A 56,366-nucleotide genomic window follows, 5' to 3' on the forward strand; every position below is an offset into this window, starting at 1 on the left:
TGAGACCGTATACGTTGACGCAGACTGATCAGATCACCTCAAAATCATGCTTGCAAACGGGGCGGGCCATACGTTTTTTTAACGCCGTTCGGCCCCTTGTCCCCCGCGTCGGCAGTGAGTGCGGTGGTTGCGGTCCCGATCGAGCCGACCTGGCGTTCGACCGGCGGAGCGGGCGGCGCGGGAGGGGCTGAAGGGATGGGCGGGGGCGGCAGGCTGCCATCGGCGCTCTCCAGTTCATGCGCGCTGGGACTGGGTGGGAAAGCCGGGATGTCGCCGGGCATGGCGCTTGGGAGGTCGCCTTCTGCCGCGTCCGTGGTGGAGCGCGAGCCCGGGGCGATCTTGCCCTCCTCGATCGCGGTGACCCGGTCGCCCAGCAGCGCCTGGCCGTCGAGGATTTTCTTGAGATCGCCCCGCACTTTGGTCTCGAGGCTGTCGCCGCGCAGGCCCGCGCCCATGTCGAGGCGCGACGCCGCCGGTGCTGTCGGCGCTTCGTCCTTTGACCCGCTCGAGGCGGTGTAGAGGCCGTAGCCGAACATCGCGATCACCACGCCGACACCGGCCTGACGGGCGCGCAACTGCTGGCGGGCGCTTAACGCCGCCCAGCGGGCTTTCAGGTCGAGGAGCGCGGGGCCGCGGCTCCCATTCTGCGCGCCGCCGTCCTTTGCGTTGTCACCAAGGCCTTCCTTCTTGGGCGGGCGGGAATAGCCCTGCATTCCGGCATGTCTCCGCTGGGGGGCGGCAGGCGAAGCGGGATCACCGCTACCCGCACCTGTGTTACCGGGGGTTTTGTCGTCGGCGCCACTCACATCGCTTCTCCCCGGCGCAGCAGGATCAAGCGAGCGCTCTCGCCGGCGCGCAGCGACAGACGATCAAGGGTGACGCTGAAGATGCGCGCGCCCATGGCTGTGCCGAGGAACAGCCGCTCGTCAATGTCGCTATCGGCGCTCGCCTCGATCCAATATTCCGACGCTGAAAGGCCCGTGCCCTCGATCGCGACGCGGCGGCGTTCGGTGATGCGCAGCGCGGGCGCGGCGCTGAGCGTAAGCGGCCTTGGCGAAACGGCGACCTCGGTGAAGCTCGCCGGCACGCGATCCTGAAGCATCGAGAGGGTGATGGAGACGGCGCGCTCCTCCTCGACCAGCGGCCCCAGCAATTCGCCATTGGCGCGAGCGCGCTGGCTGGCGCCGGGCGCGAGCGTCACGGTCTGGGCGGGCATGTCGGAGGGCTCGGCATAGAGCGGATAGATCGCGCCGTTGCAGGTCACGAAGAATTCCGAAGGCGTGGTGACGAAGCTGCGGGTCACCTGACCCGCATCGTCGCTTTCCTTGACGAGGAATTTGACCCAGGCGTCGGCGCCGGCCTTCTCGACGGCGATCGCCTTTTCGGCCGAGAATTTGACGTCCTCGATCTCGCCGCCCTGGCAGACCAGATGATTGATGTCCCGATTGGAGAGGCGGATGCTGCTGGTCTGGTCGGGCAGGGCCATGATGGCCTGCGCGAATGTCGGGACCGGAAGACAGGCGGTGATGAGTGCCGCGGGCGCGCAGAGGCGCTTACCGAAGTTCGGCATCGAAACTCTCCTCGCTGAGGGACAGGAGCCAGAAGCGTCCGGCATCGATCGTGTAGCGGATGCGCAGATTGCCCCGGAACTTGCGGATGACGCCGCCGATCACGCGGACCTTCTCGACCGGGACCAATATCTGACGATCGGTCCAGGTGACCGGCTGGTCGGGCCGGATGTAGGTCGCGATCGAGAGCGTCGGATTATTGGCGAGCTCGTCGAGGATCGCGTTCAGGCTGTCGCGGATACCGTTGTACGCGGTCGGGTGGACGATACTGAGCAATTCCTGGAACTGCCGGTCGGCCGAGAGCGCCGAATAGGTGCCTGAAAGCGAGACGATATTGCGCGTCATGGTGCGCAGATAGGCAGGCGAGGGCTTGCCGCCGGTCACATAGAGATCGCCGCCGGCGCCAAAGGGGACGACGATCGTGCGCTGGTTCTGGCTCGTCGTGTAGAGGGCGATCCCCAGCATCGCGGTGATGCCGAACAGGCCTGCGATCGAGAATTTGAGGAGCCGGTTTTCCTCGAAGAGGTTGGACGAACCCTGAAGATAGCGATGGATGCCGAAGCTCGCGGGCTTCTCCAGCAAGGGGTCGCTTGGTTCTCGGGCGGATGATCTGCCGAACATGGATGTCCTCACTCACAAAAGCGGGTCTGGGCCGGACCGGGGTAGCGGGGGAGCTTGAGCAGCCCCCAGCGCCAGGCGAGATGCGGCATGAAGCCGCGCGGCTTGGTCCGCTTCCAGGGAATGAAGAGGAGAAGGACGCCGAGGAGCGACCAGCCCACATATCCGCCGACGATGACGGCGACGAAAATGGTGGACACCACGAGGATGAACTCCTGCGCGTCGAACCAGAGAATCTGGACCGGCTTGTGCAGAAATTGGGGAAGTCTCTCGTCCACGTCCTTCTCCCTTGCTTCATCACGCCTGGACCAGGCGTGATTGTTACGAGGAGCGACCATTCGCTCTTCGTGTCCGGCGCGGGCACCGATGAAGAAGCCCGCGCCAGTCCCTGTTTCAGGCGGGTCTCAGACCATCATGCCGAAGGTCTGGAGGATGGAATCCGCCCGGATGAGGCAGACGGCGGCGACGATCGTCGGGATGCCGATCATGATGTTGGAAAAGAGGCGGCTGACCCCGAACAGGAAGGCGGCGACGCCGCCCACAAAGCCGAGCGGCCCCTTCACCCCCTGGTTCACCACGATGTCGTAAATATCGTAGCCAAGGTCGCCGGCGGCCGGCGCCTGGAAGGCGTGGGCGGCCGATGCCAGGGTCATCGCGATGAGCAGGGTTCCCACGGCATCGGCCGACGCAAAAGAGAGGCTGCGCATCCGGTTGCGGGAGGGGGCAGGCAGTGAGGCAAGTTTGAGCATGGCTCTTCTCCAGGCAATAAGGAGCCTCCCCATGAAAATGCCTGCCGGCACCGACGCGGGTGTTCGTTGACGGCCAGCGAAGGGATGGGTGGCTCCTTGAAAACAGGGCCCTGTCGCCGGCATCTGTTGCTCAGGCTGTCGGCGCGCTTGCGCCTGTCGCCATGAGCCCGCCAAATTTGGGGGAAATCAGCTGGGCGGCTTTTTGGGCACCTGTTTCTCGTCGAGCCAGGCCTCGATCTCGGCCTGCTGGAAACCGGAGATGACCCGGCCGTCGAGAATGAGGGTCGGCGTCCCAGATATGCCCATGGCTTTGACGGCCTCGGCATTCCTGGCGACGCGTGCCGCACCCTCCTTGCATGTGACCAGTGGCCTTGGCGCTTCTCCGGCATAAGTGGCGCGGAAGGCGCCTGCCTGGTCCTTCGAGCAGAGGATATGCTCGGCCTTGGACGCAGCCTGCGGGTGGATGCCGCTCACGAAATAGATTTGCCGACGCACCGGCTTTCCTTCGGCGGCCTTCGCCGCCCAGAAGCGATCGAGCGCGCGGCAATAGGGGCAGTCGGGATCGGTGAATTCGATGACGGTCGGCGCGCCCGGCGGTCCGATGGTGAGGGCTTGGGAAGGCTCGAGCATCCCAAGCTTTTTCCGCGCGCTCGCGTCCTGGGCGAGGGCGGTCAGGTTGACGCCGTTCTTGTCGTAAATGGTGGCGAACAGCAGATGCTCGCTCTGCGGCGCATAATAGAGGATGCGACCGCCGGCGCTCGCCTGGTACAGCGGCCCCTTGATCGGAGCCGGCCCGAAATCCTCGAACTGGAGATTGGCAAAGCTCTGATGAAGGCTCTGTTCGGCGGCGCGGGCTGCCGCGGCAAGGTCCGCCGGTTCGCCCGGTTGCGGCTGTGCCACCGCAACACCGGGAAGGAGGAAGGCGGCGCAGGTGAGGACTGCGGAAAGATTGCGGGAAGGCCTCTTCATCGGGCTATCTCCTTCAGGGGCAAAGCGGGGGAGTTCAGCAGGTCGGCATCGATCCTGACCCTGGAGCCCAGCTGCAACGAAGGACGCGGTTCGACCGGAGAGGTGGCGTCTGGGCGAATGAAGAAATCTCCGTTCGCCTGCGCTATGTCGAGATGCTTCAACGGTAGCGCTGCCGGAGTTCCGGGCTTTGGGTGCGCCGCTGCGCTTGGGTTCGTGATCAGGCCGGACAGGAACAGTCCAGCCACGATCGCCGGTCGATTGGCCGACATCATCATCGTCTCCAATGCATGACGAAGCATTGCGCCTCGTGCGGGTCTCCATGGGCTGGCGATGGACGCTCAAACTCGAAATCGGATCTGTGCCGCGCCAGCCCATGTCGGGATGAGCCGGTGGTGCGCCAACCTTGCGGGCATCCGCAATGGGCAGGGCACTGAGATGCCGAAACCGGCACTGAAGTACCGGAATCGGCATCTCAATGCCGCTTTCGGCATTTCAGTGCCGGTTTTTTGATCAGGACACGCCTTCAAATTCACCGACGCCCGTCAGTAGCATGGGGGTGGTCGCGCGAATCACAAAAGGGGTTGAGCCATGGTCGGCAACCGATCGAGGACCTACAGATTGCACCTGTCGAGCGAGGGCACCGACCTGTTCCTCGCGTGCCACTATCGATTGGCGCGGATCGCCAGGAGCTTCATTCCCTATGGCGCGACGCTATCGGTCGCGCTCCTGCTGATGGGATCTGTGGACACGGACGAGCTAGTCGCGGAACTTACCATGCCCTCGCTCAAGAAGTTGGTGGGGAATGAAGAACATTATGTCGGGGCATCGGCGCAGCTGAAACCTTTTGCCGGCGCCATTCTCGAACGCATCGCCGCCTCGGACCATATCGATGCGCGCCCGACGGTCGCCAAACTCCATGTCGCCGCCATTGCGATCATGGCGGCGAGCGAGGATCGGGCTCTGGCGCGGGCCTTTCGACGGCTTCCCGACACTTTTCAGCAAGACTGACCGGGCGTCGAACGGCGCGTCAGGCCGCTTTTGTGGGGCGGGCCCTCCACCATGAGTTAGGGTGGCGACGCGGCATCGCTTCCTCAATTCGGGTATTTTGACCGTCTGTTTGCGGACCCAAGCGGCTCGCCAACTGTCAAAATGGTACCGATAAAATTTGACCGACGGCATATTTCACCCAAATCTTGGGTCATCGGAATGTGCATGGATGCTTTGAGACGCGATCAGGGAGGACCTGATGACCTCATCTCAAAGCGGCGCCTTTGAAGAAGGGGCGTCGATACTGGCCGAGGTCAAGTCGATCTCAGGTCGCCGCATTGAAGAACGGCGCAGGCGCCATCGCATTACGCAAGAGCAACTTGCCGCCGATGTCGGGATCGGTGTGCGGTGGCTCAGGGAAATCGAATCGGGTAACCCGAAGTCCCGTTTCGATGATCATATCGCCTGCGCCCATGCCCTCGGACTGTCGGCGGCGCATCTCCTCATCCCCATGATGTTTCTGGAGCATCACATGCACTTTCCCCGCCATTTCTTTCTCGATGACATGCGCGATCTCGAACAGCTCTGCATCGAATTCATTTCCGGCCTGAACCTGCGGACTTTCCTCAAGCCGTCCGACGGCGGGCGCGGCCCGGCCGGCACCGGCTCATCGGCATAGGCAGCCCGCATGGCGCCCGAAACCGTCATCGCCGATCGCGTCTATCGCGAACTCAAGCTGCTGATTCTGCGCGGTGACCAGCCGCCGGCAGCGCCGCTCGTGGTGCTGGCTCTCGCGGAGCGCTTCGGGACCAGCATCGCGCCGGTTCGCGACGCGCTCCATCGTCTCGTCGGCGAGCGACTGGTCGCGATGCAGGGCGGAGGCGGCTTCGCCATGCCGCCCCTGACGCGGCAGCGAGCCTATAATCTCTACAGTTGGCACGGAGATATTCTCGAAGCGGCGCTCAAGGTCATGGTGAAATTCGAACGAATCGAGCCGCCACCAGCCTTTCTTGACGATGAGATAGCCGAACCCGAACGCATCGCCGCTGCCAGCGCCGATCTGTTCACCCAGATTTGCGCCTGTTCGCCCAATGACGAACATCTCGATGCGGTCAGCATCGTTGGCGAACGTCTTCACACATTGAGGCGGTGCGAAAGCGTGGTGAACAGGCAGGCCGAGGAATTGCGGGAAGTATGGACCATCGTTTGCGAAGGAAATAGACGTGCGACCCGAACGGCAATCTCCCACTATCATAAGCGTCGCCTGGCGCGTGTAGACCAAATCGTGAGCGCCGCGCTTCTGGCATCAATTGCGGACTGAAATTCTCCGTCCATTTGCAAGCTTATAAGCTGTCAAAATGGCACCTTATAAGATCGGATATATGGCTCTGCTTCAATAGCATCAGTCCTGCCGCAAGACTGCGGTGAACTGATGGAGATGAAGATGAACAACATCAACGAGCATGAAGACAGCGTCGTCGATCTCGGCGTCGCATCGGTCGAAACGAAGGGCGCAGCGCTCGACGATTCCGACAATATCGGCGGCCAGGTCCGCCAGCTCGGTATCGCCGACGACTGACCAAGGGGCGCGCGCCGGAGGGCGCGCGTCTTTTCGTGATGGCCGCAAGCGTCGGAGAGCCGAAATGGGATACAGGTTGAGAAATGGCCTGTCCTTCTGCGTGACAGGGCAGCGCGCGATCTTCCTCGATGTCGCGGCCGACCGCTATTTTGGCCTGCAGCCGCAATGGGATCTGGTGTTCCGGCGGCTTGTCATGGGCGAGGCGCCCGGGTCCGACCTCGGTCATCTGGTCGCTTCTGCCATTCTCGTTGAAGACGAGGAAATCGATTCGCCGCCGCAGCCGGTTTCCATTCCCTGCGCGTCGCGCGAAGTGCCGCTTGATCCCGCGACGGGATCGATGGGGCAGCGGTTCGCTTTCATCCGAGCGCAGATCAGCGCGATCATTCGCCTGCGCGTCCGGGAGTTCGGCCTCGTCATCGCGCAGATCGAGCGGCGCGCGCGGTGCGTCGAGATCGACCATGCCGGTCGCGCGGACCCGGAATGGACAGGCTGGGCTTCAGCGTTTGCCGCCAGTTCATGGTTGCTGCCGCAACGGGGGCAGTGCCTGCCCCGCTCGATCGCCTTTCTCAAGGTCCTGCTCGCCGCGGGCCTCAGCGCAAAGCTGGTCATTGGCGTCAGCGCATCGCCCTTTTCCGCCCATTGCTGGGTGCAGGCCGATGACATGGTCCTCAACGATCGGCTGGAGAATATCCGGCCCTTCGAGCCGATCCTGGCGATCTGATGCTGGGGCGTTACCTGATCCTGATCGATTGGAATGAAGAGGCTCTGCCGCGCAGGCAGGCGTTCGTTCAGGAGCGCACGGGTCTTCGATATTGCACGCGCATTGGGCAAGGCATCATCTGGACAAGCGCGCCCGACCTTGTTTTGCCGCTGCCTGACGGTTCGGGCGCGGTGATCGGAACGCTGTTTCCGCGCCATGGCCCGGCCTTCCCGATCACCATGGAGGACAAGCCGTGGCAGGAGGAGATGCGAACCGGCGCGGTCCTGCCGACGCTGCGCGACCGATATTGGGGCGGCTATATCCTGCACACAGAACGCGAGGGAATGATGGAAATCGCGCGAGATCCCGGCGGTGCGATGCCCTGCTATTTTCTCCAGATGCCGACGGGCTGGGCCGTGTCGTCGGATGTCGATCTCCTGGTCGAAGCCGGCCTTTTGAAGCGCGCCATCGCCTGGGATCAAATCCCGCGATATTTGATCGCAAAGGATCTGCCGAATAGCGCGACGGCGATCGAAGGCCTCCACGAATTGCTGCCCGGCACCTCCGTCCTGTTGAAGGCGGGGGAACAGGAAGTGACGCGCTTCTGGTCACCCTGGGATCATGTCAGGGAAGCCGAACAATGGGACAGCAAGGCGGCGGCTGAACGCCTGCGCAGGACTATTGATCATTGCGTCGCTTCCTGGGCCTCGACCTCCAGCGCGATCCTTTCGACCCTTTCGGGCGGGCTTGACTCCTCGATCGTCACGGCTGGCCTGTCAAAGGCCGGGACGCCTTTCCAGTGTGTCACACTCGTCACCGAAAATCGCAACGGCGACGAGCGGGATTATGCGCGCGCCATGGCCTCGTCGGTCGGTGCGCCCTTGCTGGAAGGCTTCTACGATCATGGCGATATCGATTTCTCCCGATCGGTTGCCAGACATTTTCCCAAGCCCATTGGACAGATTCATGAGGTGGCCTATCATGCCCTCGTCATGCGCCTGGCGCGCGATTGCGGGGCGGATGCCGTCCATACCGGAAATGGCGGCGACAATATCTTCTACAACAGCAGTTCGGTCCGCCCATTTTTCGATTGCATCCATGCGCGGGGCATCGGTGGCGAGGCTTTCGCCACGCTGCGCAATATCGCGAAGGTGACCGAGACGTCGTTGCCGACAGCGGCCTGGGAAGCGCTGCGCGCGATCCCGCTGATGCGTCGGCCCTACAATTGGGTCCGCAATGGCGAGGCCATCGCCGACGATGTGATGGCGGATTTGCAAGCCAAGCCTTTGCGGCACCCCTGGCTCGATGAGCAACTGCGCTCGCGTCCCGGTAAATCCGGGCAAATCGCCTTCCTCCTGCGGGTCCAGAACCATCTTGAAGGCTATCTGCGCGAACATGGGATGCCGATGGTCAACCCCCTCATGTCGCAACCGGTGGTCGAAGCGGCACTGGCCATTCCGACCTGGAAAATGCTTGAGGGCGGGCGGGATCGTGCCATCGCGCGAAGGGCCTATCATGATCGCCTCCCGCCGCTGGTTCGGGACCGGCGGCGTAAGGGAAGTCCAAGTGGCTTTGCGATGGAGGTGATCGAGCGCAACCACCATGAAGTGCGTGAGCGGCTGCTGGACGGCGAACTCATGCGTCGGAAACTTCTGAACGGCGCTGCGATCGAGGCAGCGCTGGCGCGGGGACCGGCCATGGGACTGAGTTATGTCCGGCTGCTCACCCTCCTCGATATGGAGGCCTGGATCGCGCGCTGGAACGGGGCTGGCGCTTGAACGGCCAATGACGGGAACTCCGGGCATCGAGTGTCAAGCGCGCGAAGGGGGGCGATTGCTCTGGACACGTCGCCGGAGAGGATCACGCCTTGCGGATCATCCTTGGATCATAGAGCCATTTGCGCACTTTCCGGGCCTTGATCCCCTTGGCATCGGGGTGCGCGGGATTGATGAGGAGATTATTCTCCTCTGGCACAATGACGGAAGGGACGAGCAGCAGCGCTGTCCTTTGGCTCTGCGCCCATTGCGATCCGAATGAGATGCTGACCCGTCCCGCCGGTTCGGCATCCCAGCCGACCGGGAGATTGCCGGGTGTCGCGACCTCCGCTGATGCCAGCACCTCGTCCGGCACCTCGATTTCGACGAGGTAGCGATTGAGCGGCAACCCACCCGAGTTCAGATGAACGACCGTCTCCAGGCAGGCGAGTGCCCGGCTGCTCGCCGCATAGACGATGGCGACGCCGACCTCATTCCACCGGCCCCCGGTGATCTTGGCTCCGGTGCCTGACAGATCGTCCGCTTCATAAGTCCTGGCGTCGGTCGCGATTCTCCAGAAGCGTGTCGTCACGCAAAGGCGCCGCTCTGGATCTGCGCGAGGGCGCGGGACACGACAGCCTGTCCCTCCATCGTGTCGAGAAGATCGATCGGATTGACGCCTCCCAGCGCCGGGAGAGGCTGACGCAGCCAGGACGAGAGCCATTCGGGCGCATCGAACCCATCCGTCTCGCCCGATTCCTCGACCATGTCTTCGAGCTGGCCGACCAGTTTTGCAAGGCCCAGAACCCGTTCACTGTCTTCCGTCGAGAGCGGCTGGTTGTTCGCCGCCTTTTTGTTCACGGTGGCCGTCTTGAGATTGAGCGCGTCGAACATGACCTTCTGGTCCACATGCAAGGCGGCGATGAAGCGCTTCAGGTCGCTGGCCGCCACGCCCTTCTTGATGACGCCGATTCGATCGACTGGCGAGGCACGGTACAGCGCCTTATAGGCAAAGGGGGGCGTGCCTTTCCCCTGCGGCTTGCGCGCGCCAGTTTCGAGTTCGGACATGGCAATGCTCCTTTGAGCATTTATATAGATCCTTTGAGCATCGTTCGCAAGGAAGTCGGTGGAGGCAGCCATGCCATCGGCCGCCCATCAGCTGCCGACCGGTCGTTTTTCTCCGGCGGCGGCTTGATCCTGAGCCGCCCGCCGCATCTCGGCCCAGCGATCGACTTCTGGTGCATCGTCATCCGATGGGGCCGGACGCTTGCCCTTCAGCCAGAAATCGAACCATCGCAGGTTCCGCTTGTAGATGCCCGCTCGATGAGCGGGGTGACGCTTGATGTGGACTTCATCGGGGAAGACATAGAGATCGATCGGGTGCTTGGCGGCCCGCAGAGCCCTGACTGTTTCCAAAGCCACGAGATATTCGCCGTCGGCGGCCTGCATGAGGATCGGAAAGGCGACTCGCGAGGCGTTGCGGGCGAGCGAAATGTCTCCCCACATTTGCGGCTTGTCCTCAGGGGAGGCCGGCCAACCGAGGCTTTCATAGTGGCGCTGGAGGGAAGGCCCCAGCACCCAGCTTTGAGAGGGCTCCCAGCAGCAGCCGCTTACCACCGCGGCCTTGAACAGACTGCTATGCAGCGCTGCATATTGGACGGTCGTTGATCCATCGCTGAGCCCGGTGATGCCGATCCGCTCCGGGTCGGCGACCCCGGCGTCAATGAGCTGCCTGACCTTCGTTTCGATGGCGGACAATATGCTTCGCCGCTCCATGAAGCCGTCATTCTGCCGCCGCTGTCGCTCGATCGATGAGAGGCCCAGCCCGTAAAGCGGGGAGCGCGGCCGCTGGACGTTTAGAACCAGATATCCCGCGCGGGCGAAGAGCTGGACGGGATATTCATCGCCCGTACCGCCTCGAAGGAAGCCGCGGCTCTCATATTGCACGACGATGAGCGGGTAGCGGCGTCCGGGTTGATAGTCGGGCGGATAGACGAGATCTCCGAAGCATTCGATGCCCTGATCGTTCCGCCAGAGCTGCCGTTCGACATTGCCAAACTTCAGCGTCCCGAAGGTCGGGTTCGGGTCAAACAGAGGGACGGATTTCCCGGTGCGCAGGTCGATACGGCTGAGATAGCGTGGGTGGGTCGGGCCTTCCCGCCCACATAGGACATCATCGTCGATCGGCTTGCAGTCGATGAGCAGGTCTGATGTCGCATAGAGCCTGTGGGGTTCGGCCGAACCGACCTTCCATTCATAAATCGCCATCTCATTCTTCGCCCAGCCCTCGCGCCGGACGTAGCGCACGGCGCCTTTGGAAGAGAACCAGGGCGCACCTTCCACCTCAGTACAGGCGCTGCTTTCGCAGCGGTTTTCCTTCCCTGCCGGACCAGCGGTGATATGATCGAGCCCTTTGTCATCCCGCACCGTTGTCGCGAGAACGCCTTTTGTGGTTTGCGATTCCTCGATCGGTGCCGTCAGCAACGCTTTCTCTTCGTCACTGGCCGCGCGGATGTCACCGTCACTGATGCGCACGGCCTTGTAGACATAAGCGGGGTGGCCGCCTGGAAAGGGCCAGGCCGAGGCGAACGGGAAGTAGCGATCATCATAGTGGAGCCCCGACCGGGATTCCCGGCGCAAAGCCGTTGCCTGAGCGGAACCGTCGCGGACCTTGTAGATGATCATGCTTCCATCGCGACTGAAGCGGAAATCGACGATATCCTGCGGATCGGCGCCGATGGCCCGGGCATTCAGTTGCTCATCCCACAGGCGGAGTTGCAGCCGTCCGTCGATGAATTTGAGATAGGCGAGGCGCTTTCCGTCGCCCGACCATCTCGGCGTGATCAGTTGTGTGATCCCCGACGGGAAGCCATTCGTTCCGTAGAAATCTTCGAAGCGAAAGAAGGCGACGCCCGGCCCAGAATCGATCAACGCCGAGTTTCCGTCGCGATCTACAAGGGTGATGCCGGTGCAGTAACTGTCCCCTGCCACGCTGGCGCGTCGGACGCCGACCGCGACCCTTTGATTGTCCGGAGACAGGGTGAAGAAGGAACCGGATTCCATCGCGGCATTGGGTCCAAGATCCAACGTCTCGATGAGGTCGTGATCCGAGATGGGACGAGGGCTGCCGGCTTGCGCGTCGGGCTGCAGGATGCGGGCGCAATCTTGTGATGCAGGTGCGGCCGGGACTGCGGCCGCACCTGCCCCGGATATGCTCAGAACAAGGGAAATGAGCATTACCAGGCCTTTGAGACGGTGAAGCTCAGGAGGCGCCCGATGCTGGAATAGTTGGTGGCGTCATAGGTAGGGTTGGTTGCCGTCGCGCGGATGGTCGAGGGCTTCTCATTGAGGATATTTTGCCCGGAAAGCAGGAAGGACCATCCGCCCAACAAGCCGCTCCCCTCGGGTTCCCAACTGATCGTGACGTCGATCGAGTGGAAGCCCGAAACCTTGTAGGTCGTCGTGGTTCGCGTGTCGTCCGTACCGCCAATATAATTATAGGCGAGGTTTGTCCCGATCGGTCCACGCTTCCATCCGGCGCTCGCGCGACCGCGCCAGTGCGGCGGGTTGAAGATCCGGCCGGCCTTCACGATCGTCGGTTGACTGGCGCTCAATTTCTGATCGCTCTTGAGATAGCTGCCGCTCGCTTCGAGGTGGAACTGATTCTCTCCTGCCGAAAATTCATAGGAGGCGGAGGCATCGACGCCTCGGATATGCTGCCTGGCGGCGTTCTGAAGCTGGTTGAAGATGATAGCCGCCAGATTGGCAGGGTCGTAAGCGCCGCCTGTCTGGTTCTGGACGCCCAAAGGGAGATTGGCCGTCGCAGCCAGAACCTGTTCCAGGGTTGGGTTGAGGAGGATGAGGTCGGCATATTCGGCTTTGAAGGCTTGGGAACTGTCGGCGATCGGGCGAACCACGCGGTTTTTGTACCGGACATCGAAGTAGCTGGCTTCAAGCCGCAGGCCGGGGATGCTTTGAGGCTTTGCCTCCGCCGTCAAGGTCAGGGTCGTCGCCTTTTCGGGTTCGAGATCCTTGCTGCCGCCGCTGATCTGGAGGACATTCCGGCTCGTTGGCGGCGAGGGGAGATAATAGGCCGGGAAGAGAAGCACGCCCTGCCGGACCGTGTTCTGCTGGCTCAGCGTCGGCGCCTTGAACGATTTTCCCCAGGCGCCCTTGAGCGTCAGGTCGCTGATCGGCTGGTAGCTGATGCCGATCTTGGGGGTCGCGAGCCCGCCAATCTCGTCATAGCGCTCATAGCGAACGGCGCCCGAGAACTGGAGCGATCGGATCAGGGGAACCGCGCTGCGATCGGCGACCAATGGCAGGAAGAGCTCGCCATAGGCGAAGGTCGCCGTCTGGCCATCATGATAGTTGAGGAGGGACGTGGTGGCCGTTGCGGTGACGCGCGTGATCGATGCGTCGAGGCCGTTGGAGCGAAGCCCCGCGCCGACCGCGAGCCGCGCATCGCCGCCCGGCAGCGCGAAAAGCGGGCCTTCGCCGCTGAATTCGGCCGACCATAGATCATTTTTGTACTGGACATGGTTCACCGCCGAGGCGGTGCCTCCCGAATAGATTTCCGCAATGATCTTGCTGTCGCTGATGGCGCGGGTGGCGCGGGCCGTGACTTCCCACCCCGCGGGAAGCCTGAATTTGACCGACGGGCTGATGGAATAGCCTTCGATCTCTGGACGACTGATGATGCCGCTCTGCGTCACATTGGCGGTAGCGCTGTAGGGCAGGGCGGCGACCGATTTGTGGCGGTTATAATGGGCGTCGATCTCGAATTCGACGACCTCGCCAAGCGCCTGATGGCCCGCCAGCACCGCACTGACCTGCCGCTGGGACGGAAGCAGGGTCATGCTGGACTGGCGCGATCGCATATAGGAGCGCTGCGACGCCGTGATGTCCGTCGCTTTGCTGAAATCGCCGGCGATCATGAATCCCCCGCTTTCCCATTGGCGTCCGGTCACGGCGCTATATTGCTGCTGGACGTCGCCGCCATCTGTCGCGGCGCCGAACCGGGCGGTGGTGAGCAAGCCGTCATAATCCCTGCGGAGTAGGATGTTGGCGACGCCGCCCACCGCGTCGGACCCATAGAGAGCCGATGAGCCGTCCGCGACGATCTCCACCCGCTCGATGGCTGCCAGGGGGATCGCGCTAATGTCGATCCCCTGGCTTACGGCATCATATGCGACCCGATGGCCGTTCAAAAGTGTCAGCGTGGCGTCGGCGCCGAGGCCGCGCAGGTTGAGGGTGGAGGAGGATGTGGTGTTTTCCGAGCCGGTCTGCACGCTGGAGATGACGCCCGGGTTCTGCCCGCCGCTGAAATTCTGCGGAATGCTGCGGACAAAGGAGCCAAGGTCCGTATAGCCGAGGTCCCCGATCTTCTCTCGGGAAGCAGCGATGACCGGAGACATGGGCTTTGCGCCGCGAATGCGTGAGCCAGTAACGAAGAGCTGGTTGTCCGCCGCGCCTTCTACCTCCTCGCGCGACGGCGTTGCTCGCCCCCGGAGGTAAATGGTTCGCCCCCTGATGTCCGCATTGAGGCCTGATTGTGCAAGCAGGGCGGTGACGGCTTCCTCGACCGTGAATTCGCCGGTCAGCGCGGGCGAGCGGCGTCCCTGGAGCGCCTTGGGATCAGCCACGAGCTGATAGTCGTTGGCCCTGGCGATGACGCGCAAACCCGCGCCGAGTTCCTGGGCCGGCAGATCATAGCTTTTCTTCGCTTCCTGCGCCCCGGCCTGTGGCGCAACCATGCTGACGCAGATCGCGGCGCTGCCCAGAAGCGCAAACTTTCCCATACCCATTTTCTGCCCCCTTGATTGGTCCGCCTCTTTGCGAGGCTCAAAACCAGAAGACGGGGCGAGAGAGGTTTGAAGCTGGGCGCTTGAATTATTTTCTGGGGCTGAGGATCAATCTGCCCTTTTCGGTGCGATCGATGTCGAGGTCCAGAAACCCGCTGATCGCTTCCGCCACGCGCTCAATGTCGCGAATGTGGATGTCCGCGAATATCTCCCGGTCGCCCAGGCTCGCTGGCATCAACTCGATCCTGGTATCGCTGTAGCTGTTTGCTTCCGCGATCACTTCCCTGATGGGCACATTGTCGAAACTCTTCACGCCGTTCACCCATTGCTCGTCAGACCTGCGCGCAGGAATGACAATGCTTTGCGGCTCATGTCCATGGCTGAAGGCCAGAATCTGGCCGGGCCGGAGCAGAATTTTTCTGGCAGGCTGTGTCTGCTGAGAGGCCAACTCCACCTCTACGCCGCCTTCGATCAGATGCACCGCGACATTGTTTCGGAATAGCACGTCGAAGACCGTGCCGGTCGCGCGCACCTCCATGCCGCCGGCCTTGACGAAAAACGGACGCTCGGCATCATGGGCAACAATGAACCGGGCGCGACCTCGCTTCAGGGCGATGTCGCGGTGGTCCGGCGTCATCGCCACGGAGATCGCGGTATCGGTATCAAGGACGACTTGGCTTCCATCGGCGAGCTTGACGGTTCGCACTTCCCCCACTTTCGTAACAAAGGCGGCTGGGGTCTCGGCGCCTGCCATCTGCGGAGATTGAGTGCGCATGGTCTGGAAGAGGATGCTCGCGGCTATGAGCAGGCCCAGGATAGACGCAGCCGCCAGGACTGGGACTGGCTTGATCCACCAGGGCTTTTGCGCCTGAAGCCGGGGAGGGGGCAAATCGAGCACCCCGCCGGCATGGCCGGCGGCCTGCACATCGTTCATCAGGTCAAGATAGAGCTGCCGCCGAGCCGGCTTTTCCGAGATCCAATCGGCGAGCGACTGCGCGTGACGTTCCGGCTCATCGAGCATCCGCAGCACCCATTTTTGAGCGGCCCGGCGGTCCTGCGCCGTAATTGCGCCGTGGTCCTCAGTCATTGTCCGCCTCCCGCTGACGGTCGATGAGCCGAATGGCCTTGAGCATATGCTTCTGTACGACCCAAAGTGGCTCTCCGAGATCCGATGCGATCTGCCGGTAGCTACAGCCTTCCACCCGATTGAGAAGGAAAATTTCGAGCGTGCGGGGAGGCAGTTGCTGGAGGATCGCCGTCCAGCGAGCCAATTCCTGACGTGATTGAACGTCACGATGAGGATCAAGGCTGGAAATCGCATTTACGCCATCCTCCAGCAGAGTCAGCTGCCGTGAGAGGCGCGTGGAGCCACGTTCGGCATGGTCACGCAGCAGGTTGGTCGCAATCCGTGTCAGATAGGCGCGAGGGCTTCCGAGCGAGGGATGCGGGGCGGCACGCACAAAGCGGGTCAGCGTCTCCTGGCTGAATTCGTCGGCATCAGCACGGTTGCCGAGCTTGCGCGTGAAAAAGCGCATGAGGCGAGGCTTCTCCCGTCGATAGAAGTCGGTGAAGCTGAACCGCTCGCCGGTATCATTGCTCACAATCTGAAGGTCGATCCGCCGACCTTCACTTTCGCCCTGACCCATTCGTCGCACCTATGTCCTCTCGGGGCGACGGCCAAAGCCGGATGTTAGTAACCTGGCATACACACAGGCGCATGCGCCTTTACCGTTGCCGGCTGGACATGCGCGCATGCCACCCGGCCCAGTGAAACTGCGACCGAGCTGTATATGCAGAGGTTACTAAGCCCCACTTCCGGGCTTTTTCCGGAAGCGAGGCCAATGTGCCGGAATAACGGAGGAGCGCAACCCTAAAGACTGGATTTGTGACGTTTTTGGGAAACGACGCGGGGCGAAAGGGCGGCGAACGGAGGGATGAGGGCGGCTGCCCGCTGCGCGGGCATCGCGCTCTTGCCAGCGCGGCGTGCCGCCTCGCTGGCCGGGCTCGGCTGCGCCGATCCCGGCCCTTCGGGTTGCGATCGCTTCCGCGCAGGACGTAGTTGCGAAGGGAGGTGAGGGGGCAGGAGGGATGACGGCAGGCTACGGTCCCAGGGACATGCCTCATCGGCCATTAGGATGGCGGTTGCTCTATGAACTGGATCATCGGTCCGCGCAGAAGGGGAGGGGAGAATTGGGAAGGGGACGAAATCCATTCCTGTGGAGTGCCTCTCATGCCCATCTCCCTCCATGCCCGCCGGCTCGTCACTGGTGTCATTGTAAGATTACGAAATCTGGCTGGCGACCAGCGCTGTGCCGCGCGGATCGAACATTATCTTGAAAGGAGCGGTCCGCGCGAAATGGCCGAGCCAATCGGTGCGGGAGGCGGCGAGGGAGGCGCGCGGATAAGGCAAGCATTGGCGCAGATGCCACCGTTAACGCGGGCCGTACTCAAGGCAGTGGTCGGACGCAGGATGAGCGTCGCGCAGGTGTCACGTCGGTTCGGTATCAGCGAGGCGCGGGTCTGCTGGCATTTTCGCCGAGCGATCTCGATCGTGGCGGAGTGTCGAGAAATACGCTGAGCCCGTTCGCACATGCACCAACCCGGATCAGCATTTCAGGCGCGACCACGGCCTTCGCCTCCCACATCAATGGCACAGACTGGGACATTTGGCTCGGTCAGCTTTGGACCGACGCCAGTAGGATAACAGACATCCCGAATGACAAGCGCTGTGTCCGCTTTGCGCGTCAAATTGCAACGTTTAGCCCAGCCGTAGGCGTTCCTGAAAGCAGTCGTTCGTCCAGTTGCAGGCCTAGCGGCTACTACTGGGTGGACACAGGCTCTTTATAATCAGGGTGTGAGTCCGGCACGCCTGGTCGCGCGGGCGCCTCGCCGCTATCAGTAGCCACGAAGCTAGACATCGTTAGCGCTATGTCGAACGCGATCGGATGTGCAAAACTGGCTTACGCTGCCGAGATTTTACGCTAGATCAGTCGGGATGACTATTGCGGCCTTTCCTGATGAGATCAATGTGTTGGAGGCCTGCGGAAGACTGGTCGACTTTAACGCCTGGGAGCAGACGAAGATCGATCCAGAAGGCTGGCTGTCTAACTTCTCCATTGCGGAGCGTCCCTTTGCTCTGGTCCTCCTGAGCCGGTTCACCTTCCTCGCGGATCATCTTGTCGATCAGCTATTCCGATCGGCGTTTCAGAACCTGTCTAACGTACTGTTCGGCGAGGAATGGCCCGAGTCCGGAGTAGTATGTGAAGGGTGGCGCAGATTCTGCAACCGGGCGCTAATTACAATCGTTCAGGGCGAAAACCCTAATCCGTCCGACAGCGGGTGGCTTTTCGCGCGGAAGGCGCGGCAGACGTTGGGAATCGATCAGGACCAGCTCAGGGAGCCACGTGAAGTCGTCGCGATGCTGGCTGATGGCTTCTCTGGGCCGGTCGTGTTCGTTGACGACTTCGTAGGTTCGGGTGAGCAGTTCGTAAAGACCTGGCAGCGTCAGTATGACCTTCCCGGCGGCGGCACGGCCTCGTTCAAGGCGCTCGCCGCGCGGTCGCCAACCAGCTTTTTCTACTGCAATGCCATGACCACCGAATATGGTCTAAAGCGGATAAGCCGCTGTGTTCCCTCTGTAACGGTTTCGGCAGGCAACATCATTCCAAGTCGCTACTCCCTCGCCGATCCCGAATCCCTGCTGTGGCCGAAAGCAATTCGGAACGAGGGCATCGCGCTGATCGAAGCGATCGGTCGTCGACTTGGTTACGGCGCGGAGGACGGCAGCGAGCAGGACTGGCGGGGATTCCATAAGCTCGGGCTCGCGCTCGCGTTCCAGCATTCGGTTCCCGACGCCAATCTGCCCATCTTCTTCACCGACCGAAACGGCTGGAGGCCGCTGGTGCAGCGCCTATGACAAACGAACCCGCCATCGATGACGAGGCAATCACCGATCCGTTCGGCATCTACCGGGCGGAATGGCTGAAAGACGCACTTTTTAAGGTCTTCACCAAGCCGGCATATTATCCCGAGCTTGAGACGCCGCGCCCCTGCGTGCTTGTAGGCGGTCGGGGAACGGGCAAGACAACCGTGCTTCGATGCCTGTCGTATGACGGCAAGTTCGAGCTCGAGAAGCATGACAGTTCGAAGATATCCACCTGGCCGTATTACGGTTTCTACTACCGCGTGAACACAAACCGAGTGACCGCATTCCGCGGGGAGGAACTCAGCGACCGCCAATGGCAGCGCGTGTTCGCGCATTATCTAAACCTCGTATTTTGCGGTCAGGTGGTGGAGTTTCTTAACTGGCATGCGGAGCACGCGCCGACCCCAGCGGCGCTTCCGGCGGCCGTTTGCCGAGACACGGCCGATGCGCTCTACCTCGATCCCGCCACCGATCAGGCCGAACTACTGCTGAGCATGCATAAGGGGCGTCGGCGGTTCGAAGCCTTCCTCAACAACCTTGATCCGGATGCGCTGCCGCCCCTATCGCTGCAGGGTCAGGCGATCGACGACCTATGCCAAGCCGTTCTCGAACTGCCTCAGTTCGTGGGCAAGGATCTGTTTTTCATCGTTGACGAGTTTGAGAACCTGCTCGACTACCAGCAAGCGGTCCTCAACACCCTAATCAAGCACTGTGGATCCCATTATACCTTCAAAGTTGGCGTGCGCGATCTGGGCTGGCGCAAGCGCAGCACGCTCAACGAGAACGAGCAGCTCGTCAGTCCCGCGGACTATGAGCGTATCGACATCGAGCAGCGACTTGAGGGCGAGCAGTTCGTCACCTTTGCCACAGAGGTCTGCAACCTTCGCGCCCAGGCGTCGAAGGGCTTCCCGTCGGGGTTGGACTTCCCGCGCATTCTCCCGGGCCTGACAGCGGACGAGGAGGCGGATCTTCTCAACGTGCGGGATCACGCTGAGCGGATCTTGAAGGCCGTCGCCATCGAATGTCCCGGTTGGCTGGACGAGGCGAGAGAGATGCCGCCCCTCGACCTGTCGGTGGTCGACTTTTGGGCCCGGTCTCAGCAGATTCCTATCGCGGACGTCTTCGCGGAACGCGCGCGCGAGCCGAAGTCGTGGGACGACCGGCTCGGCAACTACAGGTTCGCAGTCCTTTTCACGCTCAGGCGTCGCAGGCCCGGCATACGGAAGTACTACGCCGGTTGGCGCACCTACACGCTTATGGCAGGCGGCAACATCCGCTACCTGCTTGAGCTAGTTGGTCAGGCCCTTCTCTTGCAACGGCGGGACGGGGGCAGCTCAATCGGTGATCCAATACGCCCGGAGCTGCAGACGTTGGCAGCCACTCAAGTCGGGCGCAAGAACCTGTCCGAGCTTGAGGGGCTGTCGGTGCACGGGGCGCAGTTAACGAAGCTCCTGCTAGGACTGGGCCGAGTCTTCGAGGTGCTTGCCAGCGAACCGGAGGGTCACACCCCGGAGGTCACGCAATTCTCGTTGCCAGATGACGCCCCGCTGGGCGATGCGGAGCAGCTCCTTGCGGCGGCAGTCATGCACCTCGCGCTCGTCCGGAGCGTGGCCAACAAGCGCATGGATCTGGACCTCAAGGGGTACGACTATTCCGTCCACCCCATCTATTCGGCGTTTTTCGTCTTCAGCTATCGCCGTAAGCGCAAGCTAAAACTCACCCCCAATCAGTTGATGGCACTGGTCCGCGAGCCAAAGGTCGGCATCAGGCAAATCCTTCGTCAAAACAACCGCGGCGAGGGCAACTATCCCTTGCCGGACCAGCTACGGCTTTTCGAAGGTTTCTATGACGCCGATCGGTGAGCGCCCCCTCTTTACGCGTGACTATGACGATCCGGCGCGATTCGAACCAGCGCCCGGGTCGAGCTATATATACGGCGTCACGTCAGAGCCCCGCAGCGAGTTTGCGCTATCGCTGCCCCGCCGCTTCGGAAGCGTGAAGTTTGTCGAAATCCGGGAAGGGGAGACCGGGACCTTCGAGACCAACGTCGTCGGACACGAGCGCGTCCCGACGAGGCGCCGCGCGCCACTTCAGGAATTCGTAAATGCGCTGGGCGACGGCGTGGTCTACCTGGACATTACAGGCCTGGGACATGCGACCTGGGCGCCGATCGTCCGGATCTGCATCGAGGCCGGGCGACCGCTTCGGGTCATCTATCTGGAGCCCGACACATACAACGAGTCGCCTGCGCCCGAGGCAGGCCATATCTTCGACCTCAGTGATCGGATCGAAGGCATTGCGCCAATCCCGCTCTTCGCGTCACTCGACGACCGCGCTGAGGACGAGTTTTGCTTTGTGCCGCTACTAGGCTTTGAGGGTGTTCGGTTCTCGCACATGCTCAATGAGGTACAGCCCTTGGCAAAGAAGGTGTATCCAGTAATCGGGGTGCCTGGATTTCGTCCCCACTACCCGCTCGACGCTTATCTCGGGAACGCAACGCCGCTCGAGAAATACAAGGCGGCGCGGAACCTCCGGTTTGCCCGCTCCAACTGTCCCTTTAGCCTGTTCTACGCGCTTGAGGACATCCGCGATCGTTATCCCGGCCAGCAGATCAAGGTTGGGCTGATCGGAACGAAACCCCACGCGCTCGGCGCGATTCTCTTCGCTTTGGCACACGCGGAAGAGGTGGAGATCGTCTACGACAACGTGAAACGTAAGGTGGGCCGCACCACTGGCACCGCCCGATGCCTCGTCTACGGCGTATCGGACTTCCTGCGGCCGATCAGGAAAGCTGCCGCCTGATGGATGCGATCTACACCCCTCCGGACTTGGCCGAGTTCGTGGCGGCTGCGGTATCCCGGGGCGCTCCGCGTTCGATCGCCGACTTCGCCGCCGGCGATGGAGCTCTGCTGCGCGCGGCTGCCGCGCGCTGGCCTAACGCAAGCCTGTTCGGTTCAGATGTTGATGTGCAGGCCGTGCAGACCATCAAATCGTTGGTTCCAGGGTGCATCAGCGCCCAGCACGACTTCCTCGCAAAGTCTAGCGACGGTGCGCTAACCGGTCGTTTATTCGACTTGATCCTGCTTAACCCACCGTTCTCCAGCCGAGGAAATACGCGCCACACCGTCGATGTTAAGGGCGTAACCCATCATGCAAGCAAGGCTCTTGCATTTGCTGCGCGAGCTCTGCGCTTCCTCGCTCCGGGCGGCGAGATTGTGGCGATCCTGCCTGCGTCGGTGATGGTGAGCGAACGGGACGCCGCGCTGCTTGCTGCGCTGGAAGAGTCAGGATCGGTTGAGCAGATCGGCGACATCAGGAGGGCGGCGTTCAAATCTCACGCCGTTGCGGTCGTGGTATTGCGCATGTCGCACAACTGCATGGCGAAGTGCGCAAAGGAAAAGCCAGTGCTCGTCTCGCTCCGCCCGTTCTCGGTGGAGATTTCGCGTGGCTCGGTGTCTATGCACGAGTACGTAGCTGCGGCGACCGGCCCACGGTTTATTCACACCACAGACATGCGCGAAGGCATTCTCCTGCCGTCGGAAAGGCGAGCGGCGGGCGAACTGCGGCGCGTGCAAGGCCCAGCGGTGCTGATCTCACGGGTAGGACGTCCGGCCAAGGGCAAGATCGTACTCCTGCCTGATCACGAAGCGGTACTGTCCGATTGCGTCATCGCTATGCGCACCTTCCCAAGAGGAAGGGAGGCTGACCTGTTCGAGTTGCTCACGGCTAATTGGGAGACTTTGAAATCCGCCTACGGCGGCAGTTGCGCGCCATATACGACGCTCAAACGCCTCGCTGCTGCGCTACTTCGGCTGGGAATTTCTAGCACCATTGTCACAGCAGGAAGTGCACGCGTTTCCGACGAAAAGGGAAAGTCACATCGGTCCGCAGGCGCCGCAAATGTTGAAAGCGTGCGGGTCGGAGTCATGGGTTAGCCAGCTACTATTGCTCCTCGATCCTGTCGTATGGACCGAGGCCTACCTTAAGCGCTTTGGCTTCTTTCTCAATTTCTAGAACGCAAGGCGGTCAGTCAGCAAAAGCCCCAGTTCGGGTCGTTAGCTGAGGCTCTAGAAAATGTCCGGTTTTAGAAATCCGAAGCGCGCGGCTAAATGGCGATAAAGGGTCGTCCCTTCTCTGAAGCGTTATACCTATGGCCGTCAGGGCCACAGGAGAAGTGTCATGGGATTATCAGAATTTGATCCCGCTGCTCGCGAGCGGGTGTCTTGGAACGCTGGACGTAAGGTCGGCGCGAAGCGAGCGCTCAAGCCCCGGCAGATATGGGCGATTCGCTTCTTTCTCGACCAGCATGGGCGGGTCCGGGATCGTGCCCTCTTTGATCTCGCAATCGACAGCAAGCTTCGTGGATGCGATCTGGTGAAGATCAGGATCAGCGACATCGTTTGTGATCGGAAAATTCGAACACGGGCCACGGTTGTACAGCAAAAGACCGGCAGACCGGTTCAGTTTGAGCTGATGACCGATGCTCGCGCCAGCCTGCTCAAGTGGCTGGAACTGCGAGGTGGATCGTTGGAGGAATTCGCATTTCCTAGCCGTACCGATCACGCAGCCCATATCAGCACAAGGCAATATGCGCGCCTCGTCGACGAATGGGTAACAGGAGTTGGTTTGCCCAGCGAAGACTATGGAACTCACTCTCTGCGCCGAACCAAGGCATCGATCATTTACAAGGCGACCGGCAATCTCCGTGCAGTCCAGATTTTGCTTGGGCACACTAAGATCGAGAGCACGGTCCGCTATCTTGGAGTTGACGTAGAGGACGCGTTGACGCTGGCCGAAGGCACCGAAATTTGAGGTCTGCTGGCTCCTTGCCAGTGTGAGGAGCCAGAACCTTAGCGTAGCGGCTACGCGCCAATCTTTGCCTTTCGATAGCGATTTCCCTTCGCTCCGAAGCGGACATCCAAATCTTATTGAACCTGGGACCTAACGATTGCTGACGCCCGGGCCGCCTAGTGGCGGCTCAGTAAGGAGGCACACCATCGTCGGGGTGCTGCTTGCCTCGATGTCTCACGTATCCGGTCTGCCCCATCGCAGGAGTCGATCGCCATTGGCTGCCCTCGTAAATCAGTTTCGGGGCGGCATTCTCATTACCACCTGTCACAGCGTTGCAAGGCAAGCCTAATTTAAATTTGTTTTTATATGATTAGATAATAGCGGGGCAGGGAGATATTTCTCACACTTAACGGATAGCGCATGGTTGAATGAGATCGTATATATAATTGATTTAAATAGATAAAATGGTTGGAAAGTTCTTGCCGATTCTACTCCATTGCTCGTTCCCAAATGAGGGGTCGCCGCGCCGTCCGTTACAGATTGACATTTGCCTAATGAAAGTTAGTTTGAAGAGCGCAAGATGCCTGTAGGGCACGCCGACATGGGAGAGTGTTATGAGAGTGAAGCAACGATTGGCTTGCGGCATTGCTGTTGTTGGACTTTTGGCTGAGATGCCTGCATTTGGGCAGGAGGTTCCTCAGGCGGCTGTCGATGATCAGGGCAATGAAAAAATTGCGTCGCCGGCCGACATCGTCGTCACCGCCCAGAGGCGGGAGCAATCCCTTTCCAGAGTCCCGGTGGCTGTCTCGGCTTTCAATGCCGATACGCTTCAGTCGCGCAACGTGGCCAGCGAGCAGGATTTGGCCGCATTGGTCCCCGGTCTGGTGGTCAAGAGCGGTCAGAACTCCAACCAGCTCAACTTTACGCTACGTGGCCAGACACTCGATCCATTTTCCGGTTCAAGCCCCGCGGTTCTAACCTATATAAACGAAGCGCCGGCTACCGAAGGCAACACATCGACGGCCTTTTTCGACTTCAGTTCGGTGCAGGTTCTAAAAGGACCGCAGGGCACTTTGTTCGGCCGCAATGCGACCGGTGGCGCCATCCTGTATGAAACGACCAAGCCGGGAGACGACTTTGGCGGCTTCCTGACCGTCAAGGGCGGCCAGCGAAACTATATCCAGGTTCAGGGCGCTCTGGACATTCCGGTTTCCGATATCATTAAGGTTCGTGTCGCCGGCGATTACAACAAGCAGGATGGCTATATCCGTAATATCAAGACCGGCAATACGCTCGGCGACACGGATTCGCTGTCCGGTCGTATCACGATCGTGTTGGAGCCACGGGACGGCTTCAAAATGACGACCGTTGCCCAGTATAGCGATTTCGGCGGATCAGAAGGCGCGGGCGGCCTTTACTCCTATCATAAGGTGGGTGAGGTCAATAACGGCTATGTCCTCAATAGCACCCTCGACACCCTCTATGGCATGAACAGTCCCTTCGCTCCGCTGATCGGCGACGGGCCGCGTGGCGACGGCACATGGCCTGGCGCCGTGGCGGGCTATCTGGCCTGGCAGCAGGCTAATCCCTACAAGGTCTGGCTAAGCTATGACCTGCCCCACAAGGCCCACACCGCGTTCATCACCAACACTGTCGAGGCGGAAATCGGTGACGACGTCATCCTCAAAAACATATTCAACTATGCCGATGCTTTTGCCCGCACCCCAGGAATCCTGACCGGTTCGCCTTTCGGCTCGTTGAGCCTGTACAACCGATCCGGCCTGGGCAATGGCCCTCCGGGCGGCGAGGAATTCAGCACGGAGCGGCTTTCGAACGAACTGCAACTGCAGGGGAAAACGGGCGGCCTCGAATATATTCTGGGCGTCTTCTATTCCGACACCACGAAGCAGGAATATATTCCCGTTATCGTAGGCGCGGAGCTGCCGACACCACTGGCCGACATCGCGTATAATTATGAAGTCGGAAACGAATCGAAGGCGGTGTTCGGCCAGCTAACCTATGCCGTGACCGACAAGCTGAGCGTGACCGCTGGCGGACGATATAGCTGGGAGACGGTAAGCCTTCGCCAAAAGGCAGGAAGCCTCTTCAACTTGAGCGGCACCACGCCACTAAAGCAGGAAGCCAAGCTCCATGATCCGAGCTGGACGTTCAATGTCCAATATCAAATCAATTCCGGCAACATGGTCTATTTTGCACAGCGCGGCAGCTTCCGTGCTGGCGGCTTCAACGGTGCGGTCGGGCCATTCAACAACGCCAATTTCTTCGACAATGAAAATACGTATGACTTTGAACTCGGCTACAAGTTCAACGATTATATCGGTTCCATGCCCACGCGGATCAATCTGGCGGTTTATCGGCAGATCGTGAAGCATGCCCAGCATTCGCTGTTCGTCGATCTGGGGGCCGGCCCGTCGGCGTTCACGGTAAACGTGCCTGAAAAGCGCATCCAAGGTGTCGAGTTCGATGCCAATGTGAAGCCCAGCGACTGGCTGGAACTGGGCATTTCGGGCGCCTATACCGACGCGAAATTTACCAAGAATATCGTCGACCTCGCACCGCTGGGCGGGCCGATCATTCCCTTCGACACCTATTCCGATGCGCCCAAATGGGCGGGCTCGGTCTTTGCTGAAATCACCATGCCGCTGTCGGACGATGTGGGTAAGGTAAAGCTTCGCACTGATGTGTTCGGCCAGACGTCGACTCATTTTTCCAACAATGAGGGGTCGATAACGCCGCGTACCAAATTGCCTGGCTATGCAACCGTCGACGTCCGGCTGAGCTGGAACGACGTCATGGGCAGCAAATTCTCGGTCGCGGCCTATGCCAAGAACCTGTTCGACGAATTCTATTATAATTCGGGCTATGTCGAAGGCGGGAGCGGCGGCTTCAACACCGCGATCTGGGGTGAGCCCCAGACCTTCGGCGCGGAAGTTACCTACCGCTTCTGACGCCAATGAGAGGGGGCAGGTACGCCTTGTCCCTGCCCCTCGGCCTTCCAAATGCCGCCGATTGCCGGAAATATAGCCTATTCCTCCTTGGGATAGGTCTGTCGGGTCAAGAAAGACGCAAAATATGTCGACAATTATCACCCCCGATTATGACGCGGTCGTGATCGGTGCGGGCGTCACCGGCATCTATCAAACCTATCTGCTCGACCAGAACGGGATGCGCGTGCTGGGCGTCGACGCGGCTGGCGATGTCGGGGGCACATGGTATTGGAATCGCTATCCAGGCTGCCGGCTGGATACGGAAAGCTACGCCTATGGCTATTTCGCGCTGAAAGGCATCATCCCCGAATGGCGGTGGAGCGAGAATTTCGCCGGGCAGCCTGAAATGCTGCGGTACGTCAACGTGGCCGCCGACAAAATGGACATCCGGCGATTTTACAAGTTCAACACGAAGGTCGTATCGGCCCATTATAATGATGAAGGCAATGTCTGGGATATCAGGCTGGACGATGGAACCGATCTGACCTGCCGTTATCTGATATCGGCCACTGGCCCCCTTTCGGCATCCAGCATACCCGATTACAAAGGGCTGGACCTGTTCCAGGGCGAAGCCTTTCACTCGTCGCGCTGGCCGACGGACGCGGAAGGAAAGCCCAGGAATATCGATTTTACCGGCAAGCGCGTGGGCGTGATCGGCACCGGCGCCACGGGCGTTCAGATCATTCCCATCGCTGCGGAGACGGCACAGGATTTGTTCGTGTTCCAGCGCACGCCCAATTGGTGCACGCCACTTGGCAATTCAGCCCTGAGCGACGAGGAAATGGACCTTATCCGCACCCGCTACCCGACGATATTAGAATATGTGAAGACTACGCCGACCGCCTTCCCCTATCATCGCGACAATCGCAAGGCGAGCCAGGTATCGGAACGGGAGCGAACCGAATTTTTCGAGGATCTATATGATCGGCCTGGCTACGGTATATGGTTGAGCGGGTTCCGGGATTTGCTGCTCAGCAAGGAATCGAACCAGTTCCTGGCTGACTTCGTGGCCGGCAAGATCAGGCAGCGGGTCCACGATCCTAAGGTCGCGGAGAAACTCATTCCCGTCGATCATCCCTTCGGCGCCAAGCGCGTTCCGATGGAAACCAACTATTACGAGGCCTATAACAAGGACAATGTCCACCTTGTCGACATCAAGGAAACGCCGATCAACGAATTTGTGGAGAATGGCGCGAAGATTGGCGATCAGATCCACGCGTTGGACGTCATCATCTTTGCAACAGGCTTTGACGGTGTGACCGGATCTCTAGACAGGATCGACATCAGGGGGCAGGGGGGGCAGCGGCTTATCGATGCGTGGGCCGAAGGCCCCTCGACCTTTCTTGGTCTCCAGGCTCGCGGATTCCCTAATTTCTTCACGCTTGTTGGGCCGCATAATGGGTCCGCCTTCTGCAATGTTGGCGTTTGCGGTGCGCTTCAAGCCGAATGGGTCACAAGGATGCTGGGCTATATGAAAGCGCGCGCGCTGACTTTTGCCCAACCGGAACAGGCCGCCGAGGATGAATGGACAAATGCGGTCTATGCCGACTTTGCACGGACCCTGATGGCAGACACCAATGCCTGGTGGATCAAGGTCACACACCGACCTGACGGAACGGTTGTTCGCCGCACACTCGTTTATGTCGGCGGTGGCCCGGAGTATCGCAAGCGGTGTGAGGAAGTCGCCTATAGTGACTATGCCGGTTTTGAACTTTCATAATTGCGCCATCACTAGCCCTCGTGTCCGGCCATCGCGCATGCGACGGGCCAACCTGCTTCCAACTCCCGCATCTCGTTCCCAAATCTGAGGACCAGACATGACCCCTATATATATTCTGGCAGGCGTTCGCACGGCGATCGGCGATTTTGGCGGTAGTCTGAAAGATTGTCCGCCAGCGACACTGGGCGCGGCCGTCATCGCAGAAGCGATCGCGCGGGCGGGTGTCGCTGCCGATCAGATCGGCCATGTCGTCATGGGCAATGTCATTCCCAGTGAACCCAAGGACGCCTATCTGGCCAGGGTAGCGGCGGTCGAAGCCGGCATTCCTGTCGAAGTGCCCGCCCTTACGCTGAACCGGCTATGCGGTTCGGGTGTCCAGGCGATCATCTCGGCCGCGCAGATACTGGCGCTGGACGAATGCGATTTCGCCGTCGCCGGTGGCGCTGAGTCCATGACCCGTTCGCCGCACCATATCGCTGCGGCGCGGTTCGGACAGAAGATGGGCGACGTTAAAATGGTCGATGCGCTCATTGCGGTATTGAGCGATCCTTTCGAGGGCATGCACATGGGCGTGACCGCCGAAAATGTGGCCGCCGATCATGACATTTCGCGCGACGATCAGGACCGCCTTGCCGTCGAGAGTCATAGACGGGCGGCGCATGCCCAGCGCGAAGGGCGTTTTGCATCCCAAATCCTGCCGATCGAAGTCAAGGACCGGAAGGGAACACGGCTGTTCGACGCTGATGAGCATGTTCGCGCCGAAGCCAGCATAGAGCACCTTGCCGGGCTTCGGCCAGCCTTCAAGAAAGACGGCACCGTAACCGCAGGAAATGCTTCGGGCATCAACGACGGCGCAGCCGCGGTGGTCCTTGCATCCCAGGCGGCCGTGGATGCCGGCAATCTGAAACCGCTGGCCCGAGTCCTCAGTTGGGGACATGCCGGTGTGCAGCCCGACCGTATGGGCATCGGCCCGGTCAAGGCGGTTCCCATCGCCCTTGCGCGCGCGGGCCTTGCGCTTGAACAGATGGACGTCATCGAATCGAACGAAGCCTTTGCGGCACAGGCCTGTGCCGTCGCCAAAGTCCTGGGCTTCGATCCGCAGAAGGTTAATCCGAACGGGTCCGGCGTGGCTCTGGGCCATCCGGTCGGTGCTACCGGTGCGATACTGACTGTCAAGACGATCTACGAAATGGAGCGAACAGGTGGGCGCTATGGGTTGATCACCATGTGCATCGGTGGCGGACAGGGCATCGCCATGATCATCGAGCGGATGCAATAGCGTATCCGCCGACGATTCCTGGCAATGCCCGTCCAGATCAACGGACGGAGATCAGTCCACCATCGACGGGGATGAGTTGCCCGGTGATGAAGCGGGAGCCGTCACTGGCCAGGAATAGCAGCACAGGCGCAAGATCGGTATCGGCATCGCCGAACTTCCCGCCCAGCGGGATCTGCTCTGCGGTCGCCTTGTCATGGGCAGCCAGATCTTCTGGAGACAGGGCCTCGCGAAAGCGCGCGTACATGGGCGTTACTATGTAGGGAAGTACCGCATTCATGCGGATGTTTCGCTTGCCCCACTCGCGCGCGACGCTGCGTGTCCAGGCGTGAACCGCCGCCTTCGATGCGCCATAGACGGCATTGTTGATCTCTGCGGTCAGCCCGGATTCGGACCCGAAATTGATGATCGAGCCGCCGTCGGGCATGTGCCGATAGGCGGCGCCGTTGGTATAGATGGTGCCATTCACATTGACGTTGAAAAGCCAGGCCAGCGTTTCGTCAGGGACATCGTGGGTGGGGGCGTGGCGATGGACACCGGCGATATGAGCCAGCACGTCAAGGCCGCCGAGGCGTTCCGCTGCCGCATCGAAAGCCGCATCCACTTGCGCGCGATCGCCCACGTCGCATGAGATGAAGAAGGCCGAACCGGGGCCTTTAACGGTCGCGGCGGCTGCGATCGCCTCTCCCTGCGCTGCGTCGATATCCATCGCGGCCACGTGCGCGCCAGCCGCCACATAAGCGCGCAGGGCGGATGCTCCGATGCCTTGCGCTGCGCCGGTCACGATGATCTTCTTGCCGTTCAGGTCCATGATAGTAATACCTTTCTATACGCAGCCAGGCTGCACCTGATTTTCTGTCGGAATCATGTCCCGCTCGCCGCATGGATTTCTGGTTTTCACCGGCCTTGCCATTTCGGCACGCGCTTTTCCTTCCATGCCGACGCGGCTTCGCGGCAATCTGCCGTGTCCGCATGGGCATCGATGAGGGGATAGCGGCGATCGAGCGCCGTCTTCAGTCCATGCTCCAGGCCCAGCAGCGCGGCTTGCTTGCCGGCTTGAGATGCCAGAGGTGCGCAGGCGAGGATCTTCTGGACCCATAGTTCGGTGGTCGCGGCCAGTTCCGCTAAGGGCGCGGTCTCATTGACCAAGCCAAATTGCAAGGCGCGGGCAGCGTCAAGCGGTTCACTCGCAATGATCATCGCCATTGCCACATGATGCGGCAGTTGGCGGATCGCACGATGCACGACGCCGCAATGGTCGATGAATCCCGCCCGCGCCTCTGGCAGGCGGAATTGCGTGTCGTCGGCTGCGATCAGGATGTCGGCACACATCGCCAGTTCGAAGCCAAGGCCAAGGACATGGCCATGCACCACGGCGATCAGTGGCTTTTGAAGCGGCACAAGGCGACCGCCAATCCCCGTCAGTCCGCCGCCGAACGACAATCCGTCCTGCGCGATGGGCGGATCAGAGATATCCGCCCCGGCGCAAAAGGCGCGATCTCCTGCGCCGGTAAGAAGCGTGACGCGAATATCAGGATCGCTGTCTATTCGCGCCCATGCCAGCGCCAACGACCGGTCCATCTCCGCATCGATGGCATTGAGAGCCGCAGGCCGATTGAGCCGGACCTCGGCCAGGTTTCCCCGAACCTCAAAATCGATCGATGCCATGGGCGTTGGCTCCATCCGGCACTTAATGCGCCAGCATGCCGGCATCGACGAGATGTTCGGATCCGGTGATGTAGGAGGATTCATCGGATGCCAGGAACAGGACGAGGTTCGACACCTCGATCGGTTCGGCGATCCGCCCGAGCGGAATCTGGGCCAGCGCATCGCCGCCCACTTCATCGGTCGCCTCGACCATCATCGGCGTCTGGATGAAGCCGGGATGGACGGAATTGACGCGGATATTATGCTTGCCATATTCCATCGCCGTCGCCTTCGTCATGCCGCGGACGGCAAATTTGCTCGCGACATAGGCCAGACTGGGGAAACCGTAATTCGCGGCTATCCCAGCGATCGACGAGATGTTGACGATGGACCCGCGTCCGGCCTTCACCATGACAGGCAAGACTGCCTTCATGCCGTAAAAGACGCTATGCTGGTTGATCGCGCAGACCTGGTCATAGCCGTCTTCGGTCAGATCGGCGGTCGTGGCCATCGGACCCAATATGCCCGCATTGTTGACCAGAATATCGATCGTCCCAAATGCGTCGACAGCCGCCGCGATGACATTGGCCCAGGATACCGGCGAGGTCACGTCATGAGGAACGAAGCTTGCCTGCTCACCGAGTTCAGTCGTCAGTGCTTGCCCGCCTTCGACATTGCGATCGGTAAGGATGACGTTGGCGCCTTCCTGCACGAACAGGCGAGCATGTGACGCTCCCATGCCACGCGCCGCGCCCGTGATGATGGCGGTTTTTCCTGTGAGGCGGCCCATAATTTCTCCTATATCTGTCCGTTCGGCGTTCTGTGGCCTAATTTCAATTATTTAAAGCTCTGCTGATCGGAATGTCAAGAACGGGTTGAAATCTTCACTTTCCGCCAGCGTTGCAGACGCTCTCTATCTAAAAAATAATATATATAAATCAGCATATTGAAAATTTTACGAGTCCCCGGTTTGCCCCGATTGCCGATCGCGTGGGTGGCAAGTCATGATTAGCTGTTGCATATTTTATCTAATTAGGATTAGTTTTATAAGGGTGGACGTCGGATCAAACCCGGGCAAACAATATGATGGCGAAATGGCAAGGCCAGATCGCGTCTTTATCGAGAGGATGGCCATGTACGGCAAAGCCGCAGTGCTCGTGGAAAAAAACCGCCTGGAAACATGGGATGTCGAGGTCCATGCGCCTGAGCCGGGCGGGGCGCTCGTCCGCACGATATTGGGTGGCGTGTGCGGCAGCGACGTCCATATCCTGACCGGCGAAGCAGGTGAGATGCCCTTTCCGATCATATTGGGGCATGAAGGCGTCGGCGAAATCACCCAGTTGGGTGCCGGCGTTTCCACCGACTATGCCGGAACGCCGGTCAAGGCTGGCGATCTGGTGATCTGGTCGCCGATCGCGCTGTGCCATCGCTGCTATTCCTGCACCGTGCTGGAACAGACGCCATGCGAGAACAGCCAATATTTCGAGGATGCGGCAAAGCCCAACTGGGGCAGCTATTCCGACTATGCCTGGCTGCCCAACAACATGCCCTTCTATCGTCTGCCCGACGGTGCGCAGCCTGAAGCGATCGCGGCGCTCGGCTGCGCCCTGCCGACCGTCCTGCGCGGCTTCGACCGCTGCGGCCCGGTTAGTTTCGGCGATTCCGTGGTTGTGCAGGGCGCTGGACCAGTAGGCTTGTCCGCCATCCTGGTCGCGGCGCAGGCCGGCGGGCGGGAAATTATCGTCATCGACAGTGCGCAGGCGCGGCTGGACGCTGCCATGACATTGGGCGCGACAGCGACCGTGTCGCTCAGCCTGCCACCCCAAGAACGCAAGCGCATGATCTACGACCTGATCGGCAAGCAGGGGCCGGATATCGTCATCGAGGCGGCGGGCGCTCTGCCCGCCTTTCCCGAAGGCGTGGATATCAGCGGCATCCATAGCCGCTACATCATATTGGGCCTGTGGGGCGCGATCGGTACCCAGCCGATTTCACCGCGCGACCTGACACTGAAGAACCTGACGATTGGCGGCGCGTCCTTCCCGGCCCCCAAAAACTATTATCAGGGAATGCAGTTTGCGGCGCGGGTGCAGAACCAGGTGCCGCTCGCCGCGCTGGTCAGCCATCGGTTCAGTATCAGCCAGGCTGCCGAGGCGCTGACCGTCACCAAGAATGGCGTCGCCACCAAGGCCGTCATCGATCCCACCATGAGCTGAGAGGATGCAGGTATGAACGTCGATACGATCGCTCCGTCATCTGCCAAACACCGCATGCCGATTCCGGATTATGTGCCAGCCAGCCTGGTGCGGGAAATCGATATCTACGATCTCGATGGGATTGAGGAAGGCGTGCATGAGGCGTGGAAGAAGGTGCAGCAGCCCGACACGCCGCCCCTGGTCTGGACGCCCTTTACCGGCGGTCACTGGATCGCGACGCGCGGCGCTCTGATCGATGAGATTTATCGTAACCCCGATCACTTTTCGAGCCGGGTGATATGGGTGCCGCGTGAAGCCGGTGAGGCCTATGAAATGGTGCCCACCAAGATGGACCCACCCGAACATACGCCCTACCGCAAGGCTATCGACAAGGGTCTCAACCTCGCCCAGATTCGCAAGGTCGAAAGCGATGTGCGGGCGGTTGCGATCGACCTGATCGAAGGTTTTGCGGGGCAAGGCCATTGCGACTTTGCCAGGGATTTCGCGAACATCTTTCCGGTCAAGGTCTTTCTGGCGCTTGCGGGCTTGCCGATGGAAGATGCGGCGGGGCTCAATGCGCTGGCTAAGGAAATGACTCGTCCGTCAGGCAACACGCCCGAGGAGCAAGGCCGTTCTTTAAGAGAGGCGAATGCAGGCTTCTTCGCCTATGTCGCGCCCATCATCGCGGAGAGGCGCGGAGGCAGCGGCACCGACCTCATCACACAGATGGTGAACAGCGAAATCAACGGCGCGCCGATGCCCGATGACAAGATGCTGGGCCTTGTCTCGCTCCTGCTGCTGGGCGGCCTCGACACCGTAGTCAATTTCCTCAGCTTCATGATGATCTATCTCGCGCGTCATCCAGAGACGGTGGAGGAGATGGCGGCCGACCCGATGAAGCTGCAACGCGGCGTCGAGGAGATGTTCCGTCGCTTCGCCGTCGTGTCCGACGCGCGCTATGTGGTGGCGGACATGGAATATTACGGCACGCAGCTCAAGGCGGGCGATCTTATTCTGCTGCCGACGGCATTGCATGGCCTGGACGACACGCAACATGCCGACCCCATGAAGGTCGATCTGTCGCGTAGGAACGTTGCCCACTCGACCTTCGCACAAGGGCCGCATCGTTGCGCTGGGATGCATCTGGCGCGCATGGAAGTGCTCGTCACCTTGCAGGAATGGATTGCCCGCATTCCCCGCTTTGCCCTGAAGGAAGGCGCAGCACCCATCTATCACGCCGGCATCGTGTCTGCCGTCGAAGACATTCCTCTGGTCTGGAAGGTTTGAAGAAAGCATGCCCATAGTCGCTGATTCCGCCACCTTCCGGCAGATATTAGGTCATTATCCGACCGGCGTTTGCGCCATTACCGGCATGCAGAAGGACGGTACGCCTGTCGCCATGATCGTGGGGTCTTTCACCTCCGTGTCGCTCGATCCCCCGTTGGTCGCCTTCTTTCCGGACAAGGCCTCATCAAGCTGGCCCAATATCGAAGCCTGCGACGGATTTTGCGTCAATATACTGGCGGACGATCAGGAAGGCCTGTGCCGTACGCTGGCGTCCAAGGTTCCAGCCAAGTTCGACGGGGTGCCGCATCATCTGTCGGCGCGTGGCGCACCGATATTGGACGGCGCGCTGGCGTGGATCGACTGTTCCTTTCATGCTATTCATGAGGCAGGCGACCATTATATCGCCATCGGTGAGGTGCATGCCCTCGACATTCATCATCCCGGCGCGCCCTTGCTATTCCATAAGGGACGCTACGGCAAGGTCGCCCCGCTTCTTTGAAGCAAGCTCCATCAGCATTTGGAGAAGGCCGTTCCATGGGCAATCTGATCATCATCGATCGTTCAGGACAGGAACATAGCCTACCGGCCACCGAAGGCCTGTCGGTGATGGAGGCCATTCGCGACAATGGTCTGGACGAATTGCTGGCGCTTTGCGGTGGCTGCTGTTCGTGCGCGACGTGCCATGTCTATGTCGAACCGGGCTATGAGCATCGATTTGGCTCCATGACCGACGATGAGAACGACCTGCTGGACAGCTCCGATCATCGCAAGGCGACCAGCCGTCTGTCATGCCAATTGGTTATGGATGGTGAAGCAGGCTCCATCAGACTGGCCATAGCACCGGAAGACTGAAGCGGTCCTGTGCATGGTTGAGGGCGGTGTCGTCACGGCGCCGCCCTTTTCCCGTTTACTCTGTCAGGATCGGCTCTGCATTGGCTACGGCATCGCGCATCGGCAACCGGTTGATCACCGTGAGGCCAAATCCTTCGAGCGCAGCCAGCTTCGCCTTGCTCGATGTCAGCAACGTCATCTGCCGCACGCCAAGGTCCAGCAATATCTGGGCGCCTATGCCATAGTCACGGGTCGCGTTTGTATCATGATAGGTTTTGCGCCCGCCCTCGATCCGCTTGGAGATTGAGTCCGGGCTGGGATCGCGAACGAACACGGCGACGGCCTGCCCCTCATGCGCGGCGATTGCCTTGAGCGCCTGCGGCACATAGTCGGGATGCGCTTGCGACCAGCCGAGCATGTCGGTCGCAATGTCGACCTGATGCACGCGGACCAGCGTGTCGCGATCCGGGCGGATTTCGCCTTTGATCAGGGCGACGTGTTCACCACCATCGACCAGATTGCGATAGACATGGATGGTCAGATCGCCGCCATAGAAACTGTGGAAAGGCGCGCTCGCGACCCGCTCGACCAGCTTTTCGAACCGCCGCCGATAGGCGATGAGGTCGGCGATCGTGCCGACCTTCAACCCATGCTTCTTAGCAAAGACCAGCAGTTCGGGCAGACGCGCCATGCTGCCATCGTCGTTCATGACTTCGCAGATGACGCCGGCGGGCGTCAGGCCGGCAAGGCGGGAGATATCCACGGCCGCCTCGGTATGCCCGGCCCGAACCAGAACGCCGCCGTCGCGCGCCGTCAGCGGAAACACATGCCCTGGCGACACGATGTCCGACGATGTCTTGGTTGGATCGACCGCCACGGCAATGGTATGCGCACGATCCTGCGCCGAAATCCCGGTCGTGACGCCTTCGCGCGCTTCGATCGATATGGTGAAAGCGGTGCCATGACCGGACTGGTTGTTGGCCGCCATGGGCGGCAATGTGAGCTGTTCGGCGCGCGCCTTGGTCATTGCGAGGCAAATCAATCCGCGCGCATGTTTGGCCATGAAGTTGATCTGGCCCGGCGTCGCGAACTGGGCGGGTATGATGACGTCGCCTTCATTTTCGCGATCGTCGGCATCGACCAGAATATAGGGCAGCCCGTTTATCGCGTCGTGAATGATGCCCTCTATGGACGAAATGCCTTCGCTACTCATCGATCCGTCTTTCCATATACTGGCGTCTCGTTCAGCCCGCGCCGCGTTGTGCGGCGAGGTGGGCCAGCGCCATCTCTTTCAATATGTTTTTCTGGACCTTGCCCGTGCCGGTCTTCGGCAGGTCCGCTTCCGCGATGAACCAGATGTCGCGCGGCAGCTTGTATCCGGCCACTTGCGGCTTCAACCAGGCCAGGATGTCATCGCTGGACAGGATATGCCCGTCAGCGCGCACGATCCATGCGCAGCCGCATTCGCCCCAGCGATCGTCGGGCATCCCGATGAAGAAGGCCTGGCCGATTGCCGGATGCGTGGTGACGAGTTGCTCCAACTCTTTTGGCGACACCAGTTCGCCCCGGCTCTTATATAATTCCTTTGACCGGCCCGTCAGGAACAGGTTTCCGTCAGGCCGGAATTGCCCCAGATCGCCCGTCCGCAGCCACCCGTCCGCCAGAAACAGCTTTTCCGTTTCTTTCGGTCGGCGAAAATAGCCCAGGCTGTTCATCGGCCCGCGTGTGCAGAGTTCGCCGGCAGCGCCTGCCGGAAGATCAGCGCCGGTCACGGGATCGATCGTCTTGAATTCGCAGATCCGGCCGTCCTGCCCTGCGATGCCGGCCACGCCCGCCTGCACGATGCAGCCCTGCGTCTCCGCGACGATGTCGATCGGATCACCCGGCTGGGTGCAGATGATCGTCGCGGTCGCTTCGGTCTGGCCGTAGCTAGTAAAAATCTCGCTGCATCCCAGCGTCTCCTGGATGTCGCGCCAGACCCAACTGGGCGTGGGCGCCGCAGCGCTATGGACCGCCGTGAGCGAACGCAGGTCATAGGTTTTGACCTTCGCCCGCTCCATCATTGCGATCGTCATTGTGGGCACGCCCATCAGATAATGGGCGCGATGTCGTTCGGTCGCGGTGAGCAGCGCATCGGCATCGAACCGGAGCAGGGGGACGATCGACCCGCCCACGATCATGCCCGACAGTAAGCCCACGACCAGACCGAAGCCATGATAGAGCGGAAGCGAGAATACCGCGCGTCGCCCTTCATCGAACGCCTGATGATAAGCCCCCGCATAAGCGGCCCGCAACAGATTATCATGGGTCAGCACGACCCCTTTTGGCGATCCGGTCGTACCCGACGTGAACATGATGACGGCGGGATCATGCGGCCTTGCGCTCTGGGCCGGCAAAGCGCCGTCCGGGAGGGAAGCGAGAAAGTCGTCCGGCGCCTCCGCGTCATAGACCAGGCCGCCGCGCAGTTCCGGCAGGGCGGCGCAGGCGCCGGTCCGCCATCCGGGCGCCTGGGCGTCAAGCTCCAGATCATAGCGGCGCGAACCGAAGCGGGCCATGCCGATCAGAAAATTGCAGCCCGCCTCCCGGATCGCATATTCCAGATCCTTTGGGGCATAGAGGGTGTTGATCGCTACAGCGACGCCGCCGACACGCCAGATAGCAAACATCAACGACACCGTGATCGGGTAGTTGGCCAGCAGGAGCCCGACGCGGTCGCCCCGCGCGATGCCAAGCCCTGAAAGCGCCGCGGCGAAACGCTCCGATTGCGCGTGGACCGCAGCATAATCGAGCGTTTCGGCGTCCGTGATGACCAGCGGCTTTGCCGCAAAATGACGCTGCGCGCGCGCCAGATAGGCGTCCAGCGTCATCTCCTCCCAGACAGGGTGTCGGTCCGATATCGCTTGCCGCCGTTCCTCTATGGCCTCGATCAACGCGGCTCTCCTCCTCTACCTAATAGAAATTAATATGCCTCCATTGGTAATTTGCGTCAAGCGCTGTCCTGCACGGCAAGGTAAGCGGGCCAACTGCCAAGCACTGTGTCAGCGACCATGTGCTGACATTTATCGTTGATTATATTCGATTTTATACGGCGCTCCTTCCCTTCAAGTCGCACATTTTACAACAACGCTGCCATAGGGAGACCGCAAAGGTTCGATCTTGGGCTTGCCAAAGCAGCCTAACTTTGATTAGATTGCTTTCAACGGGATATTTTGGAGGCACATATGGATGTAGGTTTGGGGCTGACGTTCCAGAATCTGAAGGACCAGGTCAGCGACATCGAGGTTTTTCGGCACGAACTGGCCCTCGCAGCCGAGGCCGAAGATCGCGGCTTCGACTCCGTATGGACTCCGGAGCATCATTTCACCGGTTACATGATGACGCCCAATGTCCCCCAGTTCCTCTCCTGGGTCGCGGCCAAGACAAAGAAGATCAAGCTGGGCACCACCGTCACCGTGCTGCCGTGGCAGAACCCGGTCCGCATCGCAGAGAGCTTTCTTCTGCTCGACCAATTGTCGGAAGGGCGCGCGATTCTGGGCATCGGGCGGGGCCTGGGCAAGGGCGAGTTCGACGGCTTTCAGGTGCCGATGGGCGAAGCGCGCCACCGGTTCCGCGAATATGCAGAAGCGTTGCTTAGCGCCCTGGAAACGGGCGTCATGGAATATGACGGCAAATATCTTCAGCAACCGCGCGTCGAACTGCGGCCGCGCCCCTATGCAAGCTATCGCGGTCGGGTGTTTGCATCGGCAGTCTCGCCGGAATCGGTCAAGCTGATGGCCAACCTCGATGTCGGCCTGATGATCATCGCCCAGAAACCCTGGGACCGTGTTGCCGAAGATGTGACAAGCTATCGCGACCGCTTCTTTGCCATGCAGGGCCGCCCCGCCCCAAAGCCCGTGGTCGTCGCTTTCGTCGCGGTGAACGAAGATGCCGCCAAGGCGCAGGAGATGCGCGACAAATATCTGGTCGAATATGCCCGGTCCACATCATCCTTCTACCAGTTCGGGAACAAGGAATTCGAGAAGATCGAGGGCTATGAATATTATGGCGCCTTGGCCAGCAGCGTCGAGAAGCATGGCATCGAAAAATTCAACAACTTCCTCGCCGACCTCCAGATATGGGGCCGTCCGGAAGAGGTCGTGGAAAAGCTGAAAGCGATGGTCGATCGCTTCGATGTCGGCAGCTTCATCATCTATACTCAGTTTGGCGACATGCCCTTCGAGGTCGGCCGCGACAATTACGAGCTTTTTGCCCGCAAGGTTCTGCCGCATCTCAAGGACATTGACGTTTCCACCCCGGCCGCGTCAGTTGTCAGCCCGCTGCAATCCATAGCTTGAACTGTTATCCGTCATTGCGGCGCGCAAGACGTCGCGGCGGGGGAGAGAGGATGAACATGACAGATGCTGCGCAACTGGTGCTGTACGAAATCCGTAACGGGACGGCGTGGATAACCCTCAATCGTCCCGAAAAGCGCAATGCGCTAAGCGAGCTGTTGCAGGAGCAGCTAAGCGCGCTGTTATGGGAAGCAGACGAAGATAATCGCGTTCACACGGTTGTCCTCAAGGCGGCCGGGCCAGATTTCTGCTCTGGCTACGACCTGCAGAAATACGATCAGCCCATCCTGGGGCAGGTCGATCACAAACGCGGTCGGGCAAAGTTCGACGACGACAGTTGGCACCAGGAAAAGGCGCAGCGGCTGCGCATGGCGCTCTTTGACATGCACAAGCCGGTTATCGCCCAGGTCCATGGCCGGTGCCTGGCGGGCGGAACCGATCTAGCGCTGCTGTGCGACATGGTGATCTGCGCCGAAGACGCGCTGTTCGGTTTTCCGCCGGCGCGATCGCAAGGCTCGCTCCCCAGCCATATGTGGCTTTATCTGGTGGGGCCGCAATGGGCCAAGCGGTTACTGCTGACGGGCGATTCCATCCGTGGCGACGATGCCGCGCAGATCGGGCTGGCGCTCAAGGCGGTGCCTGCCGACCAGCTCGATGCGGAGGTCGCGGCGCTCGCCGCGCGTCTTGCCCTGATCGACGCCGACCTGCTGAGTGCCAACAAGCGGATCGTGAACCTCGGCCTGGAACTGATGGGCGCGCGCACCATGCAGCGGATGGCTGCGGAAATGGATGCGCGCGGCCACTTGGCCGCCAGTCGCACGCGGTTCAACGAAACCGTGCGCACCGAAGGATTGAAGGAGGCGGTGCGTCAGCGCGACGAACCCTTTGGTGACCCGGTGATCAAACTATAACAGCAGATAGGATGAGGCGATGATGGAAGGCGAAGGCTGGCGGTGTCTCTGGGACGCCAGAGCCATATTGGGCGAAAGCACGGTGTGGGATGCGCGGGATGGCTGCATTTACTGGGTCGATATCGAAGCGCCCAGTATCAACTGGTATCATCTCGATAGCGGCCGGACGGGGCGCTGGGACGCGCCAGCGTGGATCAGTGCGATAGCACCGCGCGCCAGCGGCGGCTTCATCGCTTCGTGCGTCGATGGCTTTGCCCATGTCGATCCCCACCGGCAAATCTACGCGCCGATCATCCACCCGATAGCCAATCCCAAAATCGCGCGGCTCAACGATGGCGTGACCGATCGCAAAGGACGCTACTGGTCCGGTTCGTGCGATTCCAGTCAGTGGGACGAAAGCACGACTGCGGACGACAAGGAAAGCACGCTCGGCAATTTGGATGTGCGCAACACCGGCGAACTCTATCGGCTGGATGCCAATGGCGGCGTGAGCACACAGGAACGCAATATCGTGACCGCCAATGGGCCCGCCTTCAGCCCGGACGGTCGGACCGCCTATGTGAACGACTCCATGCCGCTGGTTAGTTGGGTCTATGACGTATCGGACGATGGCACATTGTCGAACCGTCGTGACTTTCTGAACTTCAAGCCGGAAGATGGATATCCGGACGGCATGGCGGTCGACGTCGATGGCTGCATCTGGATGGCGTTCTACGAAAGCTGGATGCTGCGTCGGTTTGCGCCGGACGCGACCTTGCTCGAAGAACGACGCTTGCCGGTGCGGCGCGGGCTTCGCCCCGCTTTTGGAGGAAGCGACCATGAGCGCCTCTTCCTCATCACCGGATCGCAAGGCTTTTCAGCCGCGACATTTTCCGAACAGCCGCTCGCCGGCGGGCTGCTCGAAATACTCGATCCACCCGCGCCGGGGGTCCCTAATTCCCTTTATGCCGGGTAGTCAGAAACCGCTCCCGATGAGGCTGTCTTTCCCTTATAGTTTTGCTAAGGGACGGCATGGCACACGCAGATAATGGCCGAACGCGCATTTTAGACTCGGCCGCGACAGCCCTTCGCCAAAAGGGGCTGGCAGGCGCGAAACTCAGTGAGATCGCCAAGGGCGCCGGCATGCTGGCGCCCAGCATCTATCATCATTTCCAGTCAAAGGATCATCTGGTCGAAAATGTGATGATGGAAGGCATTTACCGCAACAGCCGCCATATCGTGGCGCGCGTCGAGGTGTTGGGGCCAGGCGCGGCACCGTTGGTGCGCTTGCGCGCTGCAATCGTGGCCCATATCGACTTCCTGTTGTCGGGCGACGACTATTCTTCCGCCGTGGCGCGGGTGTTCGACGATCTGCCGGATGAAATGCGGCGACGGGTTCTGGCCGCCTATTCCAGCTTCGACAATTATTGGCGCGACCTCATCGTTGCCGCGCAGGCGGACGGCAGTGCCAGTGCCGCGCTGGATCCGACCGTGGTCAGGAAATTTTTGATCGCCATGCTCGATTCCAGTTCATCCTGGTATCGACCGGGCAAGTTGGGACCAGCGCAGATCGCAGAGCAGGCGGCGGATTTGTTGCTGCATGGATTTGCCCGCAGTCCGGTCTAGCAAAAGTGCATGGAAGGGGGATAAGTGTCCCCCTTCCATATTCTGCCTGTCAGGCGGCAACCGTTTCTGCGGCGGTGGTTTTGGCACCGGGCAGCCTGACCCGCGGCGCCACTTCCTTGGCGATCAGTTCCAGCGAGTTCCACCAGGGCGTGGGATCATCATAATAGTCATGCGATTCCACCTGTAGCGTACCCCAGCCGCCGGTCGCTTCGAACAGCGTGTTGAGCTTGTCGACGACCGTATCGGGCGATCCGACGACAAAAACGTTATCGACCAGGAATTCCAGATCGGCATCCGCCGGATTGATGCCGGCATCTTTGGCAAAGCCGTCCATCATGCCGAAACGATGCCAGATCGGGATCAGATATTTGTTGAAGCAATAGCCGATCGGCCCTTCCATCACGAGGCGCTTGGCTTCCGCGTCGGTATCGGCGCAGAATACGGTCTGCGATACTGCATGGCGCTGGCGGATGGGGGTGAAGCCCGCCTTGATATTGGCCTCCGCATAAATCTCCCAATGGCGCTTGAGCGCATCGAGGCCGGAGTAGATGGAGACCGGCTTGAAGTTCTTCTCGCCGGCAAGTTTCATCGATGGGGAGTTGGCGCTGAACCCGGTGACCGCGATCTCCGGGAAGGCGCCGTTAAAAGGCGCGAAATTCGCGAGCATGTGTTGCTCATCGTCCTCGGTCTCCGCAGGCGTCTCTTCGGGATAGCCGGCGTCCCAATATTTGCCTTCGAAGAAGAAGGGCTCGCGCTTCCAGATTTTCTCCATGATGCTCAGCGACTCGCGAACCATATCGTTCAGCATCTGCGGTTCAGCATCCTTGATGCCATGGATATAGGATGCTTGTGGATAAGCGCCCGCGCCAATGCCCAGAAAGTAGCGGCCCTCCAGAATCTGCGAGAGCCAGCCGACCATGATGGCCAGCTTTGCCGGATGCTGGTGCGGTAGAATATGCGCCATTGGTGCAAACTTGATCTGGCTCGTCTGCAATGCCGCAGCGGCCATGATGAGTTCGGGATTGGGAATATTTTCCCAGATTTGCGACGCATGTTCGGAGATCATCATAGAGGTGAAGCCTGCCTTGTCGCAGGCAACGCTGTTCTGGACACCCCACTCGAAAGTCTGCCTCGCTGTGCGTCCAGGACGCATATAGGGGTGAAAAATGAGGCCGGTTTCCATCGCCATGAAAGTCTCTCCTTAAGCGTCTGCTGCATCGCGCCGTTTCAGCATCTTGGTGCGGTGTCGGCTTGGTGCTGTCTAATGACAGTTAGGGAGTAATCCCTCCGTGAACTTTAAGTCAAGTGTAAATTCGAAAACGACCGCGGGCCGCTTTTCGCCAACGAAGATGTGAAGCGGATCAAAGCGCACGAACGCAGGAAGATTTTCAAATTTTCTGGCGGGTCAAGCAAACTGGCTGTAGCATACGCCGGATATTGATGCGTCAAAGCGGTGCCTTGATCGCAGCTTGCGACGAAAAAATATTACATCTGTCTTAGGATATTGCGATGGCGAACGTTAGGATGAATATTGAGGCGCTGCCTACTACTGAACCCACTGACGGAAAAACACGCCTGATTTTGGCGGGGGAGCAACTCTTTGCAGAAAATGGCATCAACGGCGCCTCTATGCGGGAGATTGCGACGAAGGCTGGTCAGGGAAATCATGCTGCCGTGCAATATCATTTCGGTTCGCGGGAAGGCTTGGTTCGTGCTATTTTCGACTTTCGGATGGAGCAGATGGAAGCGAAGCGTGGCGCAATGCTGGAGCGGGCCCGGGCAATGGGTCGGCTGAAAGATGCACGGACCATCTTGGACATCATCCTGTTACCTCAGCTCGAGCTGCACGACGCAGATGGCAACCATTCCTATGCCAGCTTCCTGAGCCAATATCTTCTGCAAAGCCGCTCGCCGGAGTTCGGCGATTTTAGCGGATCAGAACCGCCGCATTTGACCGAGGCGCTAAGATTGATGCGAGAACGCGTTGATTATCTTCCACCTTACGTTGCGCAACGGCGGCTGATCAGTATCAGCCTAATGTTCCTCAACATTCTGATGCGCCATCATGGAACCGACGAAGCCGCGTTCGGCGAGTCTTTCCCGGATGCGTTGGAAGATACGATGGAGCAGATTGTCGGCAGCATGTGCATGCCGCTTCGAATGGCGCCGGCCCTTGCGGGCACGAATTAACTTATGGAATTTAGATAGGTTATGGGTGAGATATTTTCAGCGCGTGGGGACAGCCCTGTTTCGCTTCCGTATTGCACGCACAATCGTCGCCGTAGCCCCACAACGAGCGATGCCTAGAAGTCGAATTTGTGAGACATGCCACATTCCAATCGATAACATCGTGATCAACAAGTGACCGGTTCTGCTGAGAGCTGACGCTTACCGACATGCATCGAAACGACATGATTTATTCGGTAGCTAACGTGGTCTAAATGGCAGCTATCCTCGCGATCCGGCTCCGAACCGGAAATTCTCCTAACGGCCATTCACAGGCCTCCGAAATGGGAAAGCAGCCGGTCTGCACTTGAGAACGGAAGATTGACGACTGAGTGTCCACAAAGGGTCGACATCGGAAGGCAAGACCTGGGACAAAACCGACGTTCGCAAGCCGGACAGGAATGGCAGGTCCTCATCCAACACCTGCCGTAAGCGCGAAAACGTCCCCACATTTTCGTAGGCGCTGATCTGGCTATGTTTCGCCCCTCGTCTGAGGGGTGTCGTAGTGGCCGATGATGTAAGAACATTCGAAACAGGTTTCGAAAGGCAGGAGGTCCAGCGGCCCTCGCGTATGGACGTCATTCCAGCAGGGCCGATGCGGCGCCGCTGGTCGGCCGAGGCTAAGGCACGGATCATCGCGTCGAGTTTTGAGCCCGGGGCCAACATTGCGGAAATTGCGCGAACGCATGGACTGCTACCGCAGCAACTCTACGCATGGCGGCGATGAGATCGTGATCCGCACGGCCGCCCTCGCGATCCACGTGCCACCGGGCGCGAGCGAGGAACATATCGCCCGGGTGCTCGCCGCTGTGGGCCGGTCGGGATGATCATCCCGCCAGGGCCGCTCAAGGTGATGGTGGCAACAAAGCCGGTCGACTTCAGGAAAGGCGCCGTCAGCCTGGCGGCGCTGGTCGAGCATGAACTCGGACTCAAGCCCTTCTCGGGGGTGGTCTTCATCTTCCGCTCAAAGCGGGCGAACAGGATCAAGCTGCTGGTCTGGGACGGCACCGGCCTGGTCCTGGTGAGCAAGGTCTTGCAGACTGGAGGCTTTCATTGGCCCCGGGCTCACGATGGCGTGATGCGGCTGTCGGCATCGCAGGCGTCGGCCTTGTTCGAAGGGCTGCAATGGTCGAAAATGCACACGCCGCGCACTCAGGTTCCGGTGACGACGCGATAGGTCGCACGCCTGATTCCTCTGATCGAAAGGCCATTGCGGACCGCTCCAAAACTGCCAGAAATGGGGTATGTCCGCCACGGCAGCCGACCTTCCTGACGATGTCGCCACCCTCAAGGCGATGGTCCTGGCTGGCCTTGAGCGTGAAGCCCGGATGCAGCATATCATCGACCAGATCACCCGCACGACCTTCGGGAAACGGTCGGAGAAGCTGAGCGAAGATCAGTTGGCGCTTGCCTTCGATGATCTTGACGTCGCCCGTGCTGAACTTGAGGCGCTCGGTGAGCAGGCGGCAGGCCAGAAGAAGGAACGGGCACGAAGGGAAAACGGGGCGGCGCGGGCGTCGCTACCGGCGCATCTGACCCGCGTTGAGGAAGTGATCCTCCCTGACGAGAAGGAATGCCCCTGCTGGGGAGGCGCGCTGCACTGCATAGACAGCGACATATCGAGCCGGCTTGATGTCATCCCGGTCCAGTATCGCGTGATCGTCACGTCCCGACCGAAAATGGCGTGCCGCGCATGCAGCGAGGGAGTGTTCCAGGCGCCCGCGCCCAGACATGTGGTGCCAGGCGGCCTGCCCACCGAAGCGCTGATCGCCGATGTGCTCGTCACGAAATACGCCGATCACACGCCCTTTTATCGCCAGGCGCAGGCGCTGCGGCGGCAGGGCATCGAGATCGACCGGGGAACCATGTGCAACTGGGCGGGTCGAGCCGCGGCCTGGCTCGGGCGCCTGACCGGCCGGATGAAAGCTGACCTGCTGGCGGGTGCGCGGCTGTTCGTCGATGAGACCACCGCCAAGGTCCTGGCGCCCGGAACCGGCAAGGTGAAAACGGGATATCTGTGGGCAATCGCTCGTGATGATGGCGCGCATGGCGGCACCGATCCACCGGCGGTCGTCTACACCTACATGCCGGGGCGCGGGAAGGTCTGGGCGGAGAAGCTGCTTGGGGACTTCACCGGCATCGTCCAATGCGATGGCTATGGCGCCTATAAGCATATCGAGGCGCCGGACCGGAAGGGCGGCCCGGGAACGCTCGCCTTTTGCTGGGCGCACGTTAGGCGTGGCTTCTTCGACGATGCCAAGGGTGGTAACGCCCCCGTCGCCGATGAGGCGCTAAGGCGGATCGCCAACCTCTACAAGATCGAGGGTCGTATCCGAGGTTCCAGTCCCGAACACAGGTTGGCGATCCGTCAGGCTGAATCCGCTTCGATCATCGCGGAAATGCTGCCCTGGTTCGAGGAAATGCTGCCCAAGCTGCCCCGCGGCTCCAACACAGCTGAGGCCATCAGGTACACCCTCAACCACTGGAAAGGCCTCGTCCGCTTCCTTGAGGATGGGCGGATCGAGCTGGATAACAACACCGTCGAGCGGTCGATCAGGCCGATTACCCTCCAACGAAAAAATGCCCTGTTCACAGGCCATGACCTGGGGGCTGAAAACTGGGCGACCTTCGCCAGCCTCATCGAAACGTGCAAACTGGGCGGCATCAACCCTCAGGCCTACCTCACCGACGACCTCGCCCGTATCGTCCTGCGCGGCGAAGCAGATCCAATCGATGATCTGCTCCCATACAACTGGGTAGACAGTCGCGCCGCCGCCACCACCGTCATCGAACAGGCCGCCTAACCCCTCCCTGTGGGGGTGATTTAGCGCTTACCACCTGCCGTTCTTAGGCCCAGATGATCTTCTCTAGGTATGCGCAGGATGGCCGATAGGCGAATGTCAGGTTAGGAGCCAGGATGTGGGCATAGCTGCCGTTCATGTTGGTTGGTTCGCGACCGAATTGGGCCGTTAACCGTGGAGCATTGAGCAGCAATTGGTGCCGTAATTAGTCGTCCGCCCGGACAGCAATAATGTATCAAAGTTTCGGTTCACTTGGGAGGCTGACGTATAATATTGATTCTATTGATAGCGATAAAGGCGGATTCTATAGGCCCTGCCCTTTGCCGCATCATCGGAAAACAGTCGAAGCGATTGGCCTTGGCCGTTTTCGTCTCCGTTAAGCCGTCGGCCGGTAATGGCACCCTTGCCGCTCAGCATTTGCTCATCAATACTTTCAATGCCAACAACGGGTGGACCGGGGCGATCAGTGGTGAAGGTTATCTGGGCGTCACCACTACCGATAACGAGGAACTCGTCGGCGCCAGTTTGAAGAAACATGGCTGCGATGCGGCTGGCGGGATCGATAGTCCCGCTAGGCCCATTCGCACGCGACATATTGACAAGATAGTCGCCGATCCGTCCACGACCAGCCCGCTGAGCCGAACCCTCCATGATAGCCGTCTCGACTTTTCCTTCCGCCTGCTTCTGAAGCAAAACCGGGGCTATTTTGGCCAACTGGCCATAAATGGCAGCGATTTCTTCGTCACCGTCGCCTCCCGCGCCGAGGCCAACGCTCACATCTCCGGTAAGGACTACGCCCCGGCCATCAATTCCGAACGGAGAGAAGCCGAGGCCGGCCAGCGAACCCAATGTGTAGAGCGCATTGGCCGCGCCGGTCGCACCGCCCCTGGCTTCTGGTACAAAAAGATGATTATCCGCGCGCCGATATTGCGACGCCCAATTTACATAATCATCAAAATATATGTCAGGGGACAAGAAATCGAGCGACGGCGCGCCAGCCTTCCAGATGTCGAGCGAAGAGGGAAGCGGCCCGCCCGAATTATACTGGCCCGGTTCGTAATTGGGTCGGATCAGGGCGGCATTTGTAAACATCGGTAGTTTGTATTCGGCTTTACCAGCGGCCGTAACCTGCTCGATAAAGGTCGCATACCACCACGACATGAACAAGGAATCGGTCATGCTGCCATTGCCGAACACCTCCTGCCATGTTCCAGTTTGTCGCGCCCCTGCCGCCTCCCAAGCTGCCCGAAGTTCTGGATGCAAGGTAGCGCGATGTTGATGCAGATGGCGTGTGAGCGTTTCGGGGACCGCAGCGTTGAACGCTGCTTCTGCCTCTGGTGAATGGTCGCGAGATTGCGGGATTACGCCGACCTCATTTTCAACCTGGACGAACAGCACGGTATGGCGCTCCCCGTCTGCCTCTCGGATATGCCGCATCAGTCGAGCGAATGCGAAAGCATCAGCATTGCGAGAGGCGGCGGAAACGGAGATAGCCGCTCTGTACCGTGGCCGTCGCTTGTCTGGACGCGTGCAAACCGTGTCTGATCTCGCTTCACCCAAGCCGGAACATAACTGGAGTAGGTATTCTTCCACGCTCCAAACCACAGGATTACAAGGCGCAGATCATTGTCGCGCGCGCCCTTCAACAATCCATCAACGTTGCTGAAATCGAATTTGCCTTCTTCTGGTTCGATGGTTTCCCAAGCGACCGGAACAAGCACGGTATTGAGATTCATCGATTTGAGCCGTGGTGACGTGACCCCCAGCTTTCCTCCAGCTGGGATTAGAGCCTGGCCGCGTTGTTGCGCATGAGCGCGGTTGAAGCAATGGGCTGCGCAGCGGAGCCCGTAGGGCGTAGCGAAGCAGGCCATTGCTTATCCAGTTCGGCGGCGAACGCCGGCGGTGTCGCGTAACCGAGAGACGAGTGCGGTCGCTCCCGGTTGTAGTCATCCACCCAGGCCGCGATCTCGACACGGGCATGGGCCATGCTCATGAACAGCGTCTCGTTGAGTAGCTCGTCGCGCATGCGACCGTTGAAGCTCTCGACATAACCATTCTGCATCGGCCTACCGGGCGCGATGTAATGCCACTCCACCTGCATCTCGCCGCACCATGCCAGCACGGCATTGCTGGTGAGCTCGGTGCCGTTGTCGCTGACGATCATGCCAGGCTTGCCGCGCTGTGCGATCAGCTCGGTCAGTTCACGCACGACACGGCGACCGGAGATCGATGTGTCCGGCACCGCGGCCAGGCACTCTCTGGTCACGTCATCGACCACGTTGAGCACGCGGAACCGCCTGCCAGAGGCCATCTGGTCGTGCACGAAGTCCAGGCTCCAGCGCTGGTTCGGCAGAGCCAGAACCGGAGCAGGTGCCCTCGTGCCGACAGCGCGCCTGCGGCTTCGTCGTCGCCTCACCGCCAAGCCTTCCTCACGGTAGAGCCTCTGGGTCTTCTTGCGGTTGATCATGATCCCCTCCCGGCGCAGCAGGATGTGCAGACGGCGATAGCCGAACCGGCGGCGCTGGTTGGCCAGCTCGCGCAGCTTCTCACGCAGACCGGCGTCATCGTCCCGGGTGGAGCGGTAACGCACGCTCTTGCGATCGGCATCAATGACACGGCACGCCCGCCGCTCGCTCATCCCGTGCCACGCCTGGAGATGAGCGACAGCCTCCCGCTTGGCGGCGGGCGTCAGAACTTTTTTGCCAGGAGGTCCTTCAGCGCAGCGTGGTCGAGCATCGCATCAGCTAGCAACCGCTTGAGCTTCGCGTTCTCGCTCTCCAGCTCCTTCAGGCGGCGAGCATCGGAAACCTCCAGCCCGCCATACTTCGACTTCCAGTTGTAGATCGTCGCTTCCGACACTCCGTGCCGCCGGGCCAGGTCAGCGGTCTTCGCACCCGCCTCCGCTTCCTTCAGCACGCCAATGATCTGCTCTTCGGTAAATCTAGTTCTCTTCATCTTGTCCGTCCTTCTGCCAGGGCCGGACTCTAATCGAGACTGGAGGAAAATCAGGGGGTCAGGTCAGTGGCCAAATCGGCGTCATGTAGGAAAGATCGCTTGAACTAGAGTTATGCGTTTCCCCCACCAAGCACGAGATGTGGCTTGCCATCAACGATGAGCTGGGTCGCCTTTCCACGTTGCTCCAAGTGCGGTGCCGTCGTGGTTTGGGCGTAAGCCCTGTCACCAACGACATGGAAGATACCGGACACAATCAGCGTTAGCGTGAATAGAAATCGAGACATAAAAATCCTTGGCTGATTGCGATATCTTTTTCAGGCGGGGTTGATCGAGTGATGAGCGTCATGCCCAAATGGACTGAGGAGTGCAGACGCATTGCTTGTGCGGGTCAGTTGAATCCAACAGGCCTTAAGGGATGTCGAGTCGGACCACTTTCTTGGACAGATGAGCATTCGGAATAGCTCGGATAGCCAAGAAAAGCGCCTGCTACACAAGAGTGCTACTGACCCTCATTCTGAATCTTTGAATAATTCTCTACCGCACTACGCCATTTCCAATAAGTTATCAGGCCGTGCTACTTGGGCAATATGTTGACGATGACCCTTTTGTAGCGCGTCAGGGGAGGTGACCCCTTATCCGTGACTTTCAGAATAAAATGCGCAGTTTCTTGTTTTGAAACATCAGGTGCCTTGAAAGTAGCGTGAAATACGTTCTCGGCCCCTGATGGGGGTATCGGGGTTTTCCAGCTTCCAGCCTCTGCATAGTTGAACCAGAGGTAGGAAAGGCTGTCCCCATCCGGGTCCGTGGTGCCGGCACCGCTCAGCGAGAAGGCCTCCCCCGACCGCACAGTGATCTGGTCAGGATGCGCGAGTTTTACCACCGGTGGGTGATTGGCCTTGGCATAAGGCTCTACCGTCCAGTCCATCCTGGCGGCCATATCGTTCTGGAAATCGTCACGCCAACGCCAAAGCGTTACACGGAAATCCGTGAAATTATCTCTCGTCGGCTTCATGGCACGACCGTAATCGGCCGATGCATATGGTGTGTAGCTGTCGATCGCATTGGACCAGATCGGCCGCGTTTCGGGATTTATTGGAATTCCCCCGCTTACCATGTCCCCAAGCGCACCAACGGAAGGCGTGTAAAGTTCGTAACGTCCACCCCATCCTCCGAAATCGGGACGCTCAGGAACATTGAGCCCATTGGGAATAAGACCCAGGAATGTGGGCGTATCGCCCTCCAGGCCCCATCCCACATCAGGATAGGCGGCACCGAGCGGACCGTGATCCTGCTGGATGTTCTTGGCGATCCATTCGTTGCTGATCGTCTCGTTGTCGATGCCCTTGACGACAGTGTTTATGCCTGTCCAGGTCGCGTTCTCATATTTGCCTGGGCTGACGATGAAAAACACGTCAGGAAAATTAGCTCGGATCCAAGGTCCAGCGTCGTCCTGATCGGAGATCGTATAAACGCGTAGTTTCGCAACGAGGCGCTTGACCTCCTCGGGCGGCTTTGTCCCCCGTATTTGGACCAGAGCCTGGGCCAAGGTGTTGACGCCGCCCCAGGCGGCGACCCACACAGGGCGAGGGTCGGGCGACGATAGCGCGCGCACGATGAGTTCGGACCCCGGCGTGTCCTTCCCGTCGCCTGTGCTACCAACACCATATCCGGGCTGACCGGTGGTCACCAATGAAAGCAATTTGTCGGCGGCCGGGTAACCTGCTGCATGAAGGAGCAGGTTCTGGCGCACCTTGCCGTAAGCAGTCACGATCTCACGGATCGCTTCGGGATGACTTTTATTTTTCATCCAAACCGAGGTGGTCGCCACGAGGCCCTCGACATCAATTTCATTCGAATAGAGCAGGAGACGAGTGATCGACATACTGTCGTCTGGTTCGCCACCGATGTCGGTCAGAACGATCAAGCGCTCCTTCTGCGTTGTCCCGGCCTCGCGATGAGGCTGCATTTGCGCCTCTACCGCAGTGGGAACCAGTAGCGCCGCAACGCAGGCAAACCAAAACGGGTGGTGCCTCATCAATTCTCCCCTAACCAACGACATTCTATCACTGACCGATAGCGCTACCATAAGATGTTCGCATTTGTGCGCAATCAATTTATCCCGCCAGTTGTCCGCTGCGGCGGCGTTCTGTGAATTCCACCGACCGTCATCAAAAGCTCGTCGCGCCAATTGCAGCGAATATCGAACAGATCGAAATTTCGATCTTTCCAAGCTAAGCAATCGGGAAGGACGCAAATCAGCCATCTCGAGACCAACCTTTGCGGGTCGGAGATTTTCATCCGTGAGCGTCCGGTTTCGGAAACGATTATCGGGCGATTAAGCGACCGATACGGGACGCGTAGCAGACTGGCGAAAGTTTAATTTCTGAAGGACCGGTTTCGGCGTGAGCCGACGCTCCAGACTCCACAGCGGAACGGCTCATTTCTGGTCGCATCCAGAATCTTATCGCTCAGTATAAGCGCCAAGTGGGGCGGGATTTCTGCGGCTTTGCCGCATGCCCTCATCTCGCCAAGGCTAGCCGTTGTAATTCGAGGATATCCAATCTTCCCGACCATGCCGGACGCGCAGAATGATGACCTCGTCGTCATCGTCCACTTCATAAATCACGAGATGGGCCTTGTAGGGATGCACGCGAACAGGCGGTGATATCTCCTCGCGCAGGCGCGCGGCATGGGGATAGTCTGCGAGAAACGCGAAAATCGCACTCAACCCTTCGTGATAGGCGTCGGCCTGAGGTAGACCGAACTGCTCGATTCCCTCAAGAAAGATAGCTTTCAGATCATCGACTGCGGCGCGTGTTAAACGGAAGCGAGGCACGATCAGGCTTGCAGGCCAGCCTGGCTGATCGCCCGCGTGCGGATGTCCGCCATCGTCTCGCCGCTCAAGCCACCGGCGCGAGCTTCATCGACAAGGCGCTGCATGGCGGCAACCTTGTCGGCGCGCTCCTGATCGCGGCGAATAAGATCGCGCACATAGTCGCTGGCATTGCTGTATCGACCGGTGTCAGCTTGCGCCTCCACCCATTGCTTCATAGGGTCTGGCAGTGAGATATTCATCGTGGCCATGGCAACCTCCAAGGTCGGAAAAATAGCAAAGGTTGGCAAAGTTTGTCAATTGATACGAAGCCATGGTCCGCCCCCACGATCTCCCGAGTGTTGGCTGCCCCACGCCTCGCAACATTTTCTCCGTGGGGGTTGCAGCCGTTCTCCAAAATGGCCGCTTCTGGCCATCGGAGAATGATTATGGAAATGTCAGAAACCGCGAATGCTTCCTTCAAGCGCCCGGTCTGGAATGCAGGGCGCGCTGTCGGTGCAAAGCGGGCCCTGAAGCCCAAGCAAATTTGGGAGATCCGCTTCTACCTCAATCAGCGCCGCCGCTTGCGGGACCGTGCCCTTTTCGACCTCGCTATCGACAGCAAGCTGCGCGGTTGCGACCTTGTTCGCATGAAAATTGGCGATGTCGTCCGCGGAGGGCAGATCCGAACGCGGGCCATTGTCATGCAGCAGAAAACGGGTCGGCCTGTTCAATTCGAACTTCTCCCCGATGCCCGGGCCAGCCTGCTGGCGTGGCTTGAGCGACGGGGCGGCACGGTCGATGATTATGTCTTTCCAAGCCGGGTTGATCACAATGGTCACCTCAGCACCCGGCAATATGCCAGGCTTGTCGATGAATGGGTGACCGGGGTTGGTTTGATGCGCAGCGAATATGGCACGCATTCGCTTCGCCGAACCAAGGCTTCGATCATCTACCGGGCGACTGGCAATCTGCGCGCCGTTCAGATCTTGCTCGGCCACAGCAAGATCGAGAATACGGTCCGCTATCTTGGTATCGATGTGGAAGACGCGCTTGCTCTCGCCGAAAACACCGAGATCTGAACCATCGGCTCCCCGTTCCGCTGGCGGGGAGCCGACTTTGGTAGGCCTGGGACGAAGTCGCCATTCCCGAGTTTTGGACTGAACGTCAGGTCTTGCCATGAGCCGACATTCAGCGTTTGCTGGCTTGCCCTCGCACAGCGGCTGCAACTGGGCCGGTAGCAGTCAGTCCGCTCTTGGCGGCAAGCAAGTCAGAAGCAGACATCAGCGGGCGATGCGTTCGCTTTATATCCGCCTACGGATGATTAAATCTGCGACGGGAATTTTTAGCGCGATTTCGGCCATTACGCCGGCAATCGACACAAGCTTCCGCTGCGGCAGCCGCTTTGCCGCGCCGTTTAGGCAAAGGCCCCCGACCGTCTCGCCGTGCAGCCGCAGGGGTATCGCAACGCAGTTAAGCCCGGACTGGTATTTACCCTCCTCGAAAGCGAAGCCGCGCTGGCGCGCCTGTTCCAGATCTTCGGTCAGGCTTGCGCGCCGTTCTAAGTTCGCCAAGGCTTGCGCAACACCGGGCATGAACGCGGCGATCAGCAGTCCGATAGCAGAACCGGACAAGGGCTCGCGGCGGCCCAGGCGGCTGTGAGCGGTCGGGTTGTTCGGCAATTCGATACCGTCGAGATAATAGAGTTCATCGCCGCTCGGCACGATCAGATAGGTTGATTCCTCGAACCGCCGTGCTGTCTCTTCCATCAAGGGCCGGAAATGCCGTCGCAGCGCGTCGTCGTCGCCCGCGATCCGGGCGAGGTTGAGAATACGGCCACCCAGCCGGTAGTCGGACCCGGTCGCGGGACGTCGCACATAGCCCAGCGCGATGAGCGTTGCGAGGATGTTATGAGCGGTCGACGACTGCACTCCGGCGGCGTTCGCAATTGCGCCAAGCGCCGCGGCGCCTTCCGCCTGCGCTAGGAATTCCAGCATCCGCATCGCGCGTTCGACCGACTGGATCGGCTTACTCATGAGGGGCCATTCTTGCCGAGTTTTTCAATCATGTTGAAGATATGGGCTTGGTGGCCGCCCATGGCCAGAGCGGCGGAACGCACGGTGCGAAATTCCATTATCGTGATATATGAACAAGGAGATCAGCCAATGCCACATATAGTGATGGCGCAGTGCACCGCGCTTCCCGGTCAGGAAGACGCGCTTCAGAGCCACATTGCAAACCTCGCTAACGCGGTTCGCAAGGAGGCCGGTAACGAAGGGTTCGAGGTGTATCAGCGGCCCGCAACCAAGCGCGGCTGGACGATGATCGAACGATATCGCGACCGGGAAGCCTTCGACACGCATCTCAATCAGCCGCACACCAAGTCGTTCAATAATGCGTTGAGAGAACTGGCCGAGGGCGGGGCGTCAGATGTCACCGAACTTGCACCGGTCTGCCGGCCGGACGACGCCGCCCCCGGCGTGCGCGGGATTGACCATGTCGGGATTACAGTCCCCGATCTAGACGCGGCGTCCGACTTCTTGTCCCGTGCGTTCGGTGCGCGAACGCTTTACGATGTGCTGCCCGCCGATGCGGACCCGATGCAGGGCGCTGAGGTGGAGCATCAGCTCGGAATTTCCGCAGGGGCGCGGATCGAACATATGCGGCTCATGCGAATTGGCGCATCTGCGAATATCGAAATGTTTCGCATCGCCAATGCCGATCAGGCAGACGCCGCCGGGCTAGTCGATTACGGACTGCAGCACATCGCGCTCTATGTCGACGACATGGACGCTGCCGCAAAGCGACTGACAGAGGCGGGCGGCACCCTGCTGTCCGATCCGCATCCGCTGGCAGGCGTCGAGGACGGCGAACGCAATTCCGGCGTCTATACCCGAGCGCCATGGGGGGCCTTGATCGAGCTCATCTCCAGTCCCGACGGGGTCGATTACCCCGCCGATTGTCCGATGCCTCGCTGGAAACCCCAGCCCAACATCTAGCGCCGATTGCCCAATCTCAAGGAGACATAACAATGATCAAGATGACCATGTTCCTGAAACGCAAGGCAGGCATGAGCCACGAGGATTTCGTGAAGCACCATATCGAGGTGCACGGGCCCAAGTTTCGGTCCATTCCAGAAGCGGAGGCGCATTGCCTGCGCTATATCCAGACGCATCCCTCACCTTTGGAAACCGATGCTGCGGAGAATGCCGATTTCGACGGCACTGCAGAGCTCTGGTTCGATAACGAGCGGGGCATGGATGCGGTGCTGACTTCCGACACCTACAAAAAGGTCGTCTTTCCGGACGAGAAAACCT

Annotated in this window: 57 protein-coding genes (1 of these 57 running past the window's edge); 31 read left to right on the forward strand and 26 right to left on the reverse strand. The window is 60.1% G+C overall.

The window, feature by feature from the left end; translation table 11 throughout:
• Window positions 1–44: 44 nt before the first annotated feature.
• The 7 genes from LL253_RS15295 to LL253_RS15325 all read right to left on the reverse strand — a co-directional run bounded on the left by LL253_RS15295 (window position 45) and on the right by LL253_RS15325 (window position 4,203).
• Entirely contained in the window at window positions 45–713 is a 669-nt protein-coding gene (locus LL253_RS15295) for a hypothetical protein (protein WP_009823917.1), read from the reverse strand.
• An 89-nt stretch (window positions 714–802) separates the two neighbouring features.
• Complete coding sequence (locus LL253_RS15300) at window positions 803–1,570, reverse strand: type-F conjugative transfer system secretin TraK (protein WP_228227691.1); 768 nt, start codon at window positions 1,568–1,570, stop codon at window positions 803–805.
• A complete protein-coding gene (locus LL253_RS15305; protein WP_228227692.1) occupies window positions 1,554–2,189 on the reverse strand; it encodes a type IV conjugative transfer system protein TraE in 636 nt (211 codons plus the stop codon). The genes LL253_RS15300 and LL253_RS15305 overlap by 17 nt, the downstream gene beginning before the upstream one ends.
• Before the next feature lie 8 nt (window positions 2,190–2,197).
• Window positions 2,198–2,464 (reverse strand): type IV conjugative transfer system protein TraL, encoded by a 267-nt coding sequence (locus tag LL253_RS15310; RefSeq protein ID WP_228227693.1) that lies wholly within the window; start codon window positions 2,462–2,464, stop codon window positions 2,198–2,200.
• 126 nt (window positions 2,465–2,590) lie between these two features.
• Window positions 2,591–2,935 carry a hypothetical protein gene (locus tag LL253_RS15315; protein ID WP_228227694.1) on the reverse strand — a complete coding sequence of 115 codons (345 nt, stop codon included), beginning with the start codon at window positions 2,933–2,935 and terminating at the stop codon, window positions 2,591–2,593.
• 186 nt (window positions 2,936–3,121) lie between these two features.
• On the reverse strand, window positions 3,122–3,904 hold the full coding sequence (locus tag LL253_RS15320) for a DsbC family protein (RefSeq protein WP_228227695.1): 783 nt from the start codon (window positions 3,902–3,904) through the stop codon (window positions 3,122–3,124).
• Entirely contained in the window at window positions 3,901–4,203 is a 303-nt protein-coding gene (locus LL253_RS15325; protein WP_228227696.1) for a hypothetical protein, read from the reverse strand. The genes LL253_RS15320 and LL253_RS15325 overlap by 4 nt, the downstream gene beginning before the upstream one ends.
• A 289-nt stretch (window positions 4,204–4,492) precedes the next feature.
• Here LL253_RS15325 and LL253_RS15330 point away from each other — a divergent pair, with 289 nt between their 5' ends.
• From LL253_RS15330 to LL253_RS15355, 6 genes are all read left to right on the forward strand, one after another.
• Complete coding sequence (locus LL253_RS15330) at window positions 4,493–4,912, forward strand: hypothetical protein (protein WP_228227697.1); 420 nt, start codon at window positions 4,493–4,495, stop codon at window positions 4,910–4,912.
• A gap of 238 nt (window positions 4,913–5,150) precedes the next feature.
• Window positions 5,151–5,570, forward strand: coding sequence for a helix-turn-helix domain-containing protein (locus LL253_RS15335; RefSeq protein WP_009823909.1), 420 nt, complete (start codon window positions 5,151–5,153; stop codon window positions 5,568–5,570).
• Between the two features lie 9 nt (window positions 5,571–5,579).
• Window positions 5,580–6,212: a GntR family transcriptional regulator gene (locus LL253_RS15340; RefSeq protein ID WP_228227698.1), complete on the forward strand. Its 633-nt coding sequence runs from the start codon at window positions 5,580–5,582 to the stop codon at window positions 6,210–6,212.
• Window positions 6,213–6,335: 123 nt separating this feature from the next.
• Window positions 6,336–6,470: a benenodin family lasso peptide gene (locus tag LL253_RS15345; RefSeq protein ID WP_137709742.1), complete on the forward strand. Its 135-nt coding sequence runs from the start codon at window positions 6,336–6,338 to the stop codon at window positions 6,468–6,470.
• A 100-nt stretch (window positions 6,471–6,570) separates the two neighbouring features.
• Window positions 6,571–7,191, forward strand: coding sequence for a lasso peptide biosynthesis B2 protein (locus tag LL253_RS19945; protein ID WP_228227699.1), 621 nt, complete (start codon window positions 6,571–6,573; stop codon window positions 7,189–7,191).
• Window positions 7,191–8,948, forward strand: a complete 1,758-nt coding sequence (locus LL253_RS15355) for an asparagine synthase-related protein (protein WP_228227700.1) — start codon at window positions 7,191–7,193, stop codon at window positions 8,946–8,948. The genes LL253_RS19945 and LL253_RS15355 overlap by 1 nt, the downstream gene beginning before the upstream one ends.
• An 82-nt stretch (window positions 8,949–9,030) precedes the next feature.
• Here LL253_RS15355 and parT read toward each other — a convergent pair whose 3' ends face one another.
• The 6 genes from parT to LL253_RS15385 form a co-directional block, all read right to left on the reverse strand.
• Complete coding sequence (gene parT, locus LL253_RS15360; RefSeq protein WP_228227701.1) at window positions 9,031–9,516, reverse strand: type II toxin-antitoxin system Prs ADP-ribosylating toxin ParT; 486 nt, start codon at window positions 9,514–9,516, stop codon at window positions 9,031–9,033.
• Window positions 9,513–9,992, reverse strand: coding sequence for a type II toxin-antitoxin system Prs ADP-ribosylating antitoxin ParS (gene parS, locus LL253_RS15365; protein WP_228227702.1), 480 nt, complete (start codon window positions 9,990–9,992; stop codon window positions 9,513–9,515). The genes parT and parS overlap by 4 nt, the downstream gene beginning before the upstream one ends.
• Before the next feature lie 87 nt (window positions 9,993–10,079).
• Window positions 10,080–12,161, reverse strand: a complete 2,082-nt coding sequence (locus LL253_RS15370) for an Atxe2 family lasso peptide isopeptidase (protein WP_228227703.1) — start codon at window positions 12,159–12,161, stop codon at window positions 10,080–10,082.
• Window positions 12,161–14,731, reverse strand: a complete 2,571-nt coding sequence (locus tag LL253_RS15375; protein WP_228227704.1) for a TonB-dependent receptor — start codon at window positions 14,729–14,731, stop codon at window positions 12,161–12,163. The genes LL253_RS15370 and LL253_RS15375 overlap by 1 nt, the downstream gene beginning before the upstream one ends.
• Before the next feature lie 85 nt (window positions 14,732–14,816).
• On the reverse strand, window positions 14,817–15,815 hold the full coding sequence (locus LL253_RS15380; RefSeq protein WP_228227705.1) for a FecR family protein: 999 nt from the start codon (window positions 15,813–15,815) through the stop codon (window positions 14,817–14,819).
• The gene (locus tag LL253_RS15385; RefSeq protein ID WP_009823899.1) at window positions 15,808–16,374 is read right to left on the reverse strand and encodes an RNA polymerase sigma factor; all 567 of its coding nucleotides are present in this window, start codon (window positions 16,372–16,374) and stop codon (window positions 15,808–15,810) included. The genes LL253_RS15380 and LL253_RS15385 overlap by 8 nt, the downstream gene beginning before the upstream one ends.
• A 584-nt stretch (window positions 16,375–16,958) precedes the next feature.
• Between LL253_RS15385 and LL253_RS15390 the strand changes: the two genes are divergently transcribed.
• From LL253_RS15390 to bktB, 9 genes are all read left to right on the forward strand, one after another.
• Window positions 16,959–17,306, forward strand: coding sequence for a sigma factor-like helix-turn-helix DNA-binding protein (locus tag LL253_RS15390; RefSeq protein ID WP_228227706.1), 348 nt, complete (start codon window positions 16,959–16,961; stop codon window positions 17,304–17,306).
• A gap of 417 nt (window positions 17,307–17,723) precedes the next feature.
• Window positions 17,724–18,644, forward strand: coding sequence for a phosphoribosyltransferase-like protein (locus tag LL253_RS15395; RefSeq protein ID WP_228227707.1), 921 nt, complete (start codon window positions 17,724–17,726; stop codon window positions 18,642–18,644).
• Window positions 18,641–20,515, forward strand: a complete 1,875-nt coding sequence (locus tag LL253_RS15400) for an ORC-CDC6 family AAA ATPase (protein WP_228227708.1) — start codon at window positions 18,641–18,643, stop codon at window positions 20,513–20,515. The genes LL253_RS15395 and LL253_RS15400 overlap by 4 nt, the downstream gene beginning before the upstream one ends.
• Window positions 20,499–21,455 carry a hypothetical protein gene (locus tag LL253_RS15405; RefSeq protein ID WP_228227709.1) on the forward strand — a complete coding sequence of 319 codons (957 nt, stop codon included), beginning with the start codon at window positions 20,499–20,501 and terminating at the stop codon, window positions 21,453–21,455. The genes LL253_RS15400 and LL253_RS15405 overlap by 17 nt, the downstream gene beginning before the upstream one ends.
• Window positions 21,455–22,588 carry a methyltransferase gene (locus LL253_RS15410; protein ID WP_228227710.1) on the forward strand — a complete coding sequence of 378 codons (1,134 nt, stop codon included), beginning with the start codon at window positions 21,455–21,457 and terminating at the stop codon, window positions 22,586–22,588. Before LL253_RS15405 ends, LL253_RS15410 begins: the two co-directional genes overlap by 1 nt.
• Before the next feature lie 244 nt (window positions 22,589–22,832).
• Window positions 22,833–23,465 (forward strand): tyrosine-type recombinase/integrase, encoded by a 633-nt coding sequence (locus LL253_RS15415; protein WP_228227711.1) that lies wholly within the window; start codon window positions 22,833–22,835, stop codon window positions 23,463–23,465.
• Between the two features lie 650 nt (window positions 23,466–24,115).
• Window positions 24,116–26,413, forward strand: coding sequence for a TonB-dependent receptor (locus LL253_RS15420; protein WP_228227712.1), 2,298 nt, complete (start codon window positions 24,116–24,118; stop codon window positions 26,411–26,413).
• Window positions 26,414–26,537: 124 nt separating this feature from the next.
• The gene (locus LL253_RS15425; protein WP_228227713.1) at window positions 26,538–28,172 is read left to right on the forward strand and encodes a flavin-containing monooxygenase; all 1,635 of its coding nucleotides are present in this window, start codon (window positions 26,538–26,540) and stop codon (window positions 28,170–28,172) included.
• A gap of 97 nt (window positions 28,173–28,269) precedes the next feature.
• Window positions 28,270–29,451, forward strand: a complete 1,182-nt coding sequence (gene bktB, locus LL253_RS15430; RefSeq protein ID WP_228227714.1) for a beta-ketothiolase BktB — start codon at window positions 28,270–28,272, stop codon at window positions 29,449–29,451.
• Between the two features lie 37 nt (window positions 29,452–29,488).
• Here bktB and LL253_RS15435 read toward each other — a convergent pair whose 3' ends face one another.
• The 3 genes from LL253_RS15435 to LL253_RS15445 form a co-directional block, all read right to left on the reverse strand.
• The gene (locus LL253_RS15435) at window positions 29,489–30,259 is read right to left on the reverse strand and encodes an SDR family NAD(P)-dependent oxidoreductase (protein ID WP_228227715.1); all 771 of its coding nucleotides are present in this window, start codon (window positions 30,257–30,259) and stop codon (window positions 29,489–29,491) included.
• Between the two features lie 86 nt (window positions 30,260–30,345).
• The gene (locus LL253_RS15440; RefSeq protein ID WP_228227716.1) at window positions 30,346–31,116 is read right to left on the reverse strand and encodes an enoyl-CoA hydratase-related protein; all 771 of its coding nucleotides are present in this window, start codon (window positions 31,114–31,116) and stop codon (window positions 30,346–30,348) included.
• A 22-nt stretch (window positions 31,117–31,138) separates the two neighbouring features.
• Window positions 31,139–31,885 (reverse strand): SDR family NAD(P)-dependent oxidoreductase, encoded by a 747-nt coding sequence (locus LL253_RS15445; protein ID WP_228227717.1) that lies wholly within the window; start codon window positions 31,883–31,885, stop codon window positions 31,139–31,141.
• 343 nt (window positions 31,886–32,228) lie between these two features.
• Here LL253_RS15445 and LL253_RS15450 point away from each other — a divergent pair, with 343 nt between their 5' ends.
• From LL253_RS15450 to LL253_RS15465, 4 genes are read left to right on the forward strand one after another with little or no spacing between them, the layout of a single operon-like run.
• On the forward strand, window positions 32,229–33,311 hold the full coding sequence (locus LL253_RS15450) for a zinc-binding dehydrogenase (protein ID WP_228227718.1): 1,083 nt from the start codon (window positions 32,229–32,231) through the stop codon (window positions 33,309–33,311).
• A gap of 12 nt (window positions 33,312–33,323) precedes the next feature.
• Window positions 33,324–34,577, forward strand: coding sequence for a cytochrome P450 (locus LL253_RS15455; RefSeq protein WP_228227719.1), 1,254 nt, complete (start codon window positions 33,324–33,326; stop codon window positions 34,575–34,577).
• 7 nt (window positions 34,578–34,584) lie between these two features.
• Window positions 34,585–35,076 (forward strand): flavin reductase family protein, encoded by a 492-nt coding sequence (locus LL253_RS15460; RefSeq protein WP_228227720.1) that lies wholly within the window; start codon window positions 34,585–34,587, stop codon window positions 35,074–35,076.
• Between the two features lie 35 nt (window positions 35,077–35,111).
• Window positions 35,112–35,429 (forward strand): 2Fe-2S iron-sulfur cluster-binding protein, encoded by a 318-nt coding sequence (locus LL253_RS15465; RefSeq protein ID WP_228227721.1) that lies wholly within the window; start codon window positions 35,112–35,114, stop codon window positions 35,427–35,429.
• A gap of 55 nt (window positions 35,430–35,484) precedes the next feature.
• On the opposite strand, the gene ribB is transcribed toward LL253_RS15465, so the two are convergent.
• Window positions 35,485–36,621, reverse strand: coding sequence for a 3,4-dihydroxy-2-butanone-4-phosphate synthase (gene ribB, locus LL253_RS15470; protein WP_228227722.1), 1,137 nt, complete (start codon window positions 36,619–36,621; stop codon window positions 35,485–35,487).
• Between the two features lie 31 nt (window positions 36,622–36,652).
• Window positions 36,653–38,338, reverse strand: coding sequence for a class I adenylate-forming enzyme family protein (locus LL253_RS15475; protein ID WP_228227723.1), 1,686 nt, complete (start codon window positions 38,336–38,338; stop codon window positions 36,653–36,655).
• Between the two features lie 291 nt (window positions 38,339–38,629).
• Between LL253_RS15475 and LL253_RS15480 the strand changes: the two genes are divergently transcribed.
• The 4 genes from LL253_RS15480 to LL253_RS15495 are packed head-to-tail and all read left to right on the forward strand — an operon-like array spanning window position 38,630 to window position 42,255.
• Entirely contained in the window at window positions 38,630–39,742 is a 1,113-nt protein-coding gene (locus tag LL253_RS15480) for an LLM class flavin-dependent oxidoreductase (RefSeq protein ID WP_228227724.1), read from the forward strand.
• Window positions 39,743–39,792: 50 nt separating this feature from the next.
• A complete protein-coding gene (locus tag LL253_RS15485; RefSeq protein ID WP_228227725.1) occupies window positions 39,793–40,650 on the forward strand; it encodes a crotonase/enoyl-CoA hydratase family protein in 858 nt (285 codons plus the stop codon).
• A gap of 19 nt (window positions 40,651–40,669) precedes the next feature.
• Window positions 40,670–41,605 carry an SMP-30/gluconolactonase/LRE family protein gene (locus LL253_RS15490; protein ID WP_228227726.1) on the forward strand — a complete coding sequence of 312 codons (936 nt, stop codon included), beginning with the start codon at window positions 40,670–40,672 and terminating at the stop codon, window positions 41,603–41,605.
• A 56-nt stretch (window positions 41,606–41,661) separates the two neighbouring features.
• The gene (locus tag LL253_RS15495; protein ID WP_228227727.1) at window positions 41,662–42,255 is read left to right on the forward strand and encodes a TetR/AcrR family transcriptional regulator; all 594 of its coding nucleotides are present in this window, start codon (window positions 41,662–41,664) and stop codon (window positions 42,253–42,255) included.
• 49 nt (window positions 42,256–42,304) lie between these two features.
• Here LL253_RS15495 and LL253_RS15500 read toward each other — a convergent pair whose 3' ends face one another.
• The gene (locus LL253_RS15500) at window positions 42,305–43,444 is read right to left on the reverse strand and encodes an LLM class flavin-dependent oxidoreductase (protein WP_228227728.1); all 1,140 of its coding nucleotides are present in this window, start codon (window positions 43,442–43,444) and stop codon (window positions 42,305–42,307) included.
• Between the two features lie 335 nt (window positions 43,445–43,779).
• Here LL253_RS15500 and LL253_RS15505 point away from each other — a divergent pair, with 335 nt between their 5' ends.
• The 5 genes from LL253_RS15505 to tnpC all read left to right on the forward strand — a co-directional run bounded on the left by LL253_RS15505 (window position 43,780) and on the right by tnpC (window position 47,285).
• A complete protein-coding gene (locus LL253_RS15505; protein WP_228227729.1) occupies window positions 43,780–44,445 on the forward strand; it encodes a TetR/AcrR family transcriptional regulator in 666 nt (221 codons plus the stop codon).
• Between the two features lie 631 nt (window positions 44,446–45,076).
• The gene (locus LL253_RS20010; RefSeq protein WP_407696120.1) at window positions 45,077–45,208 is read left to right on the forward strand and encodes a transposase; all 132 of its coding nucleotides are present in this window, start codon (window positions 45,077–45,079) and stop codon (window positions 45,206–45,208) included.
• Window positions 45,156–45,308, forward strand: a complete 153-nt coding sequence (locus LL253_RS15510) for a hypothetical protein (protein WP_228227730.1) — start codon at window positions 45,156–45,158, stop codon at window positions 45,306–45,308. Before LL253_RS20010 ends, LL253_RS15510 begins: the two co-directional genes overlap by 53 nt.
• A complete protein-coding gene (gene tnpB, locus LL253_RS15515; RefSeq protein WP_037487421.1) occupies window positions 45,305–45,658 on the forward strand; it encodes an IS66 family insertion sequence element accessory protein TnpB in 354 nt (117 codons plus the stop codon). Before LL253_RS15510 ends, tnpB begins: the two co-directional genes overlap by 4 nt.
• Before the next feature lie 67 nt (window positions 45,659–45,725).
• Complete coding sequence (gene tnpC, locus LL253_RS15520) at window positions 45,726–47,285, forward strand: IS66 family transposase (protein ID WP_228227731.1); 1,560 nt, start codon at window positions 45,726–45,728, stop codon at window positions 47,283–47,285.
• Between the two features lie 276 nt (window positions 47,286–47,561).
• On the opposite strand, the gene LL253_RS15525 is transcribed toward tnpC, so the two are convergent.
• From LL253_RS15525 to LL253_RS15550, 6 genes are all read right to left on the reverse strand, one after another.
• Window positions 47,562–48,719, reverse strand: a complete 1,158-nt coding sequence (locus tag LL253_RS15525; RefSeq protein WP_228227732.1) for a DUF5597 domain-containing protein — start codon at window positions 48,717–48,719, stop codon at window positions 47,562–47,564.
• A complete protein-coding gene (locus tag LL253_RS15530; protein ID WP_266101035.1) occupies window positions 48,719–49,018 on the reverse strand; it encodes a beta-galactosidase in 300 nt (99 codons plus the stop codon). The genes LL253_RS15525 and LL253_RS15530 overlap by 1 nt, the downstream gene beginning before the upstream one ends.
• Window positions 49,019–49,065: 47 nt before the next feature.
• Window positions 49,066–50,237 (reverse strand): IS3 family transposase gene (locus tag LL253_RS15535; protein ID WP_228227734.1). Its coding sequence is split into 2 segments (ribosomal slippage): window positions 49,066–49,985 and window positions 49,985–50,237, totalling 1,173 coding nucleotides; the frame shifts between segments, so codons are not numbered across the junction.
• A 574-nt stretch (window positions 50,238–50,811) separates the two neighbouring features.
• Window positions 50,812–52,161, reverse strand: coding sequence for a DUF1593 domain-containing protein (locus tag LL253_RS15540; RefSeq protein ID WP_266101036.1), 1,350 nt, complete (start codon window positions 52,159–52,161; stop codon window positions 50,812–50,814).
• A 609-nt stretch (window positions 52,162–52,770) separates the two neighbouring features.
• The gene (locus LL253_RS15545; RefSeq protein WP_228227735.1) at window positions 52,771–53,073 is read right to left on the reverse strand and encodes a type II toxin-antitoxin system RelE/ParE family toxin; all 303 of its coding nucleotides are present in this window, start codon (window positions 53,071–53,073) and stop codon (window positions 52,771–52,773) included.
• 2 nt (window positions 53,074–53,075) lie between these two features.
• On the reverse strand, window positions 53,076–53,321 hold the full coding sequence (locus tag LL253_RS15550) for a type II toxin-antitoxin system ParD family antitoxin (protein ID WP_228227736.1): 246 nt from the start codon (window positions 53,319–53,321) through the stop codon (window positions 53,076–53,078).
• A gap of 177 nt (window positions 53,322–53,498) precedes the next feature.
• Here LL253_RS15550 and LL253_RS15555 point away from each other — a divergent pair, with 177 nt between their 5' ends.
• Entirely contained in the window at window positions 53,499–54,131 is a 633-nt protein-coding gene (locus LL253_RS15555; protein WP_228227773.1) for a tyrosine-type recombinase/integrase, read from the forward strand.
• A gap of 222 nt (window positions 54,132–54,353) precedes the next feature.
• On the opposite strand, the gene LL253_RS15560 is transcribed toward LL253_RS15555, so the two are convergent.
• Window positions 54,354–55,085 (reverse strand): IclR family transcriptional regulator, encoded by a 732-nt coding sequence (locus LL253_RS15560; protein ID WP_228227737.1) that lies wholly within the window; start codon window positions 55,083–55,085, stop codon window positions 54,354–54,356.
• Window positions 55,086–55,214: 129 nt separating this feature from the next.
• Between LL253_RS15560 and LL253_RS15565 the strand changes: the two genes are divergently transcribed.
• Window positions 55,215–56,048, forward strand: a complete 834-nt coding sequence (locus LL253_RS15565) for an antibiotic biosynthesis monooxygenase (protein WP_228227738.1) — start codon at window positions 55,215–55,217, stop codon at window positions 56,046–56,048.
• Between the two features lie 32 nt (window positions 56,049–56,080).
• A protein-coding gene (locus tag LL253_RS15570; protein WP_228227739.1) for an EthD domain-containing protein crosses the window boundary here: on the forward strand, window positions 56,081–56,366 show its 5' portion. 74 nt of this gene lie beyond the right edge of the window; the window shows 286 of its 360 coding nt (coding positions 1–286); it begins with the start codon at window positions 56,081–56,083; the stop codon falls past the right edge of the window.

The organism is Sphingobium soli (assembly GCF_020782245.1).
In the GTDB taxonomy this organism is placed as follows: domain Bacteria; phylum Pseudomonadota; class Alphaproteobacteria; order Sphingomonadales; family Sphingomonadaceae; genus Sphingobium; species Sphingobium soli.

Coding starts and splice junctions, on each gene's coding strand:
- tnpC (WP_228227731.1), top strand. CDS start 45,726: ATGTCCGCCACGGCAGCCGACCTTCCTGACGATGTCGCCACCCTCAAG.
- LL253_RS15420 (WP_228227712.1), top strand. CDS start 24,116: ATGCCTGCATTTGGGCAGGAGGTTCCTCAGGCGGCTGTCGATGATCAG.
- LL253_RS15525 (WP_228227732.1), bottom strand. CDS start 48,719: ATGCGGCATATCCGAGAGGCAGACGGGGAGCGCCATACCGTGCTGTTC.
- LL253_RS15385 (WP_009823899.1), bottom strand. CDS start 16,374: ATGGGTCAGGGCGAAAGTGAAGGTCGGCGGATCGACCTTCAGATTGTG.
- LL253_RS15500 (WP_228227728.1), bottom strand. CDS start 43,444: ATGGCGATGGAAACCGGCCTCATTTTTCACCCCTATATGCGTCCTGGA.
- LL253_RS15530 (WP_266101035.1), bottom strand. CDS start 49,018: ATGAATCTCAATACCGTGCTTGTTCCGGTCGCTTGGGAAACCATCGAA.
- LL253_RS15465 (WP_228227721.1), top strand. CDS start 35,112: ATGGGCAATCTGATCATCATCGATCGTTCAGGACAGGAACATAGCCTA.
- LL253_RS15335 (WP_009823909.1), top strand. CDS start 5,151: ATGACCTCATCTCAAAGCGGCGCCTTTGAAGAAGGGGCGTCGATACTG.
- LL253_RS15395 (WP_228227707.1), top strand. CDS start 17,724: ATGACTATTGCGGCCTTTCCTGATGAGATCAATGTGTTGGAGGCCTGC.
- bktB (WP_228227714.1), top strand. CDS start 28,270: ATGACCCCTATATATATTCTGGCAGGCGTTCGCACGGCGATCGGCGAT.
- LL253_RS15480 (WP_228227724.1), top strand. CDS start 38,630: ATGGATGTAGGTTTGGGGCTGACGTTCCAGAATCTGAAGGACCAGGTC.
- LL253_RS15550 (WP_228227736.1), bottom strand. CDS start 53,321: ATGGCCACGATGAATATCTCACTGCCAGACCCTATGAAGCAATGGGTG.
- LL253_RS15450 (WP_228227718.1), top strand. CDS start 32,229: ATGTACGGCAAAGCCGCAGTGCTCGTGGAAAAAAACCGCCTGGAAACA.
- LL253_RS15330 (WP_228227697.1), top strand. CDS start 4,493: ATGGTCGGCAACCGATCGAGGACCTACAGATTGCACCTGTCGAGCGAG.
- LL253_RS15325 (WP_228227696.1), bottom strand. CDS start 4,203: ATGCTTCGTCATGCATTGGAGACGATGATGATGTCGGCCAATCGACCG.
- LL253_RS15300 (WP_228227691.1), bottom strand. CDS start 1,570: ATGCCGAACTTCGGTAAGCGCCTCTGCGCGCCCGCGGCACTCATCACC.
- LL253_RS15340 (WP_228227698.1), top strand. CDS start 5,580: ATGGCGCCCGAAACCGTCATCGCCGATCGCGTCTATCGCGAACTCAAG.
- LL253_RS15435 (WP_228227715.1), bottom strand. CDS start 30,259: ATGGACCTGAACGGCAAGAAGATCATCGTGACCGGCGCAGCGCAAGGC.
- LL253_RS15490 (WP_228227726.1), top strand. CDS start 40,670: ATGATGGAAGGCGAAGGCTGGCGGTGTCTCTGGGACGCCAGAGCCATA.
- LL253_RS15405 (WP_228227709.1), top strand. CDS start 20,499: ATGACGCCGATCGGTGAGCGCCCCCTCTTTACGCGTGACTATGACGAT.
- LL253_RS15355 (WP_228227700.1), top strand. CDS start 7,191: ATGCTGGGGCGTTACCTGATCCTGATCGATTGGAATGAAGAGGCTCTG.
- LL253_RS15320 (WP_228227695.1), bottom strand. CDS start 3,904: ATGAAGAGGCCTTCCCGCAATCTTTCCGCAGTCCTCACCTGCGCCGCC.
- LL253_RS15370 (WP_228227703.1), bottom strand. CDS start 12,161: ATGCTCATTTCCCTTGTTCTGAGCATATCCGGGGCAGGTGCGGCCGCA.
- LL253_RS15380 (WP_228227705.1), bottom strand. CDS start 15,815: ATGACTGAGGACCACGGCGCAATTACGGCGCAGGACCGCCGGGCCGCT.
- LL253_RS15440 (WP_228227716.1), bottom strand. CDS start 31,116: ATGGCATCGATCGATTTTGAGGTTCGGGGAAACCTGGCCGAGGTCCGG.
- LL253_RS15425 (WP_228227713.1), top strand. CDS start 26,538: ATGTCGACAATTATCACCCCCGATTATGACGCGGTCGTGATCGGTGCG.
- LL253_RS15345 (WP_137709742.1), top strand. CDS start 6,336: ATGAACAACATCAACGAGCATGAAGACAGCGTCGTCGATCTCGGCGTC.
- LL253_RS15375 (WP_228227704.1), bottom strand. CDS start 14,731: ATGGGTATGGGAAAGTTTGCGCTTCTGGGCAGCGCCGCGATCTGCGTC.
- LL253_RS15565 (WP_228227738.1), top strand. CDS start 55,215: ATGCCACATATAGTGATGGCGCAGTGCACCGCGCTTCCCGGTCAGGAA.
- LL253_RS15460 (WP_228227720.1), top strand. CDS start 34,585: ATGCCCATAGTCGCTGATTCCGCCACCTTCCGGCAGATATTAGGTCAT.
- LL253_RS15495 (WP_228227727.1), top strand. CDS start 41,662: ATGGCACACGCAGATAATGGCCGAACGCGCATTTTAGACTCGGCCGCG.
- LL253_RS15445 (WP_228227717.1), bottom strand. CDS start 31,885: ATGGGCCGCCTCACAGGAAAAACCGCCATCATCACGGGCGCGGCGCGT.
- LL253_RS15305 (WP_228227692.1), bottom strand. CDS start 2,189: ATGTTCGGCAGATCATCCGCCCGAGAACCAAGCGACCCCTTGCTGGAG.
- LL253_RS15415 (WP_228227711.1), top strand. CDS start 22,833: ATGGGATTATCAGAATTTGATCCCGCTGCTCGCGAGCGGGTGTCTTGG.
- LL253_RS15315 (WP_228227694.1), bottom strand. CDS start 2,935: ATGCTCAAACTTGCCTCACTGCCTGCCCCCTCCCGCAACCGGATGCGC.
- LL253_RS15560 (WP_228227737.1), bottom strand. CDS start 55,085: ATGAGTAAGCCGATCCAGTCGGTCGAACGCGCGATGCGGATGCTGGAA.
- LL253_RS15485 (WP_228227725.1), top strand. CDS start 39,793: ATGAACATGACAGATGCTGCGCAACTGGTGCTGTACGAAATCCGTAAC.
- LL253_RS20010 (WP_407696120.1), top strand. CDS start 45,077: ATGCGGCGCCGCTGGTCGGCCGAGGCTAAGGCACGGATCATCGCGTCG.
- LL253_RS15555 (WP_228227773.1), top strand. CDS start 53,499: ATGGAAATGTCAGAAACCGCGAATGCTTCCTTCAAGCGCCCGGTCTGG.
- LL253_RS15505 (WP_228227729.1), top strand. CDS start 43,780: ATGAATATTGAGGCGCTGCCTACTACTGAACCCACTGACGGAAAAACA.
- LL253_RS15410 (WP_228227710.1), top strand. CDS start 21,455: ATGGATGCGATCTACACCCCTCCGGACTTGGCCGAGTTCGTGGCGGCT.
- tnpB (WP_037487421.1), top strand. CDS start 45,305: ATGATCATCCCGCCAGGGCCGCTCAAGGTGATGGTGGCAACAAAGCCG.
- LL253_RS15455 (WP_228227719.1), top strand. CDS start 33,324: ATGAACGTCGATACGATCGCTCCGTCATCTGCCAAACACCGCATGCCG.
- LL253_RS15400 (WP_228227708.1), top strand. CDS start 18,641: ATGACAAACGAACCCGCCATCGATGACGAGGCAATCACCGATCCGTTC.
- parS (WP_228227702.1), bottom strand. CDS start 9,992: ATGTCCGAACTCGAAACTGGCGCGCGCAAGCCGCAGGGGAAAGGCACG.
- LL253_RS15295 (WP_009823917.1), bottom strand. CDS start 713: ATGCAGGGCTATTCCCGCCCGCCCAAGAAGGAAGGCCTTGGTGACAAC.
- ribB (WP_228227722.1), bottom strand. CDS start 36,621: ATGAGTAGCGAAGGCATTTCGTCCATAGAGGGCATCATTCACGACGCG.
- LL253_RS15390 (WP_228227706.1), top strand. CDS start 16,959: ATGCCCATCTCCCTCCATGCCCGCCGGCTCGTCACTGGTGTCATTGTA.